The organism is Flavobacterium laiguense, assembly GCF_003097655.1.
Classification (GTDB): Bacteria; Bacteroidota; Bacteroidia; order Flavobacteriales; family Flavobacteriaceae; genus Flavobacterium; species Flavobacterium laiguense.
Map to the genome: position 1 here is coordinate 57,672 of NZ_QCZH01000009.1, position 57,671 is coordinate 115,342.

The 57,671-nt window shown below is 34.5% G+C and carries 57 protein-coding genes (1 of these 57 only partly in view); 35 read left to right on the plus strand and 22 right to left on the minus strand.

Annotated elements, in window-relative coordinates:
* Window positions 1-99: the 5' portion of a hypothetical protein gene (locus DB891_RS09870; protein WP_116763047.1), read on the minus strand. It extends 1,446 nt beyond the left edge of the window; the window shows 99 of its 1,545 coding nt (coding positions 1-99); it begins with the start codon at window positions 97-99; its stop codon lies off the left edge, out of view.
* Window positions 100-253: 154 nt separating this feature from the next.
* On the opposite strand from DB891_RS09870, the gene DB891_RS09875 reads away from it, so the two are divergent.
* The 14 genes from DB891_RS09875 (at window position 254) to DB891_RS09940 (ending at window position 16,922) form a co-directional block, all read left to right on the plus strand.
* The gene (locus DB891_RS09875) at window positions 254-1,420 is read left to right on the plus strand and encodes a 2-isopropylmalate synthase (RefSeq protein ID WP_116763048.1); all 1,167 of its coding nucleotides are present in this window, start codon (window positions 254-256) and stop codon (window positions 1,418-1,420) included.
* Between the two features lie 165 nt (window positions 1,421-1,585).
* Window positions 1,586-2,701, plus strand: a complete 1,116-nt coding sequence (leuB, locus tag DB891_RS09880) for a 3-isopropylmalate dehydrogenase (protein WP_116763050.1) — start codon at window positions 1,586-1,588, stop codon at window positions 2,699-2,701.
* A 277-nt stretch (window positions 2,702-2,978) separates the two neighbouring features.
* Window positions 2,979-4,652, plus strand: coding sequence for a dihydroxy-acid dehydratase (gene ilvD / locus DB891_RS09885; protein WP_116763052.1), 1,674 nt, complete (start codon window positions 2,979-2,981; stop codon window positions 4,650-4,652).
* Between the two features lie 181 nt (window positions 4,653-4,833).
* Window positions 4,834-6,531 carry a biosynthetic-type acetolactate synthase large subunit gene (gene ilvB, locus DB891_RS09890; RefSeq protein WP_116763054.1) on the plus strand — a complete coding sequence of 566 codons (1,698 nt, stop codon included), beginning with the start codon at window positions 4,834-4,836 and terminating at the stop codon, window positions 6,529-6,531.
* Between the two features lie 102 nt (window positions 6,532-6,633).
* Window positions 6,634-7,155, plus strand: a complete 522-nt coding sequence (gene ilvN / locus DB891_RS09895; protein WP_116763056.1) for an acetolactate synthase small subunit — start codon at window positions 6,634-6,636, stop codon at window positions 7,153-7,155.
* A 63-nt stretch (window positions 7,156-7,218) separates the two neighbouring features.
* Window positions 7,219-8,688 (plus strand): ketol-acid reductoisomerase, encoded by a 1,470-nt coding sequence (gene ilvC / locus DB891_RS09900; RefSeq protein ID WP_116763058.1) that lies wholly within the window; start codon window positions 7,219-7,221, stop codon window positions 8,686-8,688.
* A gap of 434 nt (window positions 8,689-9,122) precedes the next feature.
* Window positions 9,123-11,033, plus strand: coding sequence for an acetate--CoA ligase (acs, locus tag DB891_RS09905; RefSeq protein ID WP_116763060.1), 1,911 nt, complete (start codon window positions 9,123-9,125; stop codon window positions 11,031-11,033).
* A 105-nt stretch (window positions 11,034-11,138) separates the two neighbouring features.
* Entirely contained in the window at window positions 11,139-12,269 is a 1,131-nt protein-coding gene (locus DB891_RS09910) for an NAD(P)/FAD-dependent oxidoreductase (protein ID WP_116763062.1), read from the plus strand.
* Between the two features lie 50 nt (window positions 12,270-12,319).
* Window positions 12,320-13,039 (plus strand): methyltransferase domain-containing protein, encoded by a 720-nt coding sequence (locus DB891_RS09915; protein ID WP_116763064.1) that lies wholly within the window; start codon window positions 12,320-12,322, stop codon window positions 13,037-13,039.
* Window positions 13,040-13,093: 54 nt separating this feature from the next.
* On the plus strand, window positions 13,094-14,146 hold the full coding sequence (locus DB891_RS09920; protein ID WP_116763066.1) for a type III polyketide synthase: 1,053 nt from the start codon (window positions 13,094-13,096) through the stop codon (window positions 14,144-14,146).
* 153 nt (window positions 14,147-14,299) lie between these two features.
* Entirely contained in the window at window positions 14,300-14,728 is a 429-nt protein-coding gene (locus DB891_RS09925) for a 3-hydroxyacyl-ACP dehydratase FabZ family protein (RefSeq protein WP_116763068.1), read from the plus strand.
* 65 nt (window positions 14,729-14,793) lie between these two features.
* Window positions 14,794-16,074 carry a beta-ketoacyl-[acyl-carrier-protein] synthase family protein gene (locus DB891_RS09930; protein WP_116763168.1) on the plus strand — a complete coding sequence of 427 codons (1,281 nt, stop codon included), beginning with the start codon at window positions 14,794-14,796 and terminating at the stop codon, window positions 16,072-16,074.
* A gap of 78 nt (window positions 16,075-16,152) precedes the next feature.
* Entirely contained in the window at window positions 16,153-16,407 is a 255-nt protein-coding gene (locus DB891_RS09935) for an acyl carrier protein (RefSeq protein WP_116763070.1), read from the plus strand.
* On the plus strand, window positions 16,404-16,922 hold the full coding sequence (locus DB891_RS09940; protein WP_116763071.1) for a 4'-phosphopantetheinyl transferase family protein: 519 nt from the start codon (window positions 16,404-16,406) through the stop codon (window positions 16,920-16,922). Before DB891_RS09935 ends, DB891_RS09940 begins: the two co-directional genes overlap by 4 nt.
* Window positions 16,923-16,961: 39 nt before the next feature.
* Here DB891_RS09940 and DB891_RS09945 read toward each other — a convergent pair whose 3' ends face one another.
* The gene (locus DB891_RS09945; protein ID WP_116763073.1) at window positions 16,962-17,558 is read right to left on the minus strand and encodes a 3'-5' exonuclease; all 597 of its coding nucleotides are present in this window, start codon (window positions 17,556-17,558) and stop codon (window positions 16,962-16,964) included.
* Between the two features lie 2 nt (window positions 17,559-17,560).
* Window positions 17,561-19,477 carry a DUF294 nucleotidyltransferase-like domain-containing protein gene (locus DB891_RS09950; RefSeq protein ID WP_116763075.1) on the minus strand — a complete coding sequence of 639 codons (1,917 nt, stop codon included), beginning with the start codon at window positions 19,475-19,477 and terminating at the stop codon, window positions 17,561-17,563.
* A gap of 237 nt (window positions 19,478-19,714) precedes the next feature.
* Between DB891_RS09950 and DB891_RS09955 the strand changes: the two genes are divergently transcribed.
* From DB891_RS09955 to DB891_RS10015, 15 genes are all read left to right on the plus strand, one after another.
* Window positions 19,715-20,221, plus strand: coding sequence for a DUF2911 domain-containing protein (locus DB891_RS09955; protein ID WP_116763077.1), 507 nt, complete (start codon window positions 19,715-19,717; stop codon window positions 20,219-20,221).
* Window positions 20,222-20,481: 260 nt separating this feature from the next.
* Complete coding sequence (locus DB891_RS09960; protein WP_116763079.1) at window positions 20,482-21,603, plus strand: hypothetical protein; 1,122 nt, start codon at window positions 20,482-20,484, stop codon at window positions 21,601-21,603.
* 185 nt (window positions 21,604-21,788) lie between these two features.
* On the plus strand, window positions 21,789-22,013 hold the full coding sequence (locus DB891_RS09965; protein WP_116763081.1) for a hypothetical protein: 225 nt from the start codon (window positions 21,789-21,791) through the stop codon (window positions 22,011-22,013).
* A gap of 1 nt (window position 22,014) precedes the next feature.
* On the plus strand, window positions 22,015-22,197 hold the full coding sequence (locus DB891_RS09970; protein ID WP_116763083.1) for a hypothetical protein: 183 nt from the start codon (window positions 22,015-22,017) through the stop codon (window positions 22,195-22,197).
* A gap of 42 nt (window positions 22,198-22,239) precedes the next feature.
* The gene (locus tag DB891_RS17480) at window positions 22,240-22,431 is read left to right on the plus strand and encodes a hypothetical protein (RefSeq protein WP_124019509.1); all 192 of its coding nucleotides are present in this window, start codon (window positions 22,240-22,242) and stop codon (window positions 22,429-22,431) included.
* A 103-nt stretch (window positions 22,432-22,534) separates the two neighbouring features.
* Window positions 22,535-23,254, plus strand: coding sequence for a hypothetical protein (locus tag DB891_RS09975; RefSeq protein WP_116763085.1), 720 nt, complete (start codon window positions 22,535-22,537; stop codon window positions 23,252-23,254).
* Window positions 23,254-23,760: a hypothetical protein gene (locus DB891_RS09980; protein ID WP_116763087.1), complete on the plus strand. Its 507-nt coding sequence runs from the start codon at window positions 23,254-23,256 to the stop codon at window positions 23,758-23,760. The genes DB891_RS09975 and DB891_RS09980 overlap by 1 nt, the downstream gene beginning before the upstream one ends.
* Entirely contained in the window at window positions 23,760-23,942 is a 183-nt protein-coding gene (locus DB891_RS09985) for a hypothetical protein (RefSeq protein WP_116763089.1), read from the plus strand. The genes DB891_RS09980 and DB891_RS09985 overlap by 1 nt, the downstream gene beginning before the upstream one ends.
* 2 nt (window positions 23,943-23,944) lie before the next feature.
* Window positions 23,945-24,445: a hypothetical protein gene (locus tag DB891_RS09990; protein ID WP_116763091.1), complete on the plus strand. Its 501-nt coding sequence runs from the start codon at window positions 23,945-23,947 to the stop codon at window positions 24,443-24,445.
* A 3-nt stretch (window positions 24,446-24,448) separates the two neighbouring features.
* Window positions 24,449-24,607: a hypothetical protein gene (locus DB891_RS17610; protein WP_189337132.1), complete on the plus strand. Its 159-nt coding sequence runs from the start codon at window positions 24,449-24,451 to the stop codon at window positions 24,605-24,607.
* Window positions 24,600-25,121: a hypothetical protein gene (locus DB891_RS09995; RefSeq protein ID WP_116763093.1), complete on the plus strand. Its 522-nt coding sequence runs from the start codon at window positions 24,600-24,602 to the stop codon at window positions 25,119-25,121. The genes DB891_RS17610 and DB891_RS09995 overlap by 8 nt, the downstream gene beginning before the upstream one ends.
* 222 nt (window positions 25,122-25,343) lie before the next feature.
* On the plus strand, window positions 25,344-25,883 hold the full coding sequence (locus DB891_RS10000) for a hypothetical protein (RefSeq protein ID WP_116763095.1): 540 nt from the start codon (window positions 25,344-25,346) through the stop codon (window positions 25,881-25,883).
* 3 nt (window positions 25,884-25,886) lie between these two features.
* Window positions 25,887-26,159 carry a hypothetical protein gene (locus tag DB891_RS10005; protein ID WP_124019510.1) on the plus strand — a complete coding sequence of 91 codons (273 nt, stop codon included), beginning with the start codon at window positions 25,887-25,889 and terminating at the stop codon, window positions 26,157-26,159.
* A gap of 42 nt (window positions 26,160-26,201) precedes the next feature.
* On the plus strand, window positions 26,202-26,405 hold the full coding sequence (locus tag DB891_RS10010; protein ID WP_116763099.1) for a hypothetical protein: 204 nt from the start codon (window positions 26,202-26,204) through the stop codon (window positions 26,403-26,405).
* 223 nt (window positions 26,406-26,628) lie between these two features.
* Window positions 26,629-26,883, plus strand: coding sequence for a hypothetical protein (locus DB891_RS10015; RefSeq protein ID WP_116763101.1), 255 nt, complete (start codon window positions 26,629-26,631; stop codon window positions 26,881-26,883).
* 251 nt (window positions 26,884-27,134) lie between these two features.
* Here the strand turns inward: DB891_RS10015 and DB891_RS10020 are convergent, their stop codons facing one another.
* From DB891_RS10020 to DB891_RS10050, 6 genes are all read right to left on the minus strand, one after another.
* A complete protein-coding gene (locus DB891_RS10020) occupies window positions 27,135-27,812 on the minus strand; it encodes an ankyrin repeat domain-containing protein (RefSeq protein WP_189337133.1) in 678 nt (225 codons plus the stop codon).
* A gap of 83 nt (window positions 27,813-27,895) precedes the next feature.
* Window positions 27,896-29,167: an NAD(P)/FAD-dependent oxidoreductase gene (locus tag DB891_RS10025; protein ID WP_116763104.1), complete on the minus strand. Its 1,272-nt coding sequence runs from the start codon at window positions 29,165-29,167 to the stop codon at window positions 27,896-27,898.
* 351 nt (window positions 29,168-29,518) lie between these two features.
* On the minus strand, window positions 29,519-32,599 hold the full coding sequence (locus DB891_RS10030; protein ID WP_116763106.1) for a TonB-dependent receptor: 3,081 nt from the start codon (window positions 32,597-32,599) through the stop codon (window positions 29,519-29,521).
* Between the two features lie 726 nt (window positions 32,600-33,325).
* A complete protein-coding gene (locus DB891_RS10040) occupies window positions 33,326-34,663 on the minus strand; it encodes a DEAD/DEAH box helicase (RefSeq protein WP_116763169.1) in 1,338 nt (445 codons plus the stop codon).
* Between the two features lie 283 nt (window positions 34,664-34,946).
* A complete protein-coding gene (locus tag DB891_RS10045; protein ID WP_116763108.1) occupies window positions 34,947-36,485 on the minus strand; it encodes a DEAD/DEAH box helicase in 1,539 nt (512 codons plus the stop codon).
* A gap of 112 nt (window positions 36,486-36,597) precedes the next feature.
* Entirely contained in the window at window positions 36,598-37,122 is a 525-nt protein-coding gene (locus tag DB891_RS10050; RefSeq protein WP_116763110.1) for a DUF6155 family protein, read from the minus strand.
* A gap of 172 nt (window positions 37,123-37,294) precedes the next feature.
* Here DB891_RS10050 and DB891_RS10055 point away from each other — a divergent pair, with 172 nt between their 5' ends.
* The 3 genes from DB891_RS10055 to DB891_RS10065 are packed head-to-tail and all read left to right on the plus strand — an operon-like array spanning window position 37,295 to window position 39,263.
* Window positions 37,295-37,570: a DUF3817 domain-containing protein gene (locus tag DB891_RS10055; protein ID WP_116763112.1), complete on the plus strand. Its 276-nt coding sequence runs from the start codon at window positions 37,295-37,297 to the stop codon at window positions 37,568-37,570.
* Window positions 37,571-37,573: 3 nt separating this feature from the next.
* On the plus strand, window positions 37,574-38,830 hold the full coding sequence (locus tag DB891_RS10060) for a mechanosensitive ion channel family protein (protein WP_116763114.1): 1,257 nt from the start codon (window positions 37,574-37,576) through the stop codon (window positions 38,828-38,830).
* 40 nt (window positions 38,831-38,870) lie between these two features.
* Entirely contained in the window at window positions 38,871-39,263 is a 393-nt protein-coding gene (locus tag DB891_RS10065) for an ACT domain-containing protein (protein WP_116763116.1), read from the plus strand.
* Between the two features lie 142 nt (window positions 39,264-39,405).
* Here DB891_RS10065 and DB891_RS10070 read toward each other — a convergent pair whose 3' ends face one another.
* Window positions 39,406-39,792 (minus strand): acyl-CoA thioesterase, encoded by a 387-nt coding sequence (locus tag DB891_RS10070; RefSeq protein ID WP_116763119.1) that lies wholly within the window; start codon window positions 39,790-39,792, stop codon window positions 39,406-39,408.
* Window positions 39,793-39,865: 73 nt separating this feature from the next.
* Between DB891_RS10070 and DB891_RS10075 the strand changes: the two genes are divergently transcribed.
* A complete protein-coding gene (locus DB891_RS10075; protein ID WP_116763121.1) occupies window positions 39,866-40,267 on the plus strand; it encodes a glyoxalase in 402 nt (133 codons plus the stop codon).
* An 81-nt stretch (window positions 40,268-40,348) separates the two neighbouring features.
* Here DB891_RS10075 and DB891_RS10080 read toward each other — a convergent pair whose 3' ends face one another.
* From DB891_RS10080 to pckA, 10 genes are all read right to left on the minus strand, one after another.
* Window positions 40,349-42,004 (minus strand): M1 family metallopeptidase, encoded by a 1,656-nt coding sequence (locus tag DB891_RS10080; RefSeq protein ID WP_116763171.1) that lies wholly within the window; start codon window positions 42,002-42,004, stop codon window positions 40,349-40,351.
* A gap of 137 nt (window positions 42,005-42,141) precedes the next feature.
* On the minus strand, window positions 42,142-42,753 hold the full coding sequence (gene hisIE, locus DB891_RS10085) for a bifunctional phosphoribosyl-AMP cyclohydrolase/phosphoribosyl-ATP diphosphatase HisIE (RefSeq protein WP_116763123.1): 612 nt from the start codon (window positions 42,751-42,753) through the stop codon (window positions 42,142-42,144).
* 69 nt (window positions 42,754-42,822) lie between these two features.
* Window positions 42,823-43,578, minus strand: coding sequence for an imidazole glycerol phosphate synthase subunit HisF (hisF, locus tag DB891_RS10090; RefSeq protein WP_116763125.1), 756 nt, complete (start codon window positions 43,576-43,578; stop codon window positions 42,823-42,825).
* Between the two features lie 72 nt (window positions 43,579-43,650).
* Window positions 43,651-44,376, minus strand: a complete 726-nt coding sequence (gene hisA, locus DB891_RS10095) for a 1-(5-phosphoribosyl)-5-[(5-phosphoribosylamino)methylideneamino]imidazole-4-carboxamide isomerase (RefSeq protein ID WP_116763127.1) — start codon at window positions 44,374-44,376, stop codon at window positions 43,651-43,653.
* Between the two features lie 67 nt (window positions 44,377-44,443).
* Window positions 44,444-45,025: an imidazole glycerol phosphate synthase subunit HisH gene (gene hisH / locus DB891_RS10100; RefSeq protein WP_116763129.1), complete on the minus strand. Its 582-nt coding sequence runs from the start codon at window positions 45,023-45,025 to the stop codon at window positions 44,444-44,446.
* 76 nt (window positions 45,026-45,101) lie between these two features.
* Window positions 45,102-46,238, minus strand: a complete 1,137-nt coding sequence (hisB, locus tag DB891_RS10105) for a bifunctional histidinol-phosphatase/imidazoleglycerol-phosphate dehydratase HisB (RefSeq protein WP_116763131.1) — start codon at window positions 46,236-46,238, stop codon at window positions 45,102-45,104.
* 31 nt (window positions 46,239-46,269) lie between these two features.
* On the minus strand, window positions 46,270-47,325 hold the full coding sequence (gene hisC / locus DB891_RS10110) for a histidinol-phosphate transaminase (RefSeq protein WP_189337134.1): 1,056 nt from the start codon (window positions 47,323-47,325) through the stop codon (window positions 46,270-46,272).
* A complete protein-coding gene (hisD, locus tag DB891_RS10115) occupies window positions 47,315-48,607 on the minus strand; it encodes a histidinol dehydrogenase (protein WP_116763133.1) in 1,293 nt (430 codons plus the stop codon). The genes hisC and hisD overlap by 11 nt, the downstream gene beginning before the upstream one ends.
* A gap of 119 nt (window positions 48,608-48,726) precedes the next feature.
* Window positions 48,727-49,584 carry an ATP phosphoribosyltransferase gene (hisG, locus tag DB891_RS10120; RefSeq protein WP_116763136.1) on the minus strand — a complete coding sequence of 286 codons (858 nt, stop codon included), beginning with the start codon at window positions 49,582-49,584 and terminating at the stop codon, window positions 48,727-48,729.
* Between the two features lie 442 nt (window positions 49,585-50,026).
* Entirely contained in the window at window positions 50,027-51,646 is a 1,620-nt protein-coding gene (gene pckA / locus DB891_RS10125; protein ID WP_116763138.1) for a phosphoenolpyruvate carboxykinase (ATP), read from the minus strand.
* A gap of 259 nt (window positions 51,647-51,905) precedes the next feature.
* On the opposite strand from pckA, the gene DB891_RS10130 reads away from it, so the two are divergent.
* A complete protein-coding gene (locus DB891_RS10130) occupies window positions 51,906-53,606 on the plus strand; it encodes a putative transporter (protein WP_116763140.1) in 1,701 nt (566 codons plus the stop codon).
* A gap of 217 nt (window positions 53,607-53,823) precedes the next feature.
* On the opposite strand, the gene DB891_RS10135 is transcribed toward DB891_RS10130, so the two are convergent.
* Window positions 53,824-54,555, minus strand: coding sequence for an SDR family oxidoreductase (locus DB891_RS10135; RefSeq protein WP_116763142.1), 732 nt, complete (start codon window positions 54,553-54,555; stop codon window positions 53,824-53,826).
* Between the two features lie 99 nt (window positions 54,556-54,654).
* Here DB891_RS10135 and DB891_RS10140 point away from each other — a divergent pair, with 99 nt between their 5' ends.
* Window positions 54,655-55,482 carry a LysR family transcriptional regulator gene (locus DB891_RS10140; RefSeq protein WP_116763144.1) on the plus strand — a complete coding sequence of 276 codons (828 nt, stop codon included), beginning with the start codon at window positions 54,655-54,657 and terminating at the stop codon, window positions 55,480-55,482.
* Window positions 55,483-55,546: 64 nt separating this feature from the next.
* Here the strand turns inward: DB891_RS10140 and DB891_RS10145 are convergent, their stop codons facing one another.
* Window positions 55,547-57,523, minus strand: coding sequence for an alpha-ketoacid dehydrogenase subunit alpha/beta (locus DB891_RS10145; protein WP_116763146.1), 1,977 nt, complete (start codon window positions 57,521-57,523; stop codon window positions 55,547-55,549).
* Between the last annotated feature and the right edge of the window lie 148 nt (window positions 57,524-57,671).

A 57,671-nucleotide genomic window follows, 5' to 3' on the forward strand; every position in this document is an offset into this window, starting at 1 on the left:
TGTTTCTAATCGACTTGCAAATATCTTAAATTGTCTTTTTTCAGATTTGGATAACGATTTAATTAATACAAATAAAAAATCTTTTTGTGGGTTAGCCATTGTATTATATATGGATTTAAAATACTGATAATCAGATACTTATATTGTTATTTTTTGATTTATAAGTAGTATATTTCATTAAAACAGGTTTAGTTTTAGTGAAATGAAATCTATTTTTGTTTATAAGATGTGAAATTACATTAAATAAATTAAAATGAATAGAGAGAAAGTCCAAATTTTTGACACCACTTTAAGAGACGGAGAACAAGTCCCAGGATGTAAATTAGATACCAACCAGAAACTTGTTATAGCCAATCGTCTAGACGAAATGGGTGTAGATATTATTGAAGCTGGTTTCCCTGTTTCTAGTCCAGGTGATTTTTTGTCTGTTTCTGAAATAGCTAAAATTGTAAAAAACGCAACTGTTTGTGGACTTACCAGAGCAGTAAAGAATGATATAGATGTTGCCGCTGCTGCATTGAAACATGCTGTTAAACCACGTATACATACTGGGATTGGAACATCAGATTCACACATCATTCACAAATTGCAAACCACTCGTGAAGATGTAATTGCCAGAGCAAAATATGCTGTCTCTCATGCTAAATCTTACGTTGAAGACGTAGAGTTTTATGCAGAAGATGCCGGTAGAACCGAAAATGCATTTTTAGCAAAAGTATGTGAAGAAGTAATCAAATCGGGAGCTACAGTTCTTAATATACCGGATACAACAGGATATTGTTTGCCAGAAGAATATGGCGCAAAAATTAAATACCTAAAAGAGAACGTAAAAGGAATTGAAAACGTAATTCTTTCTTGTCATTGTCATAATGATTTAGGAATGGCAACTGCCAATTCAATTGCTGGAGCCGTAAACGGAGCGAGACAAATAGAATGTACTATAAATGGAATAGGGGAGAGAGCCGGAAATACAGCTCTTGAAGAAGTGGTGATGATTTTTAAACAACATCCGTACTTAAATTTATATACTGATATCGATAGCAAACAATTGAACGAAATGAGTCGTTTGGTTTCTGAAAGTATGGGAATGATTGTGCAACCCAATAAAGCGATTGTTGGAGCCAATGCTTTTGCACACAGTTCAGGAATTCATCAAGACGGGGTAATTAAAAACAGAGCGACTTATGAAATCATGGACCCTTTGGATGTTGGTGTCAATGAGTCTTCTATAATTCTAACAGCAAGAAGCGGAAGAGCGGCATTGGCATACAGAGCCAAAAAAGTAGGGTATGAATTGACAAAAGTACAATTGGATATTGTATATGTAGAGTTTTTAAAATTTGCCGATATCAAGAAAGAAGTTTTGGATCATGATATTCATCAAATTATTGAAGCTTGTAAAATTGAAATCCACATCTAAAAATAGTTTTCTTTCGATGAAATTAAAAAGTGTCCCGATAATTATCGGGATGACAACCAAAATTTAAATACTTTTTCGGAAGAAATGAACTAATTTATTTAGAGACGATTTTTAGTTGATAATAAAATGTCATTGCGTTAAGTATAACAAATAAAAATAGAAAATATGAACTTAAAAATAGCAGTACTTTCAGGAGATGGGATAGGTCCAGAGGTAATCTTACAGGCAAAGAAAGCTTTATATGCTATTAGTGTTGCATATGACCATGAGTTTATTTTTGAAGATGCTTTAATAGGTGCTACAGCCATTGACAAAACTAGAAATCCTCTACCGGAGCAAACCTTAAATCTTTGCTTGAATACTGATGCCGTTTTATTTGGTGCCATTGGTAATCCAAAATACGATAATAATCCGGATGCAAAAGTACGTCCAGAACAAGGATTATTAAAACTTAGAAAAGAATTGGGGCTTTACGCCAATATCAGACCTATAAAGCCTTTTAAAAATCTTCTGGATGCTTCTCCGATAAAAAGAGAAGTTATCGAAAATGTAGATTTTGTAATTTATAGAGAACTTACAGGAGGTTCCTATTATGGTGAAAAAATAGTTAATGAAGAAGGAACTTTTGCTTCAGATATATGTGAATATTCAGAAAATGAAATTAACCGTATCACGCATCAAGCTTTCAAAGCAGCTCAAAGCAGAAGAAAAAAAGTAACATTAGTGGATAAAGCAAATGTATTGGAGACTTCCAGATTGTGGAGAAAAATTGTCAAAAAAATTGCGCTTCAATATCCGGATGTTATGTTAGAATGTCAGTATATCGATAATGTGGCTATGCAGATCATTACAGATCCAAAACAATTTGATATAATCTTAACCGAAAATCTATTTGGAGATATTCTTTCTGATGAAGCTTGTGCTATTATGGGATCTATTGGTTTAATGGCTTCTGCTTCAATAGGAAATAATAATGCGCTTTTTGAGCCTATCCACGGATCATATCCTCGAGCAAAAGGCAAAAATATTGCCAATCCTATTGCTTCAATTTTATCTGCGGCCATGTTATTAGAGCATTTTGGACTAGAAAAAGAAGCGAAGAAAGTATATGAAGCTGTAGAAAAAGCTATTGAATATAAAGTAGTTACTATTGATTTAAACCCAGGTTCGAGATTTGGAACCAATGATGTTGGAGATTTTATTTCAAACGTAATATTAAGTAAAGATGATTTGTATTTTAAGAATGATAATGTTCAAATTGGGCAATCGACTATCGTTTAATAGGTAAAAATCACAAAACGTTGAATTATATCACTAAAAACACTTAAGTTGTTGAAGAAATGTTTTTTTATTGAATTTGTTTTTTATACTTTTGCAGAGTCAAAAAAACAAGGAAATGAAAAACATTATCAATCTAATTTTAATTTTAAGTGTCATTGTGATTATCACATATGAAAAGGGATTGGTATAAATATAAGTGAAAAATATATTTAAAACCTCCCATAATTTTGGGAGGTTTTTTTTTAAATAAAAATTTAAATACACAAATTAACACAGAATGGAATTAAATAAATACAGCAAGACCATTACGCAAGATGAAACACAACCAGCAGCTCAAGCTATGTTGTACGGAATTGGTTTAACAGAGGAAGATCTAAAAAAAGCTCAAGTCGGAATTGTCAGTATGGGGTATGAAGGGAATACTTGTAATATGCACTTGAATGATCTTGCCAAAGATGTTAAAAAAGGAGTCTGGAATGCAGATCTTGTTGGATTGATATTTAATACAATAGGTGTTAGTGACGGAATCTCAAATGGGACTGACGGGATGCGTTTTTCATTAGTTTCCCGTGATGTAATTGCCGATTCTATTGAAACAGTAATGGGAGCACAATGGTATGATGGATTAATTGCCATTCCTGGTTGTGATAAAAATATGCCGGGTGCCTTAATTGCTATGGGAAGAGTAAATCGCCCAGCACTTATGGTTTACGGAGGAACAATTCACTCTGGAAAATGGAAAGGAGAATCATTAAATATCGTTTCTGCTTTTGAAGCATTAGGAAAAAAATTCCAAAATACGATTACTCCAGAAGATTTTAAAGGAGTGGTACAAAATGCTTGTCCAGGTGCCGGTGCTTGCGGAGGGATGTACACGGCAAACACTATGTCTTCGGCTATAGAAGCTTTAGGAATGAGTTTACCGTATAGCTCTTCTAACCCAGCTTTGAGTGATGAAAAAAAGCAAGAATGTCTTGATGCAGGAAAGGCTGTCCGAATATTATTAGAAAAAGATATAAAGCCAAGAGACATTATGACTCGCAAAGCTTTTGAAAACGCGATCACAATTGTAGCCGTTTTGGGAGGTTCTACTAATGCGGTAATGCACTTAATTGCCATGGCACATTCGGTAGATATCGAAATTACGTTAGCCGATTTTCAGGCCATAAGTGATAAAACACCCGTGTTAGCCGATTTGAAACCAAGCGGAAAATACATGATGGAAGACTTACATGCTGTTGGTGGTATTCCTGCAGTTATGAAATATTTATTGAAAGAAGGATTTATTCATGGAGATTGTTTGACTGTAACAGGAAAAACAGTAGCAGAAAATTTAGCAAACATTCCTGATTTACAAGATGGGCAGGAAGTTATTTTTGAGATTCAAAAAGCTTTAAAATCAACTGGAAACATTCAAATATTATATGGAAATCTCGCTTCTGAAGGATGTGTCGCCAAAATAAGCGGAAAAGAAGGAGAGTATTTTGAAGGAACAGCCGTTGTTTTCGAAAGTGAATTCGAGGTTATTCCAGGCATTCAGGCCGGAAAAGTTAAACCAGGAAATGTAGTTGTCATCCGATATTGTGGACCAAAAGGTGGCCCAGGAATGCCAGAGATGCTAAAACCAACATCGGCCATTATTGGAGCTGGATTAGGAAGTAGCGTTGCCTTGATTACGGATGGTAGATTTTCTGGTGGTTCACATGGTTTTGTGGTAGGACACATTACACCAGAAGCGTATGATGGTGGTGGTATTGCATTAGTTGAAGATGGTGATTTAATTGCTATTGATGCTGTTAAAAATACAATCAACCTGAAAATTAGTGATGAAGAATATGCAAAAAGACGCGCCAATTGGGTTCAACCTGCTTTAAAAGCAACAAAAGGTGTTCTTTTAAAATATGCAAGATCGGTGTCAAGCGCATCTACAGGGTGTGTTACCGATAAATAAGAATCAATTTCAAAATTCAATAGCAATTTCAATGTCAATTGCAATGAGAATGACAATAAGATTCTAAACGCTTTTAATGTTGATGTTAATATTGAATTTGATTTTAAATTGAATTTGATATTCATATTGAAATTGAAATTGCCATTGGATTTTAAAAAGGCATTTGCCAAAAAGATAAAAAATGAAAAATAATAAAATATCAGGAGCTGAAGCAGTTATAAGATGTTTATTAGCTGAAGGAGTAGACATCGTTTATGGTTATCCAGGTGGTGCGATTATGCCCGTTTACGATGAGTTATATAAATTTCAAGATCAATTGCATCATGTTTTAGTGCGTCATGAACAAGGTGCAACTCATGCAGCACAAGGTTATGCAAGAGCCACAGGAAAAGTTGGGGTTGCTATTGCGACTTCAGGTCCAGGAGCTACCAATTTAGTCACCGGAATTGCCGATGCCCAAATTGATTCGACTCCTATGGTTTGTATTACAGGTCAAGTTGGTAAGCATTTATTAGGATCGGATGCTTTTCAAGAAACAGATATTATTGGAATTTCGACTCCAGTAACCAAATGGAATTATCAAGTTACCGAAGCTCATGAAATTCCTGAAATTATTGCTAAAGCTTTTTTTATAGCACGATCAGGACGTCCGGGACCAGTATTGATTGATATTACTAAAAATGCTCAATTTGATGAGCTGGATTTTAGTTATGAAAAATGTACCAGTATTAGGAGCTACACTCCAAGACCAACTTTAAATCTAGAAAAGGTAAAAGAAGCGGCGGATTTAATAAACAATGCCAAAAAGCCATACATTGTTTTCGGTCAAGGAATCATTCTTGGTCAAGCCGAAGAGCAATTGAAAGCCTTGGTAGAAAAATCAGGAATTCCTGCTGCTTGGACAATTTTAGGTCTTTCGGCATTGCCAACAGATCATCCTTTAAATGTTGGAATGCTAGGTATGCACGGGAATTACGGACCAAATGTATTGACCAACGAATGTGATGTTTTAATTGCTTTGGGAATGCGTTTTGATGACCGTGTAACAGGGAATTTAGCTACTTACGCCAAACAAGCCAAAGTCATTCACTTTGAGATTGATCCTGCTGAAATAGACAAAAATGTTAAAACAACAGTAGCTGTTTTGGCAGATGTTAAAGAATCATTAACGGCTTTGCTTCCACTTATCGAAAGTAAAACACATGATTCTTGGCATAACGAATTCAAAGAGAAATATAAAATTGAATTAGAAGCAGTTATTAACGAAGAATTGGCTCCAACCAACAATCGTGGGATTTCAATGGGAGAAACTATTGAAATGATTAATAAACATTCTAATGGAGATGCCATTATGGTTTCGGATGTGGGACAACACCAAATGTTTACTTGTCGCTATTCTAAATTCAATACATCCAAAAGTAATATCACTTCCGGTGGTTTGGGAACGATGGGATTTGCTTTACCGGCAGCTATTGGTGCCAAAATGGGAATGCCAGATCGAGAAGTAGTCGCCATTATTGGTGATGGTGGTTTTCAAATGACGATTCAAGAATTGGGAACGATTTTTCAAACCAAAGTTCCCGTTAAAATTGTTGTTTTGAACAATGAGTTCTTAGGAATGGTGCGTCAATGGCAGCAGTTGTTCTTTGATAAAAGATATGCTTCGACTGAAATGATTAATCCGAATTTTATAGCTATCGCCGAGGGTTATTATATCAAATCAAAAAAAGTGACCAAGAGAGAAGAACTGGATGATGCAGTTGCCGAGATGATGGCTTCTAAAGATTCTTATTTCTTAGAGGTAATGGTAGAAAAAGAAAATAACGTGTTTCCGATGATTCCAACAGGAGCTTCAGTTTCTGACATAAGATTATCTTAAAATAGTTTAAAGTTTAAGGTTTAAAGTTGTTTGAAAAATGCAAATTATAATTTCATTAAACGATTTTAAACTTTAAACAAAAGAAACTTTAAACAAAAAAAAATGGAAAATAAAATGTTCACCATTTCTGTTTATTCAGAAAATAACGTTGGCTTATTAAACAGAATATCGGGTATATTCTTGAAACGCCACATCAATATTTTGAGTCTAAATGTTTCCGAATCTGAAATTGAAAATGTTTCTAGGTTTGTTATTGTTGTAAATACCACCGAAAAATGGGTACATAACATTGTAGGTCAAATAGAAAAACAAATAGAAGTCATCAAAGCGTTTTATCATATTGATGAAGAAACTATCTTTTTGGAAAGTGCAATTTTCAAAATAGAATCCAGTTTGCTTTTTGACGAAAGACAAATTCAGAATATTATAAAAGAAAGTAAAGCTGAAATTGTTACGGTATCAAGAGAGTTTTTTGTGCTTTCAAAGTCTGGTAAACGCTCGGAAATCGAAGAATTATATGCAAAATTAAAACCTTTTGGAATTATGCAATTTGTCCGATCAGGAAGAATATCGGTTTCCAAAGAAAAAATGGAAATATCAACATTATTAGAGGCACTTTCTTAGAAAGATAACAGATTTCAAATTTTCGATTAATTATAAATTTTACATACATTAAATATTAAAAAAATGGCAAATTATTTCAATACATTACCACTTAGATTACAATTAGAACAATTAGGAGTTTGTGAATTCATGGATCAAGCTGAATTTTCAAATGGAATTACTGCTCTGGCAGGAAAAAAAGTAGTCATTGTAGGTTGTGGAGCCCAAGGTTTGAATCAAGGTTTGAACATGAGAGATTCTGGATTAGATATTTCTTATGCTTTGCGTGCAGATGCAATTTCAGAAAAAAGAGCTTCTTTTAAAAATGCTTCAGATAATGGTTTCAAAGTGGGAACTTACGACGAATTAATTCCAACTGCTGATTTGGTTTGTAACCTTACACCAGACAAACAACATACTGCTGTAGTTACAGCAATCATGCCATTGATGAAACAAGGAGCTACTTTGGCCTATTCTCATGGTTTCAATATCGTTGAAGAAGGAATGCAAATTCGTAAAGACTTAACGGTTATTATGTGTGCTCCTAAATGTCCAGGATCAGAAGTGCGTGAAGAATATAAAAGAGGTTTTGGTGTACCAACTCTTATTGCCGTTCATCCAGAAAATGACCCGAACGGAGCTGGATTAGAACAAGCCAAAGCCTATGCAGTTGCTACTGGTGGTCACAAAGCGGGAGTTTTGAAATCTTCATTTGTTGCCGAAGTAAAATCAGATTTAATGGGTGAGCAAACTATCCTTTGTGGAATGTTGCAAACAGGATCTATTTTATGTTTTGATAAAATGGTAGAAAAAGGAATCGAACCTGGATATGCTTCAAAATTAATTCAATACGGTTGGGAAACTATTACCGAAGCTTTGAAACATGGTGGAATCACCAATATGATGGATCGTCTTTCTAACCCTTCAAAAATTGAAGCGTATCGATTGGCAGACGAATTAAAAGTTATTATGCGTCCATTATTTCAAAAACACATGGATGATATTATTTCTGGTGAATTTTCAAAAAATATGATGATTGACTGGGCAAATGATGATGTCAATCTTTTGACTTGGAGAGCAGCAACAGCTGAAACTAATTTTGAGAAAACAGCTCCAACTACCGCTGAAATATCGGAACAAGAATACTTTGATAATGGAGTATTAATGATTGCAATGGTAAAAGCAGGTGTAGAATTGGCTTTTGAAACTATGACAGAATCTGGAATTATTGAAGAATCAGCATATTACGAATCATTACATGAATTGCCTTTGATTGCTAATACAGTAGCAAGAAAAAAATTATATGAAATGAACAGAATCATTTCGGATACAGCGGAGTATGGTTGTTATTTGTTTGATCACGCTTGCAAGCCATTATTGACTGAATTTATGAAAACGGTTGAGACGAATATAATCGGAAAACCTTTTTCAATATCAAATGGAGTAGATAATGCAGTATTGATTGCTGTAAATAGTACTATTCGTCAACATCCTATAGAAGAAGTGGGAGCTTGGTTGAGAGCGTCAATGACTGCGATGAAAAAAATAGGATAATAAAAAAAAAAAATTGCCACACATGAGGGTGTGTTGGGATTTGCATTATATCATAAGATTTAAAATATTTTGAATTAGTAAGCACTTATTGTGAAATTGAAGATTTTAATGCATTTTACATTCACTTAACTTCGAACGAGGGTGTAAGTTAAGTGAAGTAATCCCTGTTATTTTTGAATGAAGATAATTAATTTAAAAGTACGATGTATTTTAATTTTTTTTAATTGGTATAAGATGTTATTAATCTAAAAAGGCGTGAGGGATATCTTTCACGTCTTTTTTTGTATTCAGTATAATTTGAATAATTGAGATATGCTGATGATAATTTAAAATAATTTTATTTTTTTTATATATAGTGTAATTTTTACATTGAATTATTAAATTAAATAATTATTAGAATCAAGGGAGTTTTTATACATTTATAAAAAAAAAAGATGAGTTACTATAAAATTGATAGTTTAGAGCAGTATTTTAAACATTACAACAAATCGATTCGAGAACCAAGAAAGTTTTGGGGAAAAATTGCAGAAGAAAACTTCACTTGGTACCAATATTGGGATAAAGTTGTCGATTTCAATATGGCTGAAGCCGAAGTAAAATGGTTTACTGAAGCAAAAGTAAATATTGTGAAAAATTGCATCGACAGACATTTGGCGAAAAAAGGAGAAAAAACAGCCATCATTTTCGAACCAAACGATCCTTCTGAAGAAGCTTTACATATTAGTTATAATGAATTGTACGAACGTGTTTCAAAAATGGCAAATGTTTTGCGCGAGCAAGGGATAACCAAAGGAGATCGTGTTTGTATTTACTTACCAATGATTCCTGAATTGGCCGTTTCTGTTTTGGCTTGTGCTCGAATTGGTGCGATACATTCGGTTGTTTTTGCAGGTTTTTCTGCTTCAGCAGTGGCTTCTAGAATAAATGATAGTGAATGTAAAATGGTTATCACTTCTGATGGAGGATACCGTGGAAATAAAACGATTGACTTAAAAGGAATTATTGATGAAGCTTTACAAAATTGTCCATGCGTTACCTCTGTTTTAGTAGCTAAAAGAACCAATGCTGAAATAAAAATGAAAGAAGGGCGTGATCAATGGTTACAACCTCTTTTAGATGAAGCAACCAGCAATTGCGTCGCTGAAATTATGGACGCAGAAGATCCTTTGTTTATATTATATACTTCAGGATCAACGGGTAAGCCGAAAGGAATGGTTCATACTACAGCAGGTTATATGGTGTACACGGCTTATACTTTTAAAAATGTCTTCAATTACGAAGAGAATGATATTTTTTGGTGTACGGCTGATATTGGTTGGATTACAGGACACTCTTATATTCTTTATGGACCATTATTGAATGGTGCAACAACAGTTATTTTTGAAGGAGTTCCATCTTATCCTGATTTTAGTCGTTTTTGGGAAGTTATCGAGAAGCATAAAGTAACTCAATTCTACACCGCTCCAACAGCAATACGTGCTTTGGCAAAGGAGAATTTATCCTATGTTCAAAAATTCCCATTAAAATCGTTGAAAGTAATTGGATCCGTTGGAGAACCAATAAACGAAGAAGCTTGGCACTGGTACAATGACCACGTAGGAGGAAAACGTTGTCCAGTGGTTGATACTTGGTGGCAAACTGAAACCGGTGGTATCATGATTGCTCCATTGGCATTTATCACACCGACAAAACCAACGTATGCTACATTACCATTGCCTGGAATTCAACCTGTTTTAATGGATGACAAACGTAATGAAATAGAAGGAAATCAAGTGGATGGTAGCTTGTGTATTAAATTTCCATGGCCAGGTATCGCCAGAACCATTTGGGGAGATCATCAAAGATATAAGGATACTTATTTCTCTGCCTTTCCTGGTAAATATTTCACTGGAGATGGGGCGCTACGTGATGAAGTTGGATACTATAGAATTACCGGTCGTGTAGATGATGTAGTTATCGTTTCGGGACACAATTTGGGTACAGCACCTATTGAAGATGCTATTAATGAGCATCCAGCTGTTGCAGAGTCCGCAATTGTTGGTTTTCCACATGACATTAAAGGAAACGCATTATATGGTTTTGTAATTTTGAAAGAATCTGGAGAATACAGAGATAGAGAAAATCTTAGTAAAGAAATCAATCAACATGTGTCCGATCATATCGGACCGATTGCGAAATTAGATAAAATTCAGTTTGTTACTGGATTGCCAAAAACAAGATCTGGAAAAATCATGCGTAGAATTTTGCGTAAGATTGCAGAAGGAGATTATTCTAATTTCGGAGATATAACAACATTATTAAATCCAGAAATCGTGGATGAAATTGTGAAAGGTAAAATAGAATAAAATCTATTTAATTTTTTTTAAAAGCTGCTTCAATTTTTTGAAGCAGCTTTTTTTGCTTTAATTAGTAAGTATTGGTTTAAATAAATTACCTAAATTAGCTACACTATGAAAAATAATAGAGCTATAACGATTATCGGCGGTGGTTTAGCAGGATTGACAGCAGCAATTCACTTGTCTAAGATAGGGCTGAAAGTTGTTTTGATAGAAAAAAATGAATATCCAAAGCATAAAGTTTGTGGAGAATACATTTCAAATGAAGTCGTTCCTTATTTTGATTGGCTTTCCCTTGCTATTTCAGAATTAAAACCGACTTCAATTACCAAATTGCATTTTTCAACAGTAAACGGAAAAAGTATTTATTGTGATCTACCACTTGGTGGTTTTGGAATAAGTCGGTTTGCATTGGATGCCTTTTTATATAAAAAAGCAGTTGAGAATGGATGTGAAGTGATTCAGGATAATGTTGAAAGCATCATTTTCGAGAACAATAATTTTACTATTTCAACCTCGAATAATAGAGTTTTGAATTCGGAGATTGTTATAGGAGCTTTTGGAAAAAGATCCACTATAGATTTAAAGCTAAACCGTAATTTCATTCAAAGAAAATCGCATTGGTTGGCAGTTAAAGCCCATTATTCTGGTGATTTTCCCAATGATCTGGTGGGTTTACATAATTTTGAAGGAGGATATTGTGGCGTTTCAAAAGTAGAAAACAATGCCGTAAATATTTGCTATCTCGCCAGTTATGAAACTTTTAAAAATTATAAAAATATAGAGGAATATCAAAATCAAGTAGTTGCCAAAAATCCACATTTAGAATTAATTTTAAAAAATTCTAAACTACTTTTCGACAAGCCTTTGACGATTAGTCAAATATCTTTTGATAAAAAAGAAACGGTAGAAAATCATATTTTAATGATTGGAGATACCGCTGGTTTAATTCATCCTTTGTGCGGTAACGGGATGGCAATGGCGATCCATAGCGCCCAAATTATCTCTCAGCTAATCATTAAATATTATAAGGGTGAAATAAAATCCCGTACTGAGTTGGAAAATAAGTACATTAAAGAGTGGGGTTCAAATTTCAAAGAGAGACTTAGGATAGGACGATTTTTAGCTTTTTTGCTACAAAAACAAACGTTATCTGCTGTTTTGATGAAAATATTGATTAAATTCCCTTCGTTAATGGCAATCATTATAAAAAGAACACATGGAAAGCCGATTCCGATGAAGTAATTTTAAGTACAATAGCAATTTCAATAGCAATTTCAATTTCAAAAAACAGCATGTTTATAAATACCAAATACAGAACCGATAAACCTGAGATAATGGACGATTTTAATTTGGAAGGTGATGTTTTAAGAGATGCTTTGAATAAAATTGCTAAAATAAATCAGTTTTTGGGAGGCAACCAACTCACTTTGCAAGGAGTGAAAAAATTGATTTCGAAAGTACCCCAATCAGATCAAATTACGATTGTAGACGTTGGGTGTGGAAATGGAGACATGTTGAGAAAACTAGCGGATTATGGTGCTGAAAACAAATTGAATTTTCAATTAATAGGAGTGGATGCCAATAGATACACGGTAAGTTATGCACAAGAATTATCTATGAAATATTCGAATATCAAGTATTGTTGTGAAGATGTTTTTAGTAATTCATTTAAAGAAATAAGCTGCGATATACTATTGTGTACCTTAACATTACATCATTTTAAAAATAAGGAAATAATAGATTTATTAACCATTTTTAATCTAAATTCCAGATTAGGTATAGTTGTGAATGATTTAGAACGAAGTGCGATTGCGTACCGATTGTTTCAGGTTTTATGTGTGATTTTTAAATTAGAAAATATGTCTTGCGAAGATGGATTGACGTCTATTTTGAGGGGATTTAAAAAAAGAGAATTGGTTGAGTTTGCAGAAATATTAAATTTCAGTAACTATAAGATTCAATGGAGATGGGCTTTTCGCTATCAGTGGATTATTGAAAAAAGCACGGTTTAAAACAAACAACAATTTTTTTATGGAAATAAAATCAGAAATCAACACCAGAAATAAATGAGTGTAAAAATAAAATGTGTTGCAAAACAGTTACCTAAATATTCAAGAACTACTCAAGAGATTATCCCTTTTCTGGATTCTTGGCTAGTTGGACAAGAAGACCGCTTTATTAAAAAAGTGAAGAAAATATTTGAAGGAGCTGCTGTAGATAAAAGGTATTCTATCATGGATCCTCTTGAAGTTTTTACGAACACTTCTTTTGAAGAGAGAAATGATATTTATGTTCGGGAAATAATCGATCTGGGTGAGAAAGTATTGGATAAAGCTTTGAAAAAAGCGGATTGGGCACCTCAAGATTTAGATTATATCATTACGGTTAGTTGCACGGGAATTATGATTCCTTCATTAGACGCATATTTGATCAATAGTTTAAAACTACGTCAGGATATTGTACGATTGCCTGTAACAGAGATGGGTTGTGCGGCTGGAATTTCGGGAATTATATATGCAAAGAATTTTCTTCAGGCAAATCCAGGGAAAAGAGCCGCTGTGATTGCTGTAGAAAGTCCAACGGCAACATTTCAATTGGATGATTTTTCAATGGCAAACATTGTTAGTGCGGCAATTTTTGGTGATGGTGCAGCTTGTGTATTGCTGTCTTCTTGCGAAGATGAAACGGGACCAGAAATTATAGCTGAAGAAATGTATCATTTTTACGATAATATTCACATGATGGGTTTTAAATTAACGAATTCCGGCTTGCAAATGGTATTGGATATAGATGTTCCGGATACAATAGCATTCCATTTTCCGGATATTATTCATCCATTTCTGGAAAAGAACCAATTAAAAATAGAAGATATTGATCATTTAATTTTTCATCCCGGTGGAAAGAAGATCGTGCAAACGGTTGAAGATTTGTTTTCTGATTTAGGAAAAAATATAGATGACACAAAAGAAGTATTGCGATTGTACGGAAATATGTCTAGCGCAACCGTATTATATGTTTTGGAACGATTTATGGATAATTATCCAGAAAAAGGCTCAAAGGGTTTAATGTTGAGTTTTGGCCCGGGATTTTCGGCTCAAAGGGTTTTGTTGCAGTTTTAAGATAAAAATGAATAGTACGCTTGATTTTTAAATCTTCTCGCAAAGACGCCAAGACGCAAAGCCTAACGTTGTTTTTTTGCGACTTGGCGTTTTTGCGAGAAAGCAACACTAAAAAAATTGTATTTGAATTTAATTGGGCATTAATGTAGAGCAATGGAAGAAAAAGATATACTATCAAAATTACCATATTCGAAACCGTTTCTGTTTGTGGACAAGATTGTCAGAATTGATGAAGATGGGGTAGAAGGGGAGTATACTTTTGATAGAGAATTGGAATTTTATAAAGGGCATTTCAAGGATAATCCAGTCACACCAGGTGTGATTCTAACAGAAGTTATGGCTCAAATCGGGTTGGTTTGTCTTGGTGTTTTTCTATTAAAGAATCAATTTAACAAAAAAACTTCAATAGCTTTAACATCAACAGATATTGAATTTTCAAAACCTGTTTTTCCTAATGAAAAAGTAACAGTGATTTCTAAAAAAATCTATTTTAGGTTTGGAAAGTTAAAATGCAAAGTTAGCATGAAAAACGAGAGAGACGAAGAGGTTTGTAACGGGACAATTGCAGGAATGATAGTTTGAAAAATTGAAAAGAGGTAATGATTTATTATTAAAAATTGCATTACCATTTAAAATTGATATTGATATTGAAAAAACGTGTTGTAATAACAGGACTTGGCATAGTTGCTCCAAATGGGGTTGGACTTGATGTGTTTACCCATGCCATAAAAAACGGAATTTCGGGAATTAAGTTTGATTCCGAATTAGAAAGTTTAAAATTTTCCTGCCAAATTGCTGGAAAACCAGAAGTGTCAACAGCATTAGCTTTAAACTATTTTACGGAGTTGGAGTTACGGAATTTTAATGCATCCGGTATTTTATACGGTGTCATTGCAGGAATTGATGCGTGGAAAGATGCTGGTTTATCGATAGAAATTCAAGAAGAACCAGATTGGGATAGCGGAACCATTTTTGGAGCAGGGACTTCGGGTATTGATAAACTTCGCGAAAGCATATATAAAATTGACGCATTGCAGACACGAAGTTTAGGGAGTACAAGTGTATCTCAAACGATGGGTAGTGGTGTAAGCGCCTATCTGGGGGGGAAACTAGGTTTAGGAAATCAAGTGACGACCAATTCATCAGCTTGTACAACGGGGGTGGAAAGTATTTTAATGGGCTATGAACGTATTAAATCAGGACAAGCCAAACGAATGCTAACAGGAAGTACCAGTGATTCAGGTCCGTATATTTGGGGTGGCTTCGATGCGATGAGAGTATGTACTTTCAAACATAACGATTCTCCTGAAACGGGTTCTAGACCCATGTCCGCAAGTGCTTCGGGGTTTGTTCCCGCAAGTGGGGCAGGAGCATTAGTATTGGAAGATTTGGAAACTGCTTTAGAGCGTGGCGCAACCATTTATGCCGAAGTTTTGGGCGGTAATGTCAATTCTGGTGGGCAAAGAGGAGCTGGATCAATGACAGCCCCAAATCCAGTAGCTGTCCAAAAATGCATAAAAAATGCTATAACAAATTCGGGAATTACAGCTTCTGAAATAGATGCTATAAATGGCCATCTAACAGCTACATCAAAAGATAGTTTAGAGATTATGAACTGGAGTTCAGCTTTAGCTAGAAAAGGAACTGATTTTCCGTATATAAATTCGCTAAAATCGATGGTTGGGCATTGTTTATCGGCTTCTGGAAGTGTAGAGAGTGTGGCAACGGTATTGCAAATACAACAAGGATTTATTTTTCCGAATATTAATTCCGAAGATTTGCATCCCGAAATTACAGCTTGCATTGATCCGTTAAAAATTTCGCAACAGTTGATTAAAAAAGATATAAATATCATTGCAAAAGCCAGTTTTGGTTTTGGAGATATAAATGGATGTGTTATTTTTAAGAAATATAATCCTCATACTTAGTCATGATATGCGGCCCGAACTTTTGCGAATAGGAGAAACAATTACATACAACCAATAAAAAACAATAAATAGCAATATATGAATAGAGAAGCAACAATTGAAGAGTTAAAGGGTATCGTAAAACCGTATATTCAAAATGAAGAAGCTTTTGAAGCGCTTACAGAAGACACTGATTTCATTAATGATCTAAGAATAAATTCGGCAAATTTGGTTGATGTTATATTAGATATTGAGGAAAAATTCGATGTCATTATCGATAATGAATCAATGGAAAAGATGGTAAATGTAAAAGCCGCAATAGGTATTATTGAAGCTGAATTATCCAGAAAATGATTGGAAATGACATAGTGGATTTAGATTTAGCCCTAAAAGAAAGCAATTGGAGGAGAAACCGTTTTTTGGATAAGATTTTTTCTCCTAAAGAACAGCAATTGATTCTGAATTCAGAAAACCAAGATCTTATGGTTTGGAATCTGTGGAGTAGGAAGGAGGCTAGTTATAAAATTTACAACCGAAAAACGGGAATTAGAGGTTTTTTTCCGTTGCGATTGGAGTGTCATTACAATGATAAAAATACAGGGACAGTTTCTATTGATGATTTTGTTTTTTATACCCAAACGGAGATTACAACTAATTATGTTTATTCGGTAGCCGTTTTTGAAAAAGAGCATTTTAAAAAAATAAGGGTTTTAGATACTACTACTACTACTACTACTACTACTACTACTACTACAATTATAAAAAAAGAGAATGGCATTCCTTATCTTTTAGATTCAGTTTCAAATAGTATGAATCCAGTATCTGTAACACATCATGGGCGTTTTCAAAGAATTATTTCGGTGCTATAACCCCAAAAAAGTAACCATTCATTGCTGAATGGTTACAAATTATTTAATGCCCAATCTTGATTTTAATTTTAAAAACAACAAGGCAATGGTATAGGCATCTTCCGAAGGGGTATTTCTATATGTTTTTGGTAATTTAAAAATATCCGATAACTCATCTAGGGAAAATTGCTTGTCGTTGATATCCTTAAGTTTTCGATACATTACATCAATGTCTAATGCTTCGTTTTTTAATCTGCCACAACCTAATCTTTCTAAGCTAGCGTTGATCATTTCTACGTCAAAGTCAATATGATGGCCTATTAGAACGGCGTTACCAATATAATCAACGAACGCTTGCATGGCATCTGGTTCGCTTAATTTTCTCATCTTACTTTCTACAATAAACTCATTGGATAGTCCATTGTCATGAAGATATATATATTGCAAAAGAACAGCTTCAAAACTATCACCAATATGTATGCTATTATTGACTATCGCAAAAGAACCAATAGAAAGAATCACGTCTTTAATGGGATTTAGCCCAGAAGTTTCAGTTGAAAAAACAACAAATCGATTCGGTTTTTCTTCAAACTTTGATAGATATGTTTTCCAAAAATCAGGATAATCTTTGTTTATGTTTTTTAGCCAGTCTAACATTGCTATGAAAATTGAGTGAGTTTGAAATTACTTTTTATTAATTCTTCTAAATCTTTCATTGGAATGAAAGCGTTTTTTAGTTTTTCTTTATCCAATTTAGTCAATTCATCTAAATTTATATATTGTCCCGAATTGTCATTTTTCAAACCTTCGTTGACTCTAAATCTGGATAAAATCAAAAAAGCTTCCGCACAATTAAGATAAATATCGGCATTTTTAGGATCTATAATTGCTAATTGTTTGAATCTTAAATAGGTGTTATTGAGTCCTCTTATGTTAAAGTGTAGTGCAAAAAGCCTTGCACCATCAATAAGAGGCATTAATGCCCTGGTTTTTATATCAAACTTATCTTTATTTGGTTCTTCTTCCTCAACTACAAATTTCTTAAAAAAAGTTAGGGGAGCATTTTTTCTCAAAGCGTCATTTCCTAAAAAATCAAAAAATAAAGTATTATTTTCTATGTTTTTGAAAATCACATTTTCTAACGTTTCAAATATTTTTTTCTCACCAAAAACCAAGTCCAAATCAAAAAATATACTACTCAAATCATTACTGTTTTCACCGGGAGTATTCATCCAGCTGTCATATTGTTTGGTCCAATCTGTCAGTGACTTACACCACAACATGTTACTTCCCATATGTCCGTTTGGACATAATTCATAACCTGTTTTTTCAAGTGTTAAAGTGGTTTTTTTACCGAGCTTTAAAAAATAATCTCTGATATCTCTATATTTATCAGGAAGGACATCCTCAAAAACTAAAATACTATCTTGATCGGTGATCAACAATTGTTCTTTTCTGCCTTGACTGCCTATACTTAACCAAGCAAAACGAGCAGGAGGAGAGCCCAACTCTAAAATCGATAATTCTACAGCCCTTTTTAAAATGGCTGAGTTTATCTCACTGGCTATATTGTTGATATGGGAAAGCGGAATGTTTTTATTAATAGAGTTTTGTATCAGTTCGGCTAAACGTTCCCGAATTTGTCTTAATTCTTTTGGGTTTTGGGATCTTTTGATTTCTTTTATTAAAACTCCTGGGTTGCTGGCTTGGGCTACAATTAAATCATGCTCTGATATTACACCTTTTACGGCTGATTTGTCAGTACCATCTTGGGTTACACATAAATGACTAACATTGTTTTTCAACATTAATAATTGAGCTTCGGCCAAAGAAACATTTTCGGCAACTGTTACTACTGGTGCAGACATGATAGAGTCGACAGTATTGGTTATGGGAAACAAACCTGTAGCTATTTTTGAACACATATCTGTAGTTGTTACAATCCCGACAGGTAAGTAGTTTTCGCAAATAACGGCACTTGTTGAGAGATTCTCAGTCATACGCAAAGCCACTTCTTTAGCATGATCAGTCACTTTTACAATAAGTGGCGACCGATTATAAGCGAGAGACTGAAAATATTGCATTTCGTTTTTTTGATCTGCATAGAAAAAATTGTCAGAAGCTAATTTCCCTCTAAAATTCTCTTTGTCTTTTGGATTCCAAGTATTAGAAGCAAAACTTTCCAAAAGAAAATTTAAGACTTTAGGATTATTGGCAACAAAGGGTCTGAAAGTAGCAATTGGAATACCGTAAACGATACTTTCTTCGCGAGCTTTTGCGGTCATCATGTAGTTGTTTTTGGCAAAAAAAGGTCGAAGTCCAAAAACATCACCAGCATGACATTTATTTAATAATGTTTCTTCAGCATCTGAAATCACTGACAAAGTGACAGCGCCTGATGCTACAACATAAAAACAATCATGTAAAACATCGTTTATTTGAAACAATGTTTTGTGTTTTTCTAAATTAATAACGCGAATATTTGCGGATATTTCTGAGAGTTCTTGAAAAGTCAAGTTGTCAAATGGAGGATACTCCTTTAAAAAATCAGCAATATGTTCAGCTATTGTATTCATGTGTGGGTAATTATTGTTTTTTATTTGTCATTAGGACCAATATGTATTCTTACACATTTCATGGTTTGAAATAATGTATTCTTTGTAAAAATAATAAAATTAGCCTAAAAAAGAAGGCATATATAAAGGAATGTGATTTAATTTAGAAATAGTTAATTTTTTCATAAAAAAATATTGAATCGTAATAAATAAATTGAAGTTATTCTAAATTTATGCCTAATCAAAAAACTAAACATTATGGAATTATTAAGGAAAAGGCTATTGTTACTAGTTGTTATTTTGAGTGCGACATTCGTTAATGCACAAGAGAAGCCTAAGAGTCCGCCTGAAAAAGCAATGGGAACGATAAATGGTGCTAATATTGAAATTAATTACGGAAGTCCTTCAGTTAGGGGTAGAAAAATTTGGGGCGAATTGGTCCCTCTTGATGAAGTTTGGCGTGCCGGAGCCAATGAAGCAACCACATTCGAAACAAATAAAGATCTTACTATTGAAGGTTCAAAATTACCTGCAGGTAAATATTCCTTTTTTATTATTCCAAATAAAGATGAATGTATTATTGTTTTTAATAAAGAGTCCGAACAATGGGGAGCTTATAAATATAAAGAGAAAGATGATCAGCTTAGAGTAAAAGTCAAACCACAAGCTTCAGAATCAATAACTGAAAAATTAGTGTACAAGATTAATCCTAGCGATATTGTTTTAAGTTGGGACAATTGGAATATTGGTTTTACTGTAAAATAACATTTTTAAAATTTTCATAAAGAAACATTGTTGTAATCGGCAATGTTTTTTTATGTCTCCGATTTTCAATAGTAAGGGATTTGTTTCAAGAATTTGATTTATTTTTCAATTCTTATCAGGTGATTAGATATAGATTTTTATGACAACTAATTATGGATTATATAGGGTGTTAAAAAAGTCTATTTTACATAATATAAATTATGGTTCACTTTATATAGTATCTATTTGATAGCTAATTGTTTAACTCTAATTTTATTAGTATGTTTAACACTGGCTTAATAGATTCACTAAAAATCCGTGTCAAACTAGATAAGGTAAAAATTATAGATAAGCGCTTAATTACTGACTTCATAGCGTATTACCCGAACATTGACGAGCTTGATGGAGAAAATAACCAACAGGGAAACTTAGGCGAATCCGTAAGAAAAGCCGAACCATACACCAAAATAATTAACGGAATTACTTATAGATTCTACATTAAAGCTTTTATAGATGCAAAAAAAACAGCCAACGAATACGTTGTTTTTCAGATTTCCGCAAAAATGCTTAAAGAACAATATTTTGAAGGAATTTCATCCTCCAATTATGGTCGTATTGTAGATGATATAAATTCTTTTGGAGTACTACACATTACCAAAAAAGATTTTTTACAGGGTTTAGTTTCTGATATTGATATTTGCATCAATCAATTGATCGATTTAAAATCACTTAAAACTGCATTTTCTTTCATCATGCAGAACCCAAACGAGGGAAAAAAACCTCTAATACACTACATAAATCAATCCAATTCGATTAAAAACACTTCCAATTTGGGAATGGATTTTAATAAACGTGAAAAAGCAGCAAACACTACTCCATACTGCAAAATCTATCACAAAGGTTTCGAATTACTCTCAAAATCAATTGTCTTTTACAAAGCGTTTTTAGAACCTATGAAAACTTCGGTAATTGACAATTTGGTGCGTTATGAATTTACCATAAAAGCACACAAACACAAAGAATATTTAGCAAGCAAGGGATTTAAAGCCGATTTTAAGACATTTTATGATTTACTGGCGGCAAGTCCTAAAGATTTAAAATTAATAGCGCAAAGCGGCTTAAAACACTACATCGAGCCAAAGCAAAAATCAAAAGTCAGTAACGAATTAATGCCTAATGATATCATGGTACAGTATTACATCGAAAATTTAATCAAATTGGGATTTGATGAGGAAAAACTTTTAGGGTTCACTTATCTAATCGAAGACCCCTCTTCAAAGTCTAGAACTAAATCTAAAGCAAAAAAATTGATTGATGATTTAAAAAATAGAGACAAAAATTTGAAGGCTGAAATTGAACAAAATGACCGTTCAAATACCTTTTTAAAAAACTTAGGAATATGATACTAAAACCATCTAAAATTATGCCTTTTTTAATCGATTTTTTTATTGATTTAATATTAACCTATTCTTGGCCAAAAAGCACCAAAAAATCTACTCTCAAAAAAAGTCAAAATCCCGACTAATGATAGTCGGGATTCATTTAGCAAATGTGCTAATTTTCTAAAACCAAAAAAAACCAAAAAACTATGACTGAAACCTGCCAAAATTGTGCCTTTTTTGATGATTCAAAGCACAAAAATAATGCCCGTACCAAAGACGCTGGAATTTGCACAAAATGGGTTCAAATTGCCTTCAAAAAAGAAACCTGCAAACAGCATTTTTTAAACACCAATTTGTCGGAAAAAGATGTCTTTTCTGTAACTGCAGTTAGTCGACAACAAACGGATAATGTCCAATTAAATCTATTTTAAAATGAAAAAAAAAACTCAAAAACAACTAGAGAACGAAATTAATATTTTGGAATTGTCAATTCTTCATATGAATCTTGATTTACTAAATGATGATATTGGCAAACAATCAAAAAAAGTAATATCTGAAATACTGAGCTCTCACATTACCGAATTAAAAAGATTAATCGAAAAATTAACCAAATAAAAAAGGGAGTGTACGACCACTCCCCTAACAAAATCATGTCCCATGCAAAATACAACCTACACAGACTACACAAAATTATCGTTCAAAGATATTGAAAGTTTATTAATTACGGTTTCGACCAAAACGGCAAAGCAATATTATACCGATATCAAAAAGGAATTGAATGTAAAAACAGTTCTATTCTGCCATTTCAAACAGTATTTTAAGATACAGGAAATACCCAAAAATACCTAAAACACCCCCAAAAGACCCCCTAAAGTCTTAAACCTCCATTTCGGGGGTTTTTTTATGCACAAATTTGTACCTCAATCATCAATCATTAATCAAAATAATCAAAATGGAATTATTTACATCGAAAAACAAAAACATTACTACCTCTGGTGTGTTGCTCCTTACGAAGTCTATCGGTGCTATCATTGTTTCGACCTCTTTAGACGTTGAAGCCTTGACCACCGAACAAATCAAAGTCGAGGTTGAAAAAGCCACAGGAAACGAGGAAATCACTAGAGGCTATATGTCTTTACAGGATTTCATCTATCTGACAACCTTTAACGGTGATGCGATATCTTCGGATGCAACTTACAAAACTACAGCTGAGTGTGAAATCTGTGAAGATGGCGCAATTGTGTTGGGAGATAAAGACGTTATCAAAATATCCCTTATAGGATTGAAAGGTGCAGAAACCTACGTGCTAAACGGAATTGAAATGCCCGAAATGTCTAACAAAACTTTGGCATTTGAAAATAAATCAATGTCTTCTGACGATAAAGACAAACACTTTGAAGTGTACCATTGTGATTTAGCCTTATTGGACAATTCAGACGATATCCAAGAAGTGTCGTACACGTTCTTGAATGACAATGTGGTAAAATACACTATGCACGAATTGCGTGTGTTGTCTCGTTCTGTTGACCCTGTAGCCTATGTAAGACAGGATTTTACGGTAAAAGGTGCTTTCAGCGGTAAATTACAGCTTCCTTTATTTGGAGTGAAATCTATCGAAGTTCGTAAGAACCAAGGAAACATTGTTAACCTTCTAATGAGAATTGAAGCGTAATGGGTTTCTTTAAAAAAATTGGGGCTGCCGTAAAAAAAGGAGTTAAGCAGATTTCCCTCAAAAATATAGTAAAAGTAGGTACTCCCCTATTGTCAATGATTCCAATCGTTGGAGGTTTGGCACAAGATGTAGTCGGAGGCATAAGTGCAGCTGCAGCAAAAAAGAAAGAGGCAAAACAAGCAGCTGAAGCAGGTAGAATTGAAGAAGCTAATGCGTTGAATGCACAGGCTAACTATTTAGCGAGCCTATCGGGTGGACAAGTAGGACAGCAAGTAGGTGCACAGTTGAATGCCTTTACCAAAGGAGTGACACAGGAAGCCATAGCGCAAACGTCTAAAGGATTTAAGCAGGATGTTGGACTAGTTGGTGCAAATGTAGCCGATAGCACTATGACTGAATGGTTAAAAATGCACTGGATTAAACTAGCCGTAGGCTTTGGTGTCATTGGCGGTGCAATCTACATGTTTATGAGAAAAGGAAACAATTCTAATTCTAGAAGAAGATAATGCGCAGCGCAATGTTAGGTACTGCGGGTATTGGGGTAATCGAGGGGGTGCAACACGTACCCCCAATTACTCCCACCATCGAAATAGTGAAAATTGCTATACAGTTGGTAGTCGGAATAATAACGGTTTTTAAAATGTTTAAAAAACCAAAAGAAGTCATTTCTAACCAAAATCAAAATTAATTATGTACGGTCAAAATCAATATCAGTCCAATTACGGAAATCAGAGAAATACTGCAAATAATTTCCAAAGAAACAATCAATATGTTGCAGCACCAAACTACAGTCCACAAGCCCCGCCACAACACAAAAGAAGCGGTGCGGTGTATTCCAAAATCAAAAACGGAAATTTTGAGGGTGAAATCATAGTTAATGCTTGGAGGGTCACAAAAAATGGCTTAATGCAAGCAACCGTAACGCCTTATTCTGGTCAAGGAGGTAAAGGGATGGAAATGGTTCACTCAAACGGTAAGACTGGAAATACTCCTAAAGAGTACCAAAAAATGATTTGCAAAGTGTTCAATACATCGATGGGAACTAGTCAAATTTACCCCGTTTTAATGAACGTAAAAACCCAAGTGATTTCAATATCTGAATTAAGCCTTTGCATCACTCCAAACGGAAGCGGTACCACAAAAAGTGGAAAAAGAGTAACAGGATATTTCGGTAGAAACTTTAAAAAATAGACTATGAAAAAATTTACAGGAATTGTAGGAGGACTTAAAACATTCCTAAAATATGGGGTGTACATTATGGCTATCATAAAAATCGTAGAGTTTGCAATCTCCACACTTGATGAAATCGGTGGGGATGAAAAAGTACTAAAAGAACATCCAAAAGATGAGTAAGTCATTTTTAAACGCCCACAAAGTCAGAGGTTTAAGAAATAATAATCCTGGCAATCTGAAATTCACCGCCATAAGTTGGCAGGGTAAAATTCCAATAAAGCAGAATAAAGATAAGGTCTTTGAACAGTTTGAAAACATCACATTTGGTCTTCGTGCGATGATGAAGGATTTAATCAATGACATTAACAAAGGAAAAAATACGGTTAAAAAGCTAATCAGCGAATACGCTCCAGCATCTGAGAACAATACAACAAGTTACATCAATTCAGTATGTAAAAGTATAGGAGTTACTCCAGATGAAAAGATAACAGCCATTAACCGTAAATTTTTACTTTTATTGTCTAGAGCCATTATAAGAGTCGAATTAGGCGATGCACATAAGGAAGTAGCCGATAATGACATTGAAGCTGCAATTGATAATCTAGGCAATGTTTCAACGGTAAACCTAAAGGTAAATACCTCGTGGATTAGACAGTTCACCCCCGCCTTACTTTTTTTTGCTTTTTTTTTTTAATTAACCACTTTTACAACAACAATAAAAACAATACAAAATGGAAAAAATAAAAACATTTTTCGTAGTTCATCAATTTGAGGTTTTAGCAAGCTTAATTCTAGCCGTTGGTTTCATCGGGTACAAAATTTTTGCAAAGCCAAAAAGATAATGAAATAAACAATTGACATATAGAAAAAAGCAGCAAACAACACGTTTTCTGCTTTTTTTTTCAAAAAATCAAATATGGTAAGAAACACAAAACAAACCGATTACGGCACTCAGTTCATGGAATTCATGCAAAAATATTGGATGGTCATTGGAGGTCTGATTTTCGTTTACCCCTTGCTAAAGAGGTATTTGGCTAAACAAAAAGAGTTAGCTATTGAACAAAACAACAATCTTGTAGTCGACCAACAGAAATCAAATGCCACCTATGTAAAAGAAATTCGATACATAAATAACATGGACCCAAAAAAACAGTTGACCGAAAGGCAAAAAATCACGGGATCAAAAGAACTTTGGGCGGCGAGTACAAACTTAGCTAATGACTTTGGAGTCATTTATTCAGACGATTCAAATTGGTATGATATCTTCAATGTAAGAGGTTGGACGGAAAATGATCGTGAAATTCGAAATACGCTTTCAAAATACAGAAATTACTTTGGTATACTAGAAAAACTGTACTTCCAAGTCGATACCAACAGTAGAAACTTAAGAAAAGACATTTTAAAGTACTTAGACCCACAGGAGTTAAAAGAAATAAGAAAATTTATTAAAATTTAAAATATGGTCACATTACATTACATTAATCGACAAATGGTTCTTAATACAATGAAAATTGACAGTTTGGAGGCTTGTTTTCGCATTCCCGAAGATTTAATTTTTGTGGCTTGTAGGCAAGGTATTGAGTTCATTAAGGTAGCACAAGAAAGTATTGCATTTACAGATATAGAACGCTTAATCATGTATTCAGACCATTTTGATTTGTCGTTTATAAAATTAGAAGATTTTAGAAAACAAAATTCAGAAATGTGTCCAAAACTACCAATAGGCGGTTGACTGCCAATTGACTTTAAGATTTCACAGGTCGATCGTTTTTGGTTGTATTGGGAGTACGAACCACTTGTACACGTTCAATCATCATTAGATAATATCACATTTTCAAACGTAGATTCTCAATTACATGAAGGTTACGATTTGACAATGCCCGAATTACAAAGAAGAACCGTTGCATGGTATCGTTTATATGACCCTGCATTGAATATATACAGTCCTTCTGTGTTGTATGACAAAATTCCTGAATAAATAATTTAACATAAATTAACAATTAAATAAGAATTATATGTATATTTGGCAAAACTTCAACGAGAGGCAAAAGTGCGCTAACACTTCTCTCACTGATAAAAATCAATCTACATGAAAAAGTACAACTATTTATATAATAGAATGCTCCTTAGTTGGGGTATTCTATTTTTTTTTATCTCTTCCCCCCTCTCTGATTTCTCTATTTTTTTTTATCTCTTACCCCATGAGTGAGATATTTAAAAAGAAAAATGATTACTCAGTAACTGTTTTTCTAAATGGAGAAAAAAGACTATTTACCGAATACGTACATACAATTTACAATTATTCTCAATGGCTTCAAAAACAATCAATAGCTTGGGATTACTTACTGGTTTACGTGAGGAGAAACAGACAAATATTATGCTTTTATGAAAATGGGGATTTTCTTCATGCTTACCCCACCTTCGAGAATAGGGGTAGGGTTAAACAAGGTTGGTAACCTAAAACCGCAAACTTTAACGCACAAAAAAAGAGCCTCAAACGTTACGCTAATAACTCGGCTCTCATTGATAAAAATCTATGGCAAATATAACAAACATTTCCGAAAAAAAGCGTTTTCCATACTATAAATTATAGTTCAAAATATGACATTCTAATTATTCTTTCAAAATGCCAGTTTCGCAACCAAATCCAATTACTAACGGTATTGAGAAATCCGCCATATTGCCAAACTACGATTAGCGGCTGCCTTTATTGTCCACCGTATTGTTTTAGTAAGGAAGTAGTTTCAGTGAAATTCTTTTCATTCGCGATAAATAAAGGTGTCTGACCATTGTCCATTTTTGCATTAATGTCCGAACCACTTTCAATAAGAAGCTTTGCTAGTTTTGTCTGTCCGTTATGCGCTGCTGAATGTAATGGTGTTACACCTTGCAATTGTTTTGCATTTACGTCTGCACCATTTTTTAGCAATAACTCGGTAATGTCGTAGTTCGATATTGCACAGGCCGAATGTATAGGTGCTACTTTAAATTGATTATTTGAGGGAATGTTAACATTAGCTCCTCTTTCGATAAGATATTTTACAATGCTGTAGTGTCCGAAAAAGCAAGAAAGTCCCAAAGGTGTAAAACCATCTATAGAATATGAGTTTAATAAATTTGAATCTTCCTCAAGTCGTTTTTTCAGATTGTAAATATCGCCAGTACTTGCGGATTCAAAGATGTCAAGTTGTTGCTTGTGTTGTCTTAAAAGGTCAACCGCAATTTTATTTCTACAATATGCAGCAAATTGTAAATACGAAATTCCTTGTTCCGTTTTGCTGTCCATAAGTAACGGATTTTCTTTTAATGCCAGTTCTAATTTGTCATTCTGACCTGTTTTAATAAATTCAAGTATGTCGTTTTCTATATTCATTGTCTGTGTCATTTTAAGGTTGCCGCTAACTATCTTATATGTAAAGGTTTTTCCTCCTTTTGTACTCATCAAATATAATAAATTTTTCTTACAAACTACAGCTCCCCTTTCGTCCTCTTCTCAGGTCTAATAATCATTCGCAACGATTGGTCTTTTGAGAAATAAGCAATCATCCAATGGTAAAAGGTATTCAATCGGTTGCGGTAGGTTATCAAGGACATTAGGTGTACAAATAACCAAATCATCCAAGCGAAAAAACCTTTGAAATGCATTTTGGGTTTTGGTAAATCAACAACGGCTTTGTTTTTTCCAATGATGGCCATAGAACCTTTGTCATTGTATTTAAAAGGTTTTAGAGGCTTATTTTGAACCATTAGTTTGAAGTTTTCGGCCAAATTTATCCCTTGTTGGATGGCCACTTGCGCTACTTGCGGATGACCTCCTAGGAAATCTACATCGTTGAGTTGAATGCAGGTATCGCCAATAGCGTAGATGTTCTCGGTAGTGTTTACTTTGTTGAACGCATCGGTAGCCATTCGTTTGCCACGACCGTAACTTTCTGCTGGAATTCCTTCAAATTCCCTTGCGGAAACTCCTGCCGCCCAAATTAAATTTTTGGTTTGAATGGTTTTTCCATCGGCAAAGAAAACGGTGTCGTTTTTATAATCGACCACTCGGGTGTTTAGTTTTACGAGGACTCCAAGTTTGGTTACTGCTTCGAGCGTGTCTGCTTGTGATGCCACGCTCATAGGCGATAACAATGCATCACCACCATCGACTAAATAGATATTACTAGCGGATGTTTCTAATTCGGGATATTCTTTGAGTAATATGCTTTTTCGCATTTCGGCAAACATTCCGGAAACTTCAACACCGGTAGGCCCACCACCAACAACCACAATGGTCAAAAGTTTATGGCGTTCTCTAATGTCTTTGCAAATAGATGCTTTTTCCAGATTTTTCAATAAGGTATTACGCATTTCAATGGCATCATTGAGCGTTTTCATCGGAATGGCATTTTTCTTGACATTCTCCATTCCAAAATAACTCGTTTCAGCTCCAGTTGCAAAAACTAAGTGATCGTAATGCAATTCGCCATTATTGAGGATAATTTTGTTTTCTGAAGGAATGACTTTGAGTAACTCTCCCAAGCGAAATTGCAGATTCTTTTTGCCTGCAAAAAACTTTCGGAAAGGATAACTAATGCTTGAAGGTTCTAAAAAGGCTGTGGCTACCTGATAGATAAGTGGCGGAAAAAAATTATAATTGTTTTTGTCAACTAGCGTTACTTGAATTCCTTTTTGGTTTACCAATTCTTTGGCTAAATTTATTCCTGCAAAACCACCACCAATTATAACGATTTCCATATGTATTAAAATTTCATTAAAAAAAAAGATCCATAAATATACATAATTTATGGAAGCTGTAAAATATAGATTGTTAAAAAATTTTTATATAATTAGTTTCTTTCTCGCTCCTCAAAGTCTCCGACTTTGAGGATGTGTTCGTCAGTCTGTGACTGACTTAAAGTTGTTACAATCTAAAACAAAATCGGTTGGAAACCGAAAGTCACTACCTCAAAGTCATGAGACTTTGCCTAGCGGGATATTGTTCTGCTTGAAAAAGTTACAAAGTTTAAACTTATTCTGTTTGAAAGATAAATCAAAAAAAATGAGGCTGTCCATTTGGACAGCCTCATAAAAACTTAAAAAAACAATTTAGAAACTATATCCTATTCTTGCAAAAACAAAACGACCGTTTTGGCCAAATTGCGATACGTTTCTTGAATAAACGAATTGGTTTGCGTTAGATAAATCTACAGTAGGAGTAGTAGCACTATATATAACATTTCCATTAGCATCTAGACCTGTTTGCGGTACACCGGCTATAGTAGGGGTAATAATATTTATTGCTCTTTTTGCTGAAATAGGACCATAATTAAGTGTTGGATAAATATCAAATATGTTATTTGCTCCAACTACAATTTTTGCATTTTTGGTTAAATTATAGCTAACAGATAAATCAGTGATAACTCTTGAACTCCAAACTGGGTGCTCAACTTCAACAGCAAATCCATTAACTGGCACTGCTTCTATTCTTCCATCTCCATTAGCATCAACAGTATTGGGATCAGTAACTTTACCAAAATATACGTTTCTTAAGAAGAAATCAAATTTTTTGACAGAAAGAGTATTGGTTAAATTAATTTTTTGTCTTGGCACAGCTTCCTGAAGATATACTCTACTTGCTTCAGAATAATATCTGTTTATTTGACCATTGGCTGCTAAAATAGGTGAAGCGTGAATGTCTCCAATTCTTTTGGTTTCTCCAAAAGTAGCAGAAAGGTCATTTTTTAATTTTAAACCATTTCCTATATTGGCTACTTGACTAATTACAATGTCGATTCCTTTTGATTGAGTGTCAATAGCATTTGAAAAGAAAGTGGCGGCTGTCGCCCCTGCTTGGTCAAATAAGCCATTTAATATGTCAGCAGGAGATCCTGCTGCCGGAGTTCCACCTGGTCTTGCAAACTGATCTGTAAGAACCACTCTATCTTGTATTTCAATGATATAAGCATCGGCTGTCAAAGTTAAATTTACTGACGGTACTTTAGCTGTAAAACCAATACTTGCACTTAGAGATTCCTCTTGTTTTAATTTAGGAATTCCTAATATTTGGGCAGCTTCTGAATCGTTGCTAAATGTTCCTACTTCAAATGGAACACCGCCTACAAATTGAGTTGAAGTAGAATTGAAATATATTTGGTGTAATGAAGGTGCTCTAAAACCAGTAGCTACTGCACCACGTAAATTGATATTATCGGTTACTTTATAACGAGAAGCTAATTTAAAATTGGTTGTGTTTCCAAAATCTGAATAGTTCTCAAATCGTACCGCTCCATTTACCATCCATTTAGAAGTGATGTCATATTCTAAATCTCCATAAAGTGCCACACTGTTTCTACTTTTGTCACTAGCATTTGCAGGTCTAAAACCTGGGAATACTTGTGCACCACCGGCTCTGGCAGCGCCGTAAAAATCAGTAACCTTTATGTTTGCAGGTGTAGATCCTGTAACCACTGCACCATTAATATCATATAAATTATACGAATCTGGAACACCAGCATTTATTTTATAATTTTCATTACGGTATTCAGCACCAAAAGCGACATTAAGTTTATCGAACTTTCTATTCATATCAAAATTGGTGGTATTTTGTGCAAAACCTAATCCACCTGCATCAAATTCTGTAGGAGAATTTTCCCTCATAGAAGCATTTACAGTATTTTCGATTTTATAATCAAAAGTATTTTTACCATAGGTGTTACTCAAATCATAATTCCAACTTTCGAATATTAGACCTCTTATTCCTATTGCTGCAGAGACATCATTAATTGTTGAGTGAATTTCTGGCAAGAAACCATTTGGATACAATCCTGTGTAAGACCTAGATTGATTTGGTCTTCTGTAAAAACCTGCTGAAGCACCATTTCTATAACTTGTTCCTCCAAAGGCATAAAGTTCACTATTTTTTGAAACTGGATAAGCAGCATTCAAAAAGAATTGCGCGCTTGTCAAAGAAGATTGTCCCACATTCATATTAAAATTTCGTCTTTCTAATCCTCTGAAGTCTAATTCTCCTGAAGTTGCATCAAAATTTAATGCAGTTTGCATTTCAGCTATTGTACTGGCATTACTAATTGCAGTTTGTTGTATGGGTGTAAAATAGCTTACTTGAGGTGCATACGTTTTTATTGTTGAAAGTATCTGAGCCGTGTTTGGAGTATTTGTTATATTTCCGAACAATGCGTTGATATTTGTTCCTGCTGCTGCGGCTCTATCTTCGACAGCATTATAGCCATTGAATAAGGTACCAGTTACATCGTTTGCTCTACTCGTGTTGCCTCTTAATTGAAAACTAGCAGTAGCATTTATAAAACTTTTTTCCTTTCCAAGATTTGTACCATAGTTCAAGTCAAGCTGTACATTATTACCGTCATTGCCACCATTATGATCATTTGCCCCTTTAGAAAAATTACTTCCTCCAAAAAGCGCAATGTCAAATTTCTTAGTGTCTTTCTTTACATTTAAGTTGATTACGCCAGCGATGGCGTCAGAACCATATTGGGCAGAGGCTCCATCCCTTAATACTTCTATTTTTTCTAGAGCAAAAGCAGGAATTGCATTTAAGTCAGTTCCAACAGCTCCTCTACCTGGAGTTCCATTAATATTTACTAAAGACGAATTGTGTCTTCTTTTTCCGTTAATTAATACCAAAACTTGATCAGGGCCTAAACCTCTTAATTGTGCAGGGTCTATATGATCTGTTCCATCGGCAACAGTTTGAGTATTAGATGTAAATGAAGGCGCCACCATATTCATAATTTGATTTATGTTTACTTGTGGTCCTTGTGAAGTAATTGCTTTCATATTAATTACATCGATTGGCACAGCAGACTCCGTTACTGTTCTACCGGGTGTCCGAGAACCAACAACAACTACATCTTGAAGCGTTTCGCCACTTGTTTTTAGAGAAACATTTACTTCGCTTCCTGTTACTGTAACGGATTGTGTTTCAAACCCAATATAGGAAACAAGCAAAACATCTCCTGTTTTCGCATTGATTGAGAATTTCCCTTCCAAATCTGTAGAAACTCCGTTTTGAGTTCCTTTTACCATGACAGAAGCACCTTCTAAAGGACTGTTCGAGTCGTCTGAAACAACTCCCGAAACTTTAATTTCTTGGGCAGTCATTCCTGCCGTGAAAATTAAAGTTAGAATGAAGAATAATTTTTTCATTTTTGGTTTGGTTTTTTAGATTAGTTAGGTGAAACTACAAATTTGATAGCAATTTACCTATTAATTTCTTAAATAAAATATGAACAATGTAAAATTGGTGCTGTTCTGTTACTATTTTATCAAAACAATAAGTTTTTTCTTTTTATTTATAGATTTGAAAGTGCTTAATTTTAACAAGAATCTAATAATAAAATAATAGGATGAGAAGGATTATCGCTCCTCAAAGTCTCCGACTTTGAGGATGTGTTCGTCAGTCTGCGATTGACTTAAAGTTGTTACAATCTAAAACAAAATCGGTTGGAAACCGAAAGTCACTACCTCAAAGTCGGAGACTTTGCTGAGCCTTTAGAAAAACTTAAAACTTCCAATTCTTTTGCCACGACCGTAACTTTCTGCCGGAATTCCTTCAAATTCTCTAGCTGAAACTCCCGCTGCCCAAATTAAGTTTTTGGTCTGTATGGTTTTCCCATCGGCAAAGTAAACGGTATCGTCTTTATAATCGACTACTCGAGTATTTAGTTTTACAACAATTCCAAGTTGGGTTATCGCTTTTAAGGGTATCCGCTTGTGATTCCTTGCTCATTGGCGATAATAATGCATCACCGCCATCGATCAAATAAATATTGCTGGCAGATGTTTATGATGTTATTAAAAAAAATAGCATCCATAAATATACGTTATTTATGGATGCTATAAAATATGGATTATTAAAAAACTTTTAAATAATTAGTTCCTTTTTAGTTTTTTAACGGGCTTTTCTACTATTTCAGTTTTGTTTTGCAACAAATAACTGGCTAATAATTTTTCAATCAATTCATCTTTGGTCAGATGATGAAAAATGGTTTTTATTTTTGTTTTTAATTCGGCATCGACATCGTGATTCGGTTTGGTTTTGAAGATTTGTTTTGCCCATAAAAGCGTATTATTTTCTTCAATACTTGCAACAGATGGTTTTTTGTATTTGGTAAATTGAATTCCCAATTCTCTTTCGAAATCAGCAATTTCAGCTACTTCCTCAGGTTGTAAAACGGTCAAAGAAAGTCCTTTGGCCCCTGCCCTAGCCGTTCTTCCGCTACGGTGAACGTACACTTCATACACATCAGGCAAGTGATAATTAACTACATAAGAGATTTCTTTTACGTCAATTCCTCTGGCAGCCAAATCAGTTGCTACCAATATATTGATGTGCCCCTCACGAAATTGTTCCATTATTCGGTCACGGATTCCTTGTGACAAACTTCCGTGCAAAGCTCCAGATGAAAATCTGTTGATGGCTAGATTTTTGGCTAATTTATTGACAGCCGCTTTGGTTTTACAAAAGATAATACCGCGTTCCCCTTCTTTCGAATTTAGGAAATGCATTAAAACATCCAGTTTTTCGATAGGATCTACCACAATATAGTTATGGTCAATCCCTTGATTACCGACAGTTTCCATGTTGGCACTTACCTGAACTACGTTCTTATTAAGGTAATTTTGAATTAATTGCTTAATCGTCCCCGGCATGGTCGCCGAAAACAAAAAGGTTCTGTAGCTTTTAGGCAATTCGGTAATAATTTCGTCTAATGCTTCTTTAAGGATGGTTACCATTTCATCGGCTTCGTCAAGAACCAAGAATTTGGTTTCTTTTAGGCTAATAGCTTTGCGTTGCATTAAATCGATCAAACGACCTGGTGTTGCTACAACGATGTGCGTTGGAGCTGTTAATCGTTCGATTTGTGGTTTAATTGGGATTCCCCCACAAACGGTTGCTATAGAAACTTCGGGAAGGTATTTTGCATAATCTTCCAGATTACGAAAAATTTGTTGTCCCAATTCTCTTGTTGGCACTAAAATTACCGCTTGTACTGCAGCTAATTGTGTGTCTATTAATTGTAATAATGGCAAACCAAAAGCAGCGGTTTTACCGGTTCCAGTTTTGGCAAGTCCTACAATATCTGTAGTGTTGGACAAAAGTAACGGAATGGTTTTTTGCTGAATTTCTGTTGGTTCAACAATTCCCATTTCGGTAATCGCTTTTAGTATTCCTTTTGAAACTCCTAAATCTGAGAATTGTTTTGACATTTTTTTTGTTTTTAATTTTATGAAAATGGTCTTGATTACCACTTTATTTTTTTAGCCCCGATAGCAGTGAAAATCCTTTTATGTCTCGTTTTTTAGAGACATAAAAGATTACTTCACTTAACTTTTATTTTTAGCGGAGTTCAGTGAACTTCGTTTGCAACGAATAGCGGAAATAGCTCCTAAAAACTATTATTATATTATCCGTAAAGAGACGCACTGCCGTGCGTCTCTACAAGTTTGCGTTTCTATGACTGAACACTTATAACTGAATACTGATCACTAACTAATCGGCTTCGTTCATGATTTTCTCACGATATTTCTTTCCGATTAACAAGGTCATTTTTAATTTATAATCGTCCATAAGCCATTCTCTGTAGTTTTTGCTACATTGACTAAGGCATTTTGAAAATCGTTTTACACGACATTCTATATCAGCTTCTAATTCTCTTGATAATGCTTTGGCTTCCTGTAATTCTTCGGAATTATCGACACACATGGCAGCGTGTTGATCTATTGATTTCTCCAAAACTACTTTGGACCTTAAATTTTGTGCGATTGCCAGTTTGTGTTCTTCATCTACATCAAAAGTCACATCGGCAGTTTTACTGAATTTGGCACGCAATTCTGGTGGCATAGCGTATTTGAAATACAACTCAATCTCCGTATCATCCCTTAAATTTTCTAGGTAAAACTCAGGAGATTTGAAGATATGTTGCCAATTTACAGGCTCACTCCACAAACCAAAACGAGCCGCATTATTCCCTAAATCGATAACATTAAAGATATCTTTATTAGGCAACTTTCTTGATCCACGACCAATCATTTGATAATATAAAGTCAATGATTTTGTGGCTCTGTTTAGTATAATAGTTTCAACAGTAGGCTCATCAAAACCAGTGGTAAGGATACCAACTGAGGTAAGAATCGCGTCTGGAGTATGCTTGAACCAATGTAGAATCTCTTTTCGTTCTTCGTTGCTACTGGTGTTATCCAAGTGACGAATAGCATAACCTGCTTCTCTAAAAGTTTCATACACATAAAGAGATGTATTGATACCATTATTGAAAATCAAGGTTTTTTTACCTAAAGATTTCTCGGTGTAGGCATGCAATAATTTCTCTTGCATGGCCATATTGGTGTATAAATCATCGGATGATTTCACGGTGTAATCACCATTAATACCTACTTTTAAAGATGTTAATCCAACATCATAACTATAGGTAATTGCTTTTGCCAAGAAACCATTTTCTATCAATGAACTGATGGTGTCTCCCACAATTAGTTCATTATAACTTTGGTGCATTGGTAATTTGATATTGGAACTCAATGGTGTTGCTGTCACACCCAGTATAAATGCATTTTTGAAAGAGCTCAATAACTTTCGGAATGAATTGTAATGCGCCTCATCGATAATGACTAAGCCGATATTGTCTAAATGTAGTTTTTCGTCATTGATACGATTTTTCAAAGTCTCGACCATGGCCACAAAACAAGAATAATCGTTTTGGTCTGGAAGTTCTTTTACTTTACTATTGATGATTTTGTTTTTTACGTCAAAACCTTTTAACATTTTTGAAGTTTGCTTGCACAACTCAATACGGTGTGTCAGAACAACTACTTTTTTCTTGTGTTGAGCTAGATAACGACGAACGATTTCAGAAAAAATTACTGTTTTTCCTCCACCAGTAGGCAATTGATATAATAAATGGTGTTGCGGAGGAGCATTGTCTATACGTTCAAATATAGCGTCAATGTCCCCTTGTTGGTAAGCGTAAAGTTCTTTTTTGCTTTCAATTTCAATTTCTAACGTGTCTTGATGCATTGCTTTTTATTGGATTTTTGCAAAACTACGCCTAAAAAACAGTTATTCAGCCAAAATTTATTTAAAAATTATAGGAGGGATTAAATAAAATTGATTTAAACGCGATTACTGCCTAATCAAACTGTTCTACAATTCTTTTAAAATCAGGCTCATTATACCATTTTTGCAAGGAAGCCTGACGATGTGCTTCTCTGATTCTGGTTTTGAATTCGGCTACAATTCCATTCGAAAGGATAAAATTTACAGCTTGTTCGAAAGAATTGAACATACTTTTATAGAACAATTCTTGTTTTATGACATTCTCTGCGGAGAAAGCCTGCGCAATTTCAATATTATAAAGCATGACATCCGCAATTACAAAAGGATCTACTCCTAATAGTATAAAATGCTTGATGTATTTTTGAGCTACAGAACGTCTCATTTTTGGCTTTTTTCTTTTACCTGTAGTTTTAACAGGAAAGTATTCATTAGCAATTTTGAGTTTGCATTCCTGCAATAGTGTTTCTTCTTTCGGATTAAACACGAAATTGTAATACACTTTTACCGGACTGAACTTTTCATACAATTCGAGGATTTGCTCTTCTAGTTGCTCTTTATTGAGTTCATTTAAATATTTTTTTAAATCTCGCTTGCTCATTTTCAAAGTTTAAGAATACAAAAGTAATTTACTTTGTTAAGGAATGGCTCTAAAATCAATGTTATTACTTAATTTTGTCTTTTATTTTAAGGATTTTATGAGGTATCGTTAGTTTCACAAATACTTCTTAATACTTAATTCTTTGTACTTTATAATATTTAACTTTCTCCCTATGCTCAAGATTTTTAAGATTACCGCCATTTTAGAAGGAATTTCTTATTTGGTTTTATTTTCTAATATGCTTTTTGTTAAGCCAAATCATATTGAATTGTATAAAACATTGTTGTATCCAATCGGTATGAGTCATGGCATATTATTTATGGGCTATGTTTTGTTGGCTTTTTTGTTGAAAAGTGCCCAAAACTGGGATTTTAAAAATTTCAGCTTTATATTAATTGCTTCAGTATTGCCTTTTGGAACTTTTTATGTTGAAAAAAAATATTTGTAAAAGATGAGCAAACTCATTCATTTCATTTTTAGTTTCCTCTACCCCGTTTTCAGACATTGGGGTTTGAGTCGAAGTTTTGCGACTTATTTGAGTTTGTTTTTTAATACAATTGTGCTTTGCTTTTTGGCCTACGGTTTATATGTAGTTTTCCGATTTATATTGGTAACCATAATGGCGATTGTTGCCCAAAGAACCAAAACTAAGTTTGATGATTTGTTGGTTACCAATAAAACAGCCAAATATATTGCCTACTTAGTTCCATTATTTTTTGTCTTTAAATCAGTTCCTGTAATATTGGATAAATTTGAATATTGGGAAGGTGTTTTTGGAAAATTAGTGGGGATTTACATCGTCCTGTTGATTTTATGGATCATTAGAACCGTATTTAATTCTTTGAGAGATTATCTAAAACTGATTCCGAGATACAGCGATAAACCCATCGATAGCTTCATTCAGGTTATTATGATTGTGCTGTGGATGTTTGGAATCACGGTAATTATATCCAAATTATTTGATATAAATCAAAGTGAACTTTTAACCATTCTTGGGGCTGTTTCGGCTGTGATTATCTTGGTTTTTAGAGATACTATTTTAGGCTTTGTGGCGAGTGTTCAAGTGGCGATAAACGATATGGTACGTATTGGCGACTGGATTACCATGGATCGTTATGGAGCCGATGGAGATGTGATCGAAATTAATCTGGCTACCGTAAAAGTTCGAAATTTTGACAATACCACAACTACGATTCCTACCTATAGTTTAAGTTCTGATTCCTTTCAAAACTGGAGAGGAATGCTCAACTCTGACGGAAGACGTATCAAGAGACACATTATTATTAAAGCCAGCAGTATTCGGTTCTTACAGGATCAAGAACTCATTAATTTAAAAAGAATAGATCTTTTGAGTGCTTATATTGACCTTCGAAAAACTGAAGTGGACAATTACAATCGCAGCCATAAAATTGATAAAAGTATCGCTATAAATGGCCGAAATTTGACTAATTTAGGTCTTTTTCGAAAATACATTACGGAATACCTGCAACAGTATCCGGGGTTAAACAAAGATATGATAATGCTCTGCAGGCAATTACAACCCACTCCTTACGGTGTTCCCCTTGAAGTGTATGCTTTTTCTAAAGACAAGCGTTTTGAAAATTATGAATACATCATGTCTGATATATTCGACCATATCTTTGCATCGGTTCCCTATTTTGATTTAGAAATTTTTGTAATGCCTTCTGAAACTATTGTAAAACCATAAACCTAGAATCTGCTATCTAAGTTAGCTCAATAAACAAAAAATGGAAGGAGAAAAGAATTTAGAAAAGTTACTCAAAACAATGAAACCTTCTCACAATGTTGGAGATTATGTTTTTTGTGCGGTAGATGATATAGCTGCCTTGAATAACAGTGATATTGTTATGTTTTTCAGAGAAACAGAAAGATTTACGATTATAATCAAAAAAGAATTGGCAGACAGTCTCAAACTGGAATATTCTTTTGTGGCCTCTTGGATTACTCTAACTGTATATTCATCACTTGAAGCAGTTGGATTAACAGCGGCATTTTCTAAAGCATTATCACAGGAAGGTATTAGTTGTAATGTTGTTGCGGCATTCTATCACGATCATATTTTCGTAAGTAAAAAAGATACCGATAAGGCTATGGAAATTCTTAATCATTTTGCGAAATAAACATTGAGATAAGATTCTTAAAATCTCGTAAATCTGTTAAATCCGTATTCAATTGGCACGCAGATTTAACAGATTTTCGCAGATTTTCAACTCTTGTTCCTGATCTTAGTCACTCAGAATCTTAGTGTCTAAGCGACTTTTTTTAGACCATTCTATTTTTAACATATTCAATTTCGGTTTTTCCGTGTGCTTTTGGTTTACCATCATCGCCTAAACTCACCATGGTAGTGTTGTCTATAGTGATGATTGTCTCACGGGTCATCATGTTTCGTGCTTCGCATTTTAACACTAATGAAGTGTTTCCAAATTTAACAACATCAATCCCAATTTCGATAATATCGCCTTGTTTAGCCGAGCTTCTAAAATTAATTTCAGACATGTGTTTGGTAACGATTCTGGAGTTTTCTAATTGTATAATGGTGTACAATGCTAATTCTTCGTCAATCCAAGCCAATAATTTCCCACCAAATAAGGTGCCATTCGGGTTTAAGTCTTCTGGTTTTACCCATTTTCTAGTATGAAATCGCATATTTTTTTATTTAATAATGCTAATTTAAGACATTGCTAACAGTAATTTTCATAAATTTAAAGAAAAAAGAAAGATGAATCAGAGAGATATTTTAATAAAAGAAATTCGAGGGGAATCATTGGGAAATGTGAACAATCAATCATCCTCAGATGAGTTATTTCAAAATGAAGTGCTTAGACCTATTTTAAAATTACAAAACGATTTGTTTATTGCTTCTTTTTTAAATTATATCAGCAAGTATAAAAGAGATTTTTATTCTAAAACTGTCGAAAACAAATTGGCGGTTATAGAAAATGCTATTCAAAAAGACATTAAGTTTAGAAATGCCTTAAAAGGGATGATCATTGGGTTATTTACTACCGATGAATATGAACTTTATATTCAAAACTCCTCCAATCTCAACAAAAGAATGATGAATTTATTGATCGAAAGATTAAAAAGTCAAGTGCAATTATTTGATATTGAGGTGGAGTGAAATATTTTTTAACATAGGAGTCATATAAGTTAATAGAAGCTAACTTATATGACTTATATGGTTAAATTTTTTTGTTTATTTTTAATTAGCTACATTTTTACTCGAAACATAAAAATCCTTGTTCACTTCTACTTTTTCAATTTTATAAAGACAGGTAAATTCATTCCATTCTGATTTTGGATTCAAAGTAACCTCTGTTCCATTCAGCGATACCTTTACAGGCATATCAAAACCAGCGACGGTATTTGTCCAACGGTATTTCAGTGAATTTTCTTGAAATGTATATTCTAAAGTTGGAATTCGAATATCTCGCAAATATTGATTGAAGAATGGATTCAAGTCCATGCCTACTTGTTGACTTAAATAATCTTCAATTTGTTTAGTCGTAACCGTTTGATGGTAGAAAGTGCTATTCAAACCTCTCAATATAGTTCTCCATTTTTCATCGTTATTTACAATTTGTCTTAGTGTATGCAACATATTAGAGCCTTTGTAATACATATCGCTAGATCCTTCATTGTTAACATCGTAATGTCCGATAATGGGTTTGTCGTTTTGAATATTTTTTCTTAATCCTCTTTCGTATTCAAAACCTGCATCTTTTCCATAGTAGTACTCTACAAAAAGACTTTCAGAATAATTGGTAAAACTCTCGTGAATCCACATGTCGGCAATATCTTTGTAGGTAATATTATTGGCAAACCATTCGTGTCCCGATTCGTGAACAATAATAAAATCAAATTTTAATCCCCAACCCGTTCCGCTTAAATCGTGTCCCAAATAACCATTTTGATAACCGTTCCCGTATGTTACAGAACTTTGATGTTCCATTCCTAAATAGGGAGCCTCTACCAGTTTGTAGCTGTCTTCATAAAAAGGATAAGGGCCAAACCAATATTCAAAAGCTTTCAACATTCTTGGGACCTCTTTGAATTGTTCTTTGGCTTTCGCTAAATTGTCTCTCAAAACATAATAAGTACAATCCAAATCACCTTTTTCTCCTTTATATTTTTCTAAAAAAGTTACATAATCGCCAATATTGACATTTACCCCATAATTGTTTATCGGATTTTTGACTACCCAAGTATAGGTTTTGGTACCGTCTTTTAGATTTTTTACATTTTGCAAGCGCCCATTGGAAACATCCGTTAATTTTTCAGGGACATTTACGCTAATTTTCATTCCTTCCACTTCATCATACATGTGATCTTTGTTCGGCCACCAAATACTGGCTCCCAACCCTTGACAGGAAGAAGCAATAAAATCTTTCTCGTTAGTGTCTTTTCTCCAAGTTAATCCACCATCCCACGGTGGTCTAACAGCTACTTTTGGTTTACCATGATAAAAGACTTTTACCTCTTTTATGGCTCCTATATTTTGTTTTGAAGCCAATGTTATGAAAAAGACATTACCTTCTCTTTTGTATTTTAATGCAACACCATCTTGAGTAACTTTGGTAATCTCCATCGGATTTTGCAAGTCAATTTGCATTACATTATAAGGTTGCAATACTTTATATTGAATAGCGTTAGATCCTGTAATTGTGCTATCTGCAGGATTTACTTTTACGTCCAAGTTATAATGCTTTACATCCCACCACACTCTTTCCTTAGTGATACTACCTCTTAAAGAATCTTGTCGAGTAAATACAACATCCGATTTGGCAAGTAGACCTTGTGCTTGAATTCCATTAGAGATTAAAAATGCAATCAATAATAGTTTTAGATACTTCTTCATGTGTTGATAATTTTCTTCCAAAACTACATACTTTTTTTGATTTTTTATTATCAAAAAGAAGCTATTTCAGTTTTCAGTCGCAGTTCTCAGTACATCTATTGCGACTGAAAACTGCGACTAAAAGCTGAAAACTTTTTTTATTTCTGACGGCTTTTCAAAACATCAATCACATCATTCAATTGAAAACCTTTGGCTTGCAGCAAGATTAAGTAATGAAAAAGTAAATCGGCACTTTCGCTAAGGAACAAATCATCGTTATCATCTTTGGCTTCGATCACGACTTCTATTGCTTCCTCCCCTACTTTTTGGGCAATTTTGTTGATTCCCAATTTAAATAAGGAAGCCACATAACTTTTTTCAGTCCCGACGCCTCGGGAGGCATTTTCTCTTCGAGTTTTGATGGTGTCTTCAAGATTGGAAATAAAACCATATTCTTGTTTGTTTTCGGTTGCCCAACAAGTATCGGTTCCTTTGTGGCACGTTGGCCCTACTGGTTTTACTTGAATCAGTAATGTATCGTTATCACAGTCGTTTTTGATGTCAACCAGATTCAAAAAATTACCACTTTCTTCACCTTTCGTCCAAAGTCTTTGCTTAGAACGGCTGTAGAAAGTCACTTTTTGAGTGTCAATTGTTTTTTGATAGGCTTCGGCATTCATATACCCCAACATCAAAACGTTTTTGGTCTCACTATCTTGAATGATGGCAGGAATTAACCCATGTGCGCTTTTTGAAAAATCTATTTCCATTTTTATAATTTTGTAATTGAAAAATAAAAGATTGAAGGTTGTCTAGTCTGATTTTCTTCTCTCTTTTTTCTATATTCTGACTTCTATATTGTTATTTTTAAGTTCTTTTTTTAATGCTTTAATTTCGATTTCTTTAAAATGAAATACGCTTGCCGCCAATGCTGCATCTGCTTTTCCGTCAATAAAAGTATTTACAAAATGCTGTATAGTTCCTGCCCCACCGGAAGCAATTATTGGAATATTAACCAATTGTGACAATTTTGCCAAAGCTTCATTGGCAAATCCATTTTTGGTACCGTCGTTATCCATCGAGGTAAAAAGAATTTCTCCTGCGCCTCTTTCCTCTACTTCTTTTGCCCAATCAAATAAATTCAATTCGGTTGGCACCTTCCCTCCTACCAAATGAACTATCCATTGACCGTCAATTTGTTTGGCATCTATAGCGACCACTACACATTGACTTCCAAATTTTTGTGCCAAATCATTAATCAATTGCGGATTTTTTACTGCAGACGAATTAATAGAAACCTTATCCGCTCCATTTTGCAGCAAAACCTCTACATCTTCAACAGTTGATATCCCTCCACCTACAGTAAACGGAATATTGATCGTCGATGCAACTTTTCGAACCAAATCTACCAAGGTTTTTCTGCGTTCTTCGGTTGCAGAGATATCGAGGAAAACCAATTCATCGGCTCCCTCATCCGAATAGATTTTGGCCAATTCCACAGGATCGCCCGCATCACGCAAATCTACGAAATTAACGCCTTTTACGGTTCTTCCGTTTTTAATATCGAGACAGGGTATTATTCTTTTTGTTAACATAATTTCTGTTTATTGTTGGTTGTTTTACGTTTATGGTTCGTGGTTTTACGACTACAAACCATCAACAATAAACTATAAACCAATTATATAATTTTCCAATTGTTTCAACGAAATTCTACCTTCGTAAATGGCTTTCCCAATGATGGTTCCTTCACACCCCAATTCGGCTAATTTTGGCAATTCATCAAATGTTGAAATTCCACCAGAAGCGATTAATTTTATATCTTGGGCTTCCGCTAAAATTTTAGCATACAAATCAAAACTAGGTCCTTCCAGCATTCCATCTTTGGCAATATCGGTGCAAATTACGTACTGGATTCCTTTGTTTTGATAGTCTTGAATAAATGGAACCAAATCTTCATTGGAATCTTCCAACCAACCCGAAATAGCTACTTTTTCATTATTGGCATCGGCTCCCAAAATGATCTTATCTGAACCGTATTCGGCAATCCATTTTTCAAAAACCGCTCTGTTTTTCACGGCAATGCTACCGCCTGTGATTTGGTTTGCACCACTTTCAAAAGCAATTTTCAAATCGGCATCCGATTTCAATCCACCACCGAAATCAATTTTCAGTTTGGTTTGCGTGGCAATTTGTTCTAATATTTTATAATTGACAATTTTGCTGGATTTCGCACCATCCAAATCTACCAAATGCAAGTATTCGATTCCATGGGCTTCGAATGATTTTGCTACTTCAAGCGGGTTTTCATTGTATATGATTTTGGTATTGTAATCGCCTTTGGACAAGCGAACACATTTTCCTTCTATAATATCTATTGCGGGGATTATTCTCATTGAGATTTATGATTGAAGATTAACGATTGTTGATTTTTGATTTAAAACTGCCATTGAAATTGCTACTTTATAATTTCAAAAAATTACCAAGGATTTGCTCTCCAATATCACCGCTTTTTTCAGGGTGAAATTGTGTTCCGTAGAAGTTGTTATTTTCTAAAGCCGAAGAATAGGCCACTTCATAATCAGTGGTTGCGATGGTTTCTTTGCAAATAGGCGCGTAAAAACTATGGACCAAATACATATATTCGTTCTCGGATATTCCTTTGAACAAATCTGATTTTAGGTTATAAATGGTATTCCAGCCCATTTGGGGAACTTTTACTTTTGAAGAAAACTTGATAACATCCACGTCAAAAATGCCCAATCCTTCCGTGTTTCCTTCTTCCGATTTGTTGCACATCAATTGCATACCCAAACATATCCCGAAAACGGGTTGTTTCAGCGTTGGAATCAAAACGTCCAAACCACTTTGTTTAAGCATTCTCATCGCATAACTCGCCTCGCCTACTCCCGGGAAAATCACTTTATCAGCTGACTTTATTTCCTCAGGATCATTACTCAAAATCGCTTTGAATCCCAATCTTTCGATGGCAAACATGATGCTTTGAATGTTTCCTGCTCCGTAATTTATGATTACTATTTTCATTAATTTTTGTTTCAAGTTTAAGGTTTAAAGTTTCAAGTTCCCTAAGACAACCTGAAACTTTAAACTTTAAACAATTTTACAACATTCCCTTCGTACTCGGTAAAATCATCTTCTCGGTATCGCGTTTTACGGCTACTTTTATCGCTTTTGCAAAAGCTTTAAAGATGGCTTCAATTTTGTGGTGTTCGTTAGTTCCTTCCGCTTTGATGTTGATGTTAGCTTTTGCCCCATCCGAAAATGATTTAAAAAAATGGTAAAACATCTCTGTTGGCATTTTACCTACCATTTCACGTTTGAATTCAGTTTCCCAAACCAACCAATTTCTACCACCAAAATCAATGGCTACTTGCGATAGGCAGTCATCCATTGGCAAACAAAAACCATAACGCTCAATGCCTAACTTATTTCCTAAAGCTTTGGCAAAAACCTCTCCCAATGCAATTGCGGTATCTTCGATAGTATGATGTTCATCAACTTCTAAATCTCCTTTCACCAAAATTTCCAAGTCCATTTGGCCGTGGCGTGCAATTTGGTCGAGCATGTGGTCAAAAAAAGCAATTCCGGTTTCGATTTTGCTTTTTCCAGTTCCGTCAAGATTTAAGTTGATATAAATATCAGTTTCATTGGTTTTTCTGGAAATAGTTGCCGAACGTGCTTCGAGTTTCAAAAACTCATAAATGGCTTTCCAATCGGTAGATTGCAAGATGATTACTTCGTCTAATGCTGATCTCTTTGCAACAATTTCAGTGCTACCAGCACCTTCAGAGGTATTCATGAAAATAGCTTTTGCTCCTAAGTTTTTGGCTAACTCTACATCGGTCAAACGGTCTCCTAAAACAAATGAGTTCGCTAAATCATACTCCGGATTGTCGATATATTTGGTTAGCATTCCTGTTCTTGGTTTACGGGTTGGCGCATTGTCTTCCGGAAGAGAATGATCTATAAAAATATCATCAAAAAGAACGCCTTCGTTTTCAAAAGCTCGCAAGATAAAGTTTTGTGTTGGCCAAAAGGTGTCTTCTGGAAAACTGTCTGTTCCTAAGCCGTCTTGATTGGTTACCATAACCAATTCATAATCCATTTCATTGGCGATTTTAGCCAAATATTGAAAAGCTTTTGGGTAAAATTCTAATTTTTCTAAACTGTCTAATTGATATCCTTCCGGTTCTAAAACGATTGTTCCGTCACGATCTATAAAAAGTACTTTTTTCATTTTTTATTTTTTTTATTAAACCCGACGGGTTTTAGAAACCCGTCGGGTTTAATGCGTCGATTAATTTTTTATTTTCTTCTTCTGTTCCAATAGTCAAACGCAAACAATTATCGCATAGCGGTTGTGTTGTTCTGTTACGGATTACGATTCCTTTGGCTATCAATTCGTCATATCTTTTATTGGCATCATCAACCTTAATCAAGATAAAGTTAGCTTCAGTAGGATAAATTTTTTCTACATATTTAACATGAAGTAAAACTTTAAGTAATGCTGACCTTTGTTCTATAATTGATTTAATTTCAGAGGCAATAGCTTTAGTATTATCCAGTCGTTCCAAAGCTCTGTTTTGTGATAACTCATTCACGTTATAGGGTGGCTTTATTTTATTCAAAACCGAGATGATTTCTGCGGAAGCATAACAAATTCCCAATCGAATTCCGGCTAAACCATACGCTTTTGAAAGTGTTTGAGTGATAATCAAATTTGGATATTGTTCTAATTTTCGCAACCAACTTTCTTTTTCAGAAAAGTCAATATAAGCTTCATCAATAACGATTAGACCGTTAAAATGTTCTAGCAAGATAGTTACACTTTCTTCCGAAAATGAATTCCCTGTTGGATTATTGGGAGAGCACAAAAAGATCATTTTTGTGTTGTCGTCAATGGCGCCAAAGATTTTCTCTATTTGAGGCTGAAAATCGGTTGAAAGTAATATCTCTCTGTTTTCAACGGCATTAATATTAGCCAAAACACCATACATTCCGTAAGTTGGTGGTAACGTAATCACATTATCTACTTTGGGCTCACAGAACGCTCTGAAAATCAAATCCAGTACCTCATCACTCCCGTTTCCTAACAGCATTTGGTTTGGATTTACTTTGTTTTGCTTCGCCAATATACTTTTTACCGAAGCTTGTTGTGGATCAGGATAACGGTTTACCCCATTATTGAACGGATTTTCATTGGCATCCAAAAAAACCATATCGGCGGTGTCAAAATCCTCAAATTCATCTCTGGCAGACGAATAGGGCTTTAAAACCTTAACGTTCTCACGAACTAAACTATCTAAATTAAAACTATTGATCATTTTTAAGTGCTTTTAATCGTAATGTAACTGCATTTTTGTGGGCTTGTAATCCTTCTGCTTCTGCCATTATTTCAATAGCTGAACCTATTTTTTGTATCCCAATTGGAGAGATTTTCTGAAAAGTCATTGCTTTGGTAAAACTATCAAGGTTCACTCCGCTGTAATTTTTGGCATAACCATTCGTAGGCAAAGTATGATTGGTTCCAGAGGCATAATCCCCAGCGCTTTCCGGAGTGTAATTCCCAATAAAAACGGAACCTGCATTGGCAATATTGTCTATGTAAAAAGCTTCGTCTTGGGTGCAAATAATAAAATGCTCCGGACCGTATTCATTAATTAATTCTAAAGCGATGGTGTCATTCTCGACAAATATCAATTTTGAATTGGCAATGGCTTTTTCTGCAATAGCTTTTCTTGGAAGGACATCCAATTGTGTTTGAATTTCTTTTTCAACCTCATCAATCAATTCTTTTGAAGTTGAAACCAAAATCACTTGGCTATCAGTTCCGTGTTCGGCTTGAGACAATAAATCGGAAGCTACAAAAGCAGAAACGGCAGTATCATCAGCCACAATCAACAATTCGGATGGACCTGCAGGCATATCGATAGCAACACCAAACTGAGTCGCCAATTGTTTAGCCACCGTTACAAATTGGTTTCCGGGTCCAAATATTTTATACACTTTTGGAATGGTAACCGTTCCAAAAGTCATTCCGGCAATGGCTTGAATACCTCCTATTTTTAAAATTTTGGTAACACCACACAAATAAGCTGCATATAAAATAGCAGGATTGATATTTCCATTTTTATCTGGAGGCGAACACAAAACTATTTCGCTGCAACCTGCAAGATTTGCTGGTACCGCCAGCATCAATACGGTTGAGAACAACGGAGCAGTGCCACCAGGAATGTATAAACCAATTTTTTGAATTGGTCTTTTTTCCTGCCAGCAGTTGACTCCTTCGATGGTTTCCACTACAACGCGATTTGTTTTTTGGGCTGCGTGGAATTTTTCGATATTTGATTTTGCCAATTGAATCGCTTGTTTTAACTCATTGGAAATAGTTGCAATAGCTGTCGCTATTTCGGTTTGGGAAACTTCTAAATCAGGAACTGAAACCCCATCAAAAAGCGAAGTATATTTTGCAACAGCAAAATCACCTTTTGACTGTACTTCCTTAAAAATCCCTTTTACAGTTGCTTCTATATCATCAACTGTTTTAGTTGGTCTTTCTAAAATTGCAGACCAAGTTTCTGGTTTTGGATTGTAAATTTTGTTCATTTTTACCCCCTAGCCCCCTAAAGGGGGAATTGCTACAGGAGAGGTAGCCTGTATTTTATAATATTTCTATGTTTCAAATTTTAATAAGATAGTTCAATTCCCCTTTAGGGGTTAGGGGCTTAAAGTACCATTTTCTCAATTGGGCAAACTAAAATTCCTTCGGCACCAACCTCTTTCAGTTTATCAATGACTTCCCAAAAAGTATCTTTGTCAATTACCGAGTGCACACTGCTCCATCCTTCTTGTGCCAATGGCAAAACAGTTAAGCTTCTCAATACGGGAAGAATCTTGCCAACTGCTTCGATTTTGTCATTTGGAATATTCATCAAAATGTATTTTGATTTTCTGGCTCTTAATACCGATTCTATTCTGAATTTTAAGGTGTCAATTATTTTTTGAGATTCAGGGCTTACTTTTGGTGAAACCGCCAATACCGCTTCGCTTTTAAAAATAACTTCAACTTCTTTTAAATTATTTTTAAATAAAGTACTTCCGCTAGATACGATATCTACAATTGCATCAGCCAAACCTATATTGGGAGCAATTTCTACCGAACCTGATATTTGATGAATGTCTACAGTAAGACCTAAAGAACCAAAATAATCATTAACCGTATTAGGATAAGACGTAGCGATACGCAATCCGTTTAAATCATTGATAGAATTGTATTTGAAAGCTTTAGGAACGGCTACTGAAACTTTACATTTTGAAAAACCTAATTTTTGAATTACTTCAATGTTTTTCCCTTTTTCAACTAATAAATTATCTCCAACAATAGCAATATCTACAACTCCATCAATTAAATATTGGGGAATATCTGAATTTCGTAAATACAAAACCTCTAAAGGAAAATTGGAAGCTTCTGCTTTTAATTGATCTATTCCATTATCAATTGAGATGCCTGCGTCTTTTAGGATTTGAATGCTTTCTTCGTTTAAACGTCCTGATTTTTGAATTGCAATTTTTAGTGTACTCATTTTAGTTTTTTTTTTAGTTTTTTAGTTTAGAATAAGGTCTGAGTACAAATTTTAGGCAATAAAAAACCCGTTTGATGTACTCAAACGGGTTTTAAAATATGATGATTTACATGCATACCATTAACACATCGCTTGAGAGCAATTATGAGAATGATGATGATGTAATTGAATTGATAACATAACTTTATATATTTAGATAACTCTTTGTTTCTTTTGCAAATATAGAGGATAAATCAATTACAATCCTATTTTTATTTTAACGTTTGGCTATTTATTTGTTAAATTAAAAACCACAAAATGAATTGATTTGCCAAATTATCAGGCAAAGAATTGATTTTTGACAAGTGTTTGTTGAAAAAACAAAAAACACCTATTAATATTGCTTTTTGTACATTATTAACAGGTGTTTCAACCAACTTCAAAAATAATTATAAGTAATCTATTAATTCAAAACTGCTTCCAAAGAAGGTCCGGCAGTGACTAAGCGTTTTCCTTCTTCTGTATCTGTGTATTGTTCAAAGTTTTTAATATAACGTTCTGATAAATCTTTTGCTTTACTTTCCCATTCATCAGTATTTTTATAAGTATCTCTTGGATCAAGGATTCCTTCGCTAACATTTGTTAATGCAGTTGGGATAGTCAAATTCAAGAAAGGAATTGTTTTTGTTTCGGCAGCATCGATTTCACTGTTGATAATAGCATCAATGATGGCTCTTGTGTTTTTAAGAGATATTCTTTTTCCTGTTCCGTTCCAACCTGTGTTTACCAAGTATGCTTTTGCTCCGTGTTCTTTCATTTTTCCAATTAATGTTTTAGAATACATTGTTGGGTGTAATGTTAAGAAAGCTTCACCGAATGCTGGAGAGAATGATGGTTCTGGTGCAGTAATTCCTCTTTCGGTTCCTGCTAATTTAGAAGTATATCCGCATAAGAAGTGGTATTGAGCTTGATCTTCATCCAAGATAGACACTGGAGGCAATACTCCAAAGGCATCAGCTGAAAGATAAATGATTTTACTTGCGTGTCCAGCTTTAGAGGGCAATACAATTTTGTTAATGTGATAAATTGGGTAAGAAACTCTAGAGTTTTCAGTGATTGAGTGATCGTAGTAATCAATTTCTCCGTACTCATCAACGATAACATTTTCTAACAATGCGTCTCTTTTGATCGCTCTCCAGATATCTGGTTCATTATCTTCAGACAAGTCAATTACTTTGGCATAACAACCACCTTCGTAGTTAAATACTCCATTGTTATCCCATCCGTGCTCATCATCACCAATTAAGTATCTTTTTGGATCGGCAGAAAGGGTAGTTTTTCCTGTTCCAGAAAGCCCGAAGAATACTGCAACATCACCTTTTTCACCAACATTGGCAGAACAGTGCATGGAAGCCATTCCTTTTAGAGGTAAGTAGTAGTTCATCATTGCGAACATCCCTTTTTTCATTTCACCACCGTACCATGTTCCACCAATGATTTGAACTTTTTCGGTAAGGTTGAACATTACAAAGTTCTCAGAATTTAAACCTTGTTCTTTCCAATTTGGATTTACTGTTTTTGAACCATTCATTACGATGAAATCTGGCTCTCCAAAGTTTTCCAATTCATAAATGGAAGGTCTAATGAACATATTGGTTACAAAGTGGGCTTGCCATGCCACTTCCATCACAAAACGTACTTTTAATCGTGTATCTTTATTAGTTCCGCAAAAAGCATCGACAACATACAATTTTGGTGAAGTTGAAAGCTGTTTTAACACCAATGCTTTTAAATCATCCCATATTTGAATTGTAGTTGGGAAATTTACTTTATCATCCCAATAAATAGTGTCTTTTGAAACAGCATCTTTAACTATATATCTATCTTTTGGAGAGCGGCCTGTAAATATTCCTGTTTTTACCGCTACTGCACCAGTATCTGTCAAAGCCCCTTTTTCGTATCCTTTTCTTTTATGTGAAACTTCGGCTTGGTATAATTCTTCATAAGAAGGATTGTATACTACTTCATGGTAACCTGTAATCCCAAGATTGTGTAATTCCTGAATAATTTTGATGTTTTTCATGACTTTTAATTTATATATTTTGGTTATTTTTTCTATTCAAATTTAGGAATGATAATCCCGAAAAAACCTGATTTTTATCATGTTTGAATATAAATTCACGCAAACGTTTTCGTGTTTCACGGGGCTTGACGAGTTTTTTTACTTTTATAAATTATATGAATAAAAAAGGATAATTTTATCAAACATGATTTTTATCATAAGAAATTATTGCATGAAATCATTCCTTTACACTATTGTATAACAATTAAAATATACTATTATGTTCGATTGGTTTAGAATATTGTTTACTCCCACCGAAACGCCGGAGATGACACAGTCGTTAATTGTGCTATTTATGGCCATTAGCATAGGATTTTTTGCAGGAAAACTCAAAATAGGCAATATATCACTGGGTGTATCTGCAGTAATGTTCGTAGGCCTCTTTTTAGGTCATTTGGGCTATGGCATGAATGCGGAATTAATTCAATTCGTACGGGAATTTGGTTTAATTCTATTTGTTTACGGTATCGGTATTCAAGTAGGACCAACTTTCTTTTCTTCGTTCAAAAAGGAAGGGTTGGTTTTTAATGCTTTAGGAGTTGGAACTGTTTTTTTGGGTGGAATCATTACCTATTTCATTCACATATTAGCCAATATTAAAGTTGAAAATGCCGTTGGATTAATGTCGGGTTCGGTCACAAATACCCCAGGATTAGGAGCTGCTAAATCGACTCTCCTTGAAATTCAAAAACAATTAAATTTACCTTTGGACCACTTTTCTGATCCTGCTATTGCTTATGCCATTACTTATCCTATTGGCGTTTTCGGGATTATCATTATGATTATTTTAGCCAAAAACTTTCTAAAAATTGATTTGTCTAATGAAGTTGTTTTACTCCATAAAAAAAACAAAGAGGCTGAAAACAAAATCATCCGCCAAAAATGCAGAGTTACCAAATCCGAAGTTATTGGAAAAACATTCAAACAGGTATTCAAAGAATTCAACATTGAGCATGTAATTATCTCCAGACAAAAACAAAGCGGAACAAAAGTGGTGTATTCTCCTTCATTAGATTCAATTATAAAAGACAAAGACGTTTTGATGGTTGTGGCTAAGCAACAAGATGTTGATAAATTCGTGAATCTTGTCGGAAAAATTTCAACTGATTTATTCATAGAATCCGAAGATGATGTTACTACAAAAATCATAAGTGTTACCAAAAAAACAGCTACCCATAAAACATTGGCGCAATTGGATTTGTATAACCAATATGATGTAAAAGTAACTCGCGTGATTCGTTCCGGATTAGAAATCTTAGCTCAGCCTTCACTCGAGCTTTATTATGGGGATACTTTAATGGTAGTTGGTAGTAGGCCATCCATTCATGAAGCTGAAAAAATTATCGGAAATTCAACAAAAATATTATTAGAGCCTGATTTTCTTTCTCTCTTCGGAGGATTGATTTTTGGGGTTATTATTGGCTCAATTCCTATTATGATACCTTCTTTGCCCGTTCCTCTAAAATTAGGATTGGCAGCAGGACCGCTTTTGGCCGCTTTATTTATCAGTAGATATGGAGGAGTTGGCGTAATTCATTCCTATATCAATAACGGCGCCATTCATTTCATGAAAGATTTCGGGATTTGTTTATTCTTTGCTGCTGTGGGGATTAAAGCCGGTCATGGTTTTACTGATAACTTCGTCGCAAATGACGGATGGATGTTGATCTATTATGGTTGTTTTATCACTTTTGTCCCTTTGATTCTATTGGTATTGATTAGCCGATTTGTGTTTAAACTGAATTTTTATCAAATGGTAGGTATTATGAGTGGTTCATATACCGATCCTGCTGCCTTGGCCTTTAGCACTAAATATTTAGATTCAGACATTCCGAATCAATCATACGCTACGGTTTATCCTTTGGTTACCATCAGTAGAATATTGGTAGCACAATTGCTTATTTTGCTATTTGCGAGTTGATGTTATATCTGTTTAGTTCAATTAAAAAGAGGCTGTCTAAATTTAATAGACAGCCTCTTTTTATATTTAAAATTTAATTTTAAGTCTGTAATTAATACTTCAAAAGTGCTTTTAACTCCTTTTCAAATCGACCTTTCGGCAAATATTGATCTTCCAAGGCTTCATCACGAATAAAATAATTTAATAATTGATTCTAAAATGGACTAAAAATTCAATTTTATTGCTGTTGTTTTGTTGCTGCCAAAACAATTTCCCTAATGTTTACACCTTGCGGTTGGCTGTAAGCATATAAAATAGCATTAGCTACATCATTAGGATCTAATACGCCACCCATTTCCTCTTTCCATACGCCATATCCCTCTTTAATTGCTTCAGAAGTAGTATGTGATAGCAATTCGGTTTCAACGGCACCTGGAGCAATAGTTATCATACGAACATTAAAACTGGCTGCTTCTTCCCGTGCATTTTCAGTTATGGCGTGCACCCCAAATTTAGTCCCGCAATAGGCTGCATGATTGGGGAAGGTTTTTCTGCCGGCAATAGAACTGATATTGATAATTGTTCCGTGTTTTCTTTCCTTCATTTGGGGTAATACGGCTTGCATTCCGTTTAGTAAGCCCAAAATATTTACGTCAAACATCTGTTTCCATTCTTTAGGATCTTGAGTCGCAATATCTCCAAGCAACATCATCCCAGCATTGTTGACAATAGCGTCAGCAAGACCATAAAGCATTTCTGCTTCGATAACGGCAGCTTTAAAGGAATCGTAATCGGTAATATCCACTTTTTTGCAAAGGGTATCAGGTAAACCCAAAGCTTCGATTTTCTCTATTCTTCTAGCCAATAACAACAAAGGGTGTCCTTGGGATGAAAATAATTTTGCTGTAGCAGCACCAATTCCAGAACTGGCTCCGGTAATAATAACTAAAGATTTATGATACTTTTTCATTATGATGTATATTTGTATATATTTATATGACCACAAAGGTAGCGCTCTTGTAATTGGAGTCAAAATACTATTTTTGAATACCTATCATACATAATAATTATGGATATAAGAATATTAAAGTTTTTTGTTGCCGTTTATGAACAAAAAAATCTGACCCGAGCCGCAGAACAGTGTTTTGTTTCCCAACCTAACATTTCAAACGGAATAAAACAACTCGAGCAAGAATTAGGAAAAGAACTCTTTAGTCGTCACAAAAGAGGGGTTGCCTCCAAAGAAGCCGCACATTATTTATATCCGATTGCCAAACGGATATTGGGCGATTTAGCCTCCTTGTCTGATTTATTTTTGCATGAAAAATTCAAACAGAAAATTTGTATTGGTGTCGCACAAGACCTTCCTCAAGAATTTAAGAGTCATTTTTTTAAGAAAGTATCCCAAAATATCGAGTTATTAGAATGGGATATTCGCCCAATTGGAAGAGATTGTGAAATTAACCTGTTGGTACGGGAATGGAAATATGAGGAGGATTTGTTCCTTTCCCTCTGGCATGAAGACTATGTTTTATGCATTCCGGATAATCATGCTTTGCTAGAAAAAGAAATCATTGAGTTGAGTGATTTGGCCGATGAAGCCTTCATTCATTGTCCTCCTTGTGAGGCACATCAGCAATCCTTATCTATCTTGAACAGTTCCGGAAGTAAATGGAATACTGTTGCCAATTGCGCCACCAAAACCGAAGTACTGACGCTCTTGATGGCTGGCTTGGGAATCACGTTTCTTCCGGAATCTTTCGCTAAACCCTGGAAAGGCTTCCAAATAAAAACCTATAACGGTCCTAAATACTACAGAGAAATAGGACTTTCTTACCCCAAGGAAAGTCTAAGTAATCCTGCTATTTCCCAACTGATCGCCCTTTTTTCCAAATAGTGTATAATTAAACAGCCTCACGAAATCGCGAGGCTGTTTAATTCTATTAATGATTAATTATCGTTTAATACTCCAAAAGTGCTTTCAGCTCCTTTTCAAATCGGCCTTTCGGCAAATATTGATCTTCTAACGCTTTTGTAAACGGAATGGGAGAGTCTAAACTCGCCACACGTTTTACCGGTGCATCTAGATACTGGAAACAATTTTCCATAATCAATGCCGAAATATCGCTAGCAATACCACCAAACATTGAATCTTCTTGGTAAATAATTACCCTTCCAGTTTTCTTAACGGAAGCAAAAATAGCTTCAGTATCTAAAGGTTGTAAGGTTCTTAAATCCAACACATCGGCTTTGATTTCAGGTTTTTTGGCTAAGGTATCCAAAGCCCAATGTACTGCTGCTCCAAAAGAAATAATAGTTACATCATTTCCTTCTCTTAGCAAAGCTGCTTTTCCTAATGGTAAAGTATAGTAGTCAGTAGGAACATCTTGCGAAAAGCTTCTGTACAGTTGTTTGTGTTCGAAGAATAATACAGGATTCGGGTCATTGATGGAAGCATTCAATAAACCTTTTGCATCGTATGGAAATGCTGGGTAAACGACTTTTAATCCAGGTGTTTTGGTAAACCATGCCTCATTGGTTTGCGAATGGAAAGGTCCTGCTTGGGTACCTCCACCACATGGCATACGAACTACTACGTCTGCTTTTTCTAACCAACGGTAATGTGATTTTGCTAGTAAATTCACAATTGGATTGAAACCTGTCGAAACAAAATCAGCAAATTGCATCTCTACAATGGCTTTGTATCCATTAATAGACAATCCCATACCCGCAGAAACCACAGCACTTTCGCAAATAGGTGTATTACGCACACGTCCTTTCCCAAATTGTGCCACAAAACCATCTGTAATTTTAAAAGCACCACCATATTCTGCAATGTCTTGCCCCATGATAACCGAGTTTTCATGTCGTTCCATCGATTGACGCAAACTGCTGGAAATAGCATCTATAAAACGAATATTTTCAGTTGCTGCAGAAGGATGAATTACTTCGTGTGTGTACGGTTTGTAGACATCATTTAGTTCTTCTTCGTAAGTGGCTTCGATTTCGGGCTCGGCATTGGCAATAGCCAAACTATCGTCAATATCCTTTTTGATTTCCTGACGTAATTTTTCATCATATTCAGCCGTAAGAATATTATTTTGTGTCAGATAGTTTCTGTAATTGTCCACTGGATCTTTTGCAGCCCACATATCCATCAATTCCTGAGGAACATATTTGGTACCACTCGCTTCCTCATGGCCACGCATTCTAAAAGTTTTAAACTCCAATAAAACAGGACGTGGATTTTCAATCATAGAAGCTTTCAATTCAGACAATAAATTATAAACTTCTAATAGGTTGTTTCCATCAACAATATGACTTTCAATACCATAACCCACTCCTTTGTCAGCTAAGTTTTCACAACGATATTGCTCGTTTGTAGGTGTAGATAAACCATAACCATTATTTTCAATGATAAACATAACCGGTAATTCCCAAACGGCAGCAATATTTAAAGCTTCATGAAAATCACCTTCACTAGTTGCTCCTTCACCAGTAAAAACGGCTGTTACTTTTCCGTTCTTTTTTAATTTATTGGCTAATGCTATTCCGTCTGCAACTCCCAATTGAGGCCCCAGATGCGAAATCATTCCGATAATTTTATATTGTTGTGTTCCAAAATGGAAACTACGGTCTCTACCTTTGGTAAAACCATTGGCTTTGCCCTGCCATTGTGAAAATAAACGATACAAAGGAATGTCTCTTCCTGTAAAAACACCTAAATTTCTATGCATTGGCAAAATATATTCATCGGTATCTAAAACCGCTGTAACACCTACAGAAATGGCTTCTTGCCCAATTCCTGAAAACCATTTGGATACTTTTCCTTGGCGAATAAGGATCAGCATTTTTTCCTCAATTAATCTTGGCTTGAGTATTCTTCTATATAAATCTAGTAATTTCTCGTTGGAAAGGTTTTTTCTGTCAAAATTCATTTTTTTCTTTTTTATTGAATAGCTCAAAGATAAAAAAATATAACAGGTTTGATGTTTTTTGTTATATTTTTTTAATTTGTTGATAATTTATAAAACGGCTAATTAAAATTATTCTATATATTTGTGCTTAAGAAGTTTTTTTAAGCTT

Excerpts from the sequence above, each read along its gene's own strand:
- DB891_RS09875 (WP_116763048.1), top strand. The coding sequence starts at position 254 with ATGAATAGAGAGAAAGTCCAAATTTTTGACACCACTTTAAGAGACGGA.
- leuB (WP_116763050.1), top strand. The coding sequence starts at position 1,586 with ATGAACTTAAAAATAGCAGTACTTTCAGGAGATGGGATAGGTCCAGAG.
- ilvD (WP_116763052.1), top strand. The coding sequence starts at position 2,979 with ATGGAATTAAATAAATACAGCAAGACCATTACGCAAGATGAAACACAA.
- ilvB (WP_116763054.1), top strand. The coding sequence starts at position 4,834 with ATGAAAAATAATAAAATATCAGGAGCTGAAGCAGTTATAAGATGTTTA.
- ilvN (WP_116763056.1), top strand. The coding sequence starts at position 6,634 with ATGGAAAATAAAATGTTCACCATTTCTGTTTATTCAGAAAATAACGTT.
- ilvC (WP_116763058.1), top strand. The coding sequence starts at position 7,219 with ATGGCAAATTATTTCAATACATTACCACTTAGATTACAATTAGAACAA.
- acs (WP_116763060.1), top strand. The coding sequence starts at position 9,123 with ATGAGTTACTATAAAATTGATAGTTTAGAGCAGTATTTTAAACATTAC.
- DB891_RS09910 (WP_116763062.1), top strand. The coding sequence starts at position 11,139 with ATGAAAAATAATAGAGCTATAACGATTATCGGCGGTGGTTTAGCAGGA.
- DB891_RS09915 (WP_116763064.1), top strand. The coding sequence starts at position 12,320 with ATGTTTATAAATACCAAATACAGAACCGATAAACCTGAGATAATGGAC.
- DB891_RS09920 (WP_116763066.1), top strand. The coding sequence starts at position 13,094 with ATGAGTGTAAAAATAAAATGTGTTGCAAAACAGTTACCTAAATATTCA.
- DB891_RS09925 (WP_116763068.1), top strand. The coding sequence starts at position 14,300 with ATGGAAGAAAAAGATATACTATCAAAATTACCATATTCGAAACCGTTT.
- DB891_RS09935 (WP_116763070.1), top strand. The coding sequence starts at position 16,153 with ATGAATAGAGAAGCAACAATTGAAGAGTTAAAGGGTATCGTAAAACCG.
- DB891_RS09940 (WP_116763071.1), top strand. The coding sequence starts at position 16,404 with ATGATTGGAAATGACATAGTGGATTTAGATTTAGCCCTAAAAGAAAGC.
- DB891_RS09945 (WP_116763073.1), bottom strand. The coding sequence starts at position 17,558 with ATGTTAGACTGGCTAAAAAACATAAACAAAGATTATCCTGATTTTTGG.
- DB891_RS09950 (WP_116763075.1), bottom strand. The coding sequence starts at position 19,477 with ATGAATACAATAGCTGAACATATTGCTGATTTTTTAAAGGAGTATCCT.
- DB891_RS09955 (WP_116763077.1), top strand. The coding sequence starts at position 19,715 with ATGGAATTATTAAGGAAAAGGCTATTGTTACTAGTTGTTATTTTGAGT.
- DB891_RS09960 (WP_116763079.1), top strand. The coding sequence starts at position 20,482 with ATGTTTAACACTGGCTTAATAGATTCACTAAAAATCCGTGTCAAACTA.
- DB891_RS09965 (WP_116763081.1), top strand. The coding sequence starts at position 21,789 with ATGACTGAAACCTGCCAAAATTGTGCCTTTTTTGATGATTCAAAGCAC.
- DB891_RS09970 (WP_116763083.1), top strand. The coding sequence starts at position 22,015 with ATGAAAAAAAAAACTCAAAAACAACTAGAGAACGAAATTAATATTTTG.
- DB891_RS17480 (WP_124019509.1), top strand. The coding sequence starts at position 22,240 with ATGCAAAATACAACCTACACAGACTACACAAAATTATCGTTCAAAGAT.
- DB891_RS09975 (WP_116763085.1), top strand. The coding sequence starts at position 22,535 with ATGGAATTATTTACATCGAAAAACAAAAACATTACTACCTCTGGTGTG.
- DB891_RS09980 (WP_116763087.1), top strand. The coding sequence starts at position 23,254 with ATGGGTTTCTTTAAAAAAATTGGGGCTGCCGTAAAAAAAGGAGTTAAG.
- DB891_RS09985 (WP_116763089.1), top strand. The coding sequence starts at position 23,760 with ATGCGCAGCGCAATGTTAGGTACTGCGGGTATTGGGGTAATCGAGGGG.
- DB891_RS09990 (WP_116763091.1), top strand. The coding sequence starts at position 23,945 with ATGTACGGTCAAAATCAATATCAGTCCAATTACGGAAATCAGAGAAAT.
- DB891_RS17610 (WP_189337132.1), top strand. The coding sequence starts at position 24,449 with ATGAAAAAATTTACAGGAATTGTAGGAGGACTTAAAACATTCCTAAAA.
- DB891_RS09995 (WP_116763093.1), top strand. The coding sequence starts at position 24,600 with ATGAGTAAGTCATTTTTAAACGCCCACAAAGTCAGAGGTTTAAGAAAT.
- DB891_RS10000 (WP_116763095.1), top strand. The coding sequence starts at position 25,344 with ATGGTAAGAAACACAAAACAAACCGATTACGGCACTCAGTTCATGGAA.
- DB891_RS10005 (WP_124019510.1), top strand. The coding sequence starts at position 25,887 with ATGGTCACATTACATTACATTAATCGACAAATGGTTCTTAATACAATG.
- DB891_RS10015 (WP_116763101.1), top strand. The coding sequence starts at position 26,629 with ATGAGTGAGATATTTAAAAAGAAAAATGATTACTCAGTAACTGTTTTT.
- DB891_RS10020 (WP_189337133.1), bottom strand. The coding sequence starts at position 27,812 with ATGACACAGACAATGAATATAGAAAACGACATACTTGAATTTATTAAA.
- DB891_RS10025 (WP_116763104.1), bottom strand. The coding sequence starts at position 29,167 with ATGGAAATCGTTATAATTGGTGGTGGTTTTGCAGGAATAAATTTAGCC.
- DB891_RS10030 (WP_116763106.1), bottom strand. The coding sequence starts at position 32,599 with ATGAAAAAATTATTCTTCATTCTAACTTTAATTTTCACGGCAGGAATG.
- DB891_RS10040 (WP_116763169.1), bottom strand. The coding sequence starts at position 34,663 with ATGTCAAAACAATTCTCAGATTTAGGAGTTTCAAAAGGAATACTAAAA.
- DB891_RS10045 (WP_116763108.1), bottom strand. The coding sequence starts at position 36,485 with ATGCATCAAGACACGTTAGAAATTGAAATTGAAAGCAAAAAAGAACTT.
- DB891_RS10050 (WP_116763110.1), bottom strand. The coding sequence starts at position 37,122 with ATGAGCAAGCGAGATTTAAAAAAATATTTAAATGAACTCAATAAAGAG.
- DB891_RS10055 (WP_116763112.1), top strand. The coding sequence starts at position 37,295 with ATGCTCAAGATTTTTAAGATTACCGCCATTTTAGAAGGAATTTCTTAT.
- DB891_RS10060 (WP_116763114.1), top strand. The coding sequence starts at position 37,574 with ATGAGCAAACTCATTCATTTCATTTTTAGTTTCCTCTACCCCGTTTTC.
- DB891_RS10065 (WP_116763116.1), top strand. The coding sequence starts at position 38,871 with ATGGAAGGAGAAAAGAATTTAGAAAAGTTACTCAAAACAATGAAACCT.
- DB891_RS10070 (WP_116763119.1), bottom strand. The coding sequence starts at position 39,792 with ATGCGATTTCATACTAGAAAATGGGTAAAACCAGAAGACTTAAACCCG.
- DB891_RS10075 (WP_116763121.1), top strand. The coding sequence starts at position 39,866 with ATGAATCAGAGAGATATTTTAATAAAAGAAATTCGAGGGGAATCATTG.
- DB891_RS10080 (WP_116763171.1), bottom strand. The coding sequence starts at position 42,004 with ATGAAGAAGTATCTAAAACTATTATTGATTGCATTTTTAATCTCTAAT.
- hisIE (WP_116763123.1), bottom strand. The coding sequence starts at position 42,753 with ATGGAAATAGATTTTTCAAAAAGCGCACATGGGTTAATTCCTGCCATC.
- hisF (WP_116763125.1), bottom strand. The coding sequence starts at position 43,578 with ATGTTAACAAAAAGAATAATACCCTGTCTCGATATTAAAAACGGAAGA.
- hisA (WP_116763127.1), bottom strand. The coding sequence starts at position 44,376 with ATGAGAATAATCCCCGCAATAGATATTATAGAAGGAAAATGTGTTCGC.
- hisH (WP_116763129.1), bottom strand. The coding sequence starts at position 45,025 with ATGAAAATAGTAATCATAAATTACGGAGCAGGAAACATTCAAAGCATC.
- hisB (WP_116763131.1), bottom strand. The coding sequence starts at position 46,238 with ATGAAAAAAGTACTTTTTATAGATCGTGACGGAACAATCGTTTTAGAA.
- hisC (WP_189337134.1), bottom strand. The coding sequence starts at position 47,325 with ATGATCAATAGTTTTAATTTAGATAGTTTAGTTCGTGAGAACGTTAAG.
- hisD (WP_116763133.1), bottom strand. The coding sequence starts at position 48,607 with ATGAACAAAATTTACAATCCAAAACCAGAAACTTGGTCTGCAATTTTA.
- hisG (WP_116763136.1), bottom strand. The coding sequence starts at position 49,584 with ATGAGTACACTAAAAATTGCAATTCAAAAATCAGGACGTTTAAACGAA.
- pckA (WP_116763138.1), bottom strand. The coding sequence starts at position 51,646 with ATGAAAAACATCAAAATTATTCAGGAATTACACAATCTTGGGATTACA.
- DB891_RS10130 (WP_116763140.1), top strand. The coding sequence starts at position 51,906 with ATGTTCGATTGGTTTAGAATATTGTTTACTCCCACCGAAACGCCGGAG.
- DB891_RS10135 (WP_116763142.1), bottom strand. The coding sequence starts at position 54,555 with ATGAAAAAGTATCATAAATCTTTAGTTATTATTACCGGAGCCAGTTCT.
- DB891_RS10140 (WP_116763144.1), top strand. The coding sequence starts at position 54,655 with ATGGATATAAGAATATTAAAGTTTTTTGTTGCCGTTTATGAACAAAAA.
- DB891_RS10145 (WP_116763146.1), bottom strand. The coding sequence starts at position 57,523 with ATGAATTTTGACAGAAAAAACCTTTCCAACGAGAAATTACTAGATTTA.